The 57671-nt window shown below is 62.2% G+C and carries 50 protein-coding genes and 1 pseudogene (1 of these 51 running past the window's edge); 25 read left to right on the top strand and 26 right to left on the bottom strand.

All coding sequences use genetic code 11. The annotated features are described in order from the left end of the window. Positions 1-2161, bottom strand: partial view of a hypothetical protein gene (locus tag V3W40_RS25460; RefSeq protein ID WP_330215834.1) — the 5' portion only. 1238 nt of this gene lie to the left of the window's left edge; 2161 of the gene's 3399 nt are visible here — the first part of the coding sequence; the start codon lies at positions 2159-2161; its stop codon lies off the left edge, out of view. Between the two features lie 359 nt (positions 2162-2520). After that, a complete protein-coding gene (gene pssA / locus V3W40_RS25455; RefSeq protein WP_074846587.1) occupies positions 2521-3864 on the bottom strand; it encodes a CDP-diacylglycerol--serine O-phosphatidyltransferase in 1344 nt (447 codons plus the stop codon). A 125-nt stretch (positions 3865-3989) separates the two neighbouring features. Here pssA and V3W40_RS25450 point away from each other — a divergent pair, with 125 nt between their 5' ends. Continuing rightward, positions 3990-4553 (top strand): TetR/AcrR family transcriptional regulator, encoded by a 564-nt coding sequence (locus V3W40_RS25450; protein ID WP_065927744.1) that lies wholly within the window; start codon positions 3990-3992, stop codon positions 4551-4553. 54 nt (positions 4554-4607) lie between these two features. Beyond that, positions 4608-5087 (top strand): nuclear transport factor 2 family protein, encoded by a 480-nt coding sequence (locus tag V3W40_RS25445; RefSeq protein ID WP_065948682.1) that lies wholly within the window; start codon positions 4608-4610, stop codon positions 5085-5087. Positions 5088-5129: 42 nt separating this feature from the next. On the opposite strand, the gene V3W40_RS25440 is transcribed toward V3W40_RS25445, so the two are convergent. Further along, positions 5130-6287, bottom strand: coding sequence for a PQQ-dependent sugar dehydrogenase (locus V3W40_RS25440; RefSeq protein WP_065927746.1), 1158 nt, complete (start codon positions 6285-6287; stop codon positions 5130-5132). 12 nt (positions 6288-6299) lie between these two features. Beyond that, positions 6300-6614 (bottom strand): hypothetical protein, encoded by a 315-nt coding sequence (locus V3W40_RS25435; RefSeq protein WP_065927747.1) that lies wholly within the window; start codon positions 6612-6614, stop codon positions 6300-6302. A gap of 184 nt (positions 6615-6798) precedes the next feature. Between V3W40_RS25435 and ku the strand changes: the two genes are divergently transcribed. Then, complete coding sequence (gene ku / locus V3W40_RS25430) at positions 6799-7638, top strand: non-homologous end joining protein Ku (RefSeq protein WP_330215833.1); 840 nt, start codon at positions 6799-6801, stop codon at positions 7636-7638. A 24-nt stretch (positions 7639-7662) separates the two neighbouring features. After that, positions 7663-10140 carry a DNA ligase D gene (gene ligD / locus V3W40_RS25425; protein WP_330215832.1) on the top strand — a complete coding sequence of 826 codons (2478 nt, stop codon included), beginning with the start codon at positions 7663-7665 and terminating at the stop codon, positions 10138-10140. Positions 10141-10158: 18 nt separating this feature from the next. Here ligD and lpxO read toward each other — a convergent pair whose 3' ends face one another. After that, complete coding sequence (lpxO, locus tag V3W40_RS25420; protein ID WP_137213054.1) at positions 10159-11058, bottom strand: lipid A hydroxylase LpxO; 900 nt, start codon at positions 11056-11058, stop codon at positions 10159-10161. 265 nt (positions 11059-11323) lie between these two features. Beyond that, positions 11324-12643 carry a Wzz/FepE/Etk N-terminal domain-containing protein gene (locus V3W40_RS25415; protein ID WP_330215946.1) on the bottom strand — a complete coding sequence of 440 codons (1320 nt, stop codon included), beginning with the start codon at positions 12641-12643 and terminating at the stop codon, positions 11324-11326. Between the two features lie 361 nt (positions 12644-13004). Between V3W40_RS25415 and V3W40_RS25410 the strand changes: the two genes are divergently transcribed. After that, positions 13005-13391 carry a TIGR03067 domain-containing protein gene (locus V3W40_RS25410; RefSeq protein ID WP_323147196.1) on the top strand — a complete coding sequence of 129 codons (387 nt, stop codon included), beginning with the start codon at positions 13005-13007 and terminating at the stop codon, positions 13389-13391. Positions 13392-13608: 217 nt separating this feature from the next. Here V3W40_RS25410 and V3W40_RS25405 read toward each other — a convergent pair whose 3' ends face one another. Further along, entirely contained in the window at positions 13609-14421 is an 813-nt protein-coding gene (locus V3W40_RS25405) for a class I SAM-dependent methyltransferase (RefSeq protein WP_330215831.1), read from the bottom strand. A gap of 154 nt (positions 14422-14575) precedes the next feature. Between V3W40_RS25405 and V3W40_RS25400 the strand changes: the two genes are divergently transcribed. The 5 genes from V3W40_RS25400 to V3W40_RS25380 all read left to right on the top strand — a co-directional run bounded on the left by V3W40_RS25400 (position 14576) and on the right by V3W40_RS25380 (position 20175). Next, complete coding sequence (locus V3W40_RS25400) at positions 14576-15814, top strand: MFS transporter (RefSeq protein ID WP_330215945.1); 1239 nt, start codon at positions 14576-14578, stop codon at positions 15812-15814. Between the two features lie 49 nt (positions 15815-15863). After that, positions 15864-16439 (top strand): hypothetical protein, encoded by a 576-nt coding sequence (locus V3W40_RS25395; RefSeq protein ID WP_065948678.1) that lies wholly within the window; start codon positions 15864-15866, stop codon positions 16437-16439. A 71-nt stretch (positions 16440-16510) separates the two neighbouring features. After that, positions 16511-16837, top strand: coding sequence for a DUF2388 domain-containing protein (locus V3W40_RS25390; RefSeq protein ID WP_027607902.1), 327 nt, complete (start codon positions 16511-16513; stop codon positions 16835-16837). Positions 16838-17058: 221 nt separating this feature from the next. Then, on the top strand, positions 17059-18645 hold the full coding sequence (locus V3W40_RS25385) for an ABC-F family ATPase (RefSeq protein WP_074846575.1): 1587 nt from the start codon (positions 17059-17061) through the stop codon (positions 18643-18645). A gap of 357 nt (positions 18646-19002) precedes the next feature. Beyond that, complete coding sequence (locus V3W40_RS25380) at positions 19003-20175, top strand: MFS transporter (protein ID WP_065927756.1); 1173 nt, start codon at positions 19003-19005, stop codon at positions 20173-20175. On the opposite strand, the gene V3W40_RS25375 is transcribed toward V3W40_RS25380, so the two are convergent. After that, complete coding sequence (locus V3W40_RS25375; protein ID WP_065927757.1) at positions 20169-21206, bottom strand: alpha/beta hydrolase family protein; 1038 nt, start codon at positions 21204-21206, stop codon at positions 20169-20171. The two genes, V3W40_RS25380 and V3W40_RS25375, sit on opposite strands and share 7 nt — an antisense overlap. A 240-nt stretch (positions 21207-21446) precedes the next feature. Then, positions 21447-22058, bottom strand: coding sequence for an FMN-dependent NADH-azoreductase (locus V3W40_RS25370; RefSeq protein WP_065927758.1), 612 nt, complete (start codon positions 22056-22058; stop codon positions 21447-21449). Positions 22059-22184: 126 nt separating this feature from the next. Between V3W40_RS25370 and V3W40_RS25365 the strand changes: the two genes are divergently transcribed. Beyond that, on the top strand, positions 22185-23093 hold the full coding sequence (locus V3W40_RS25365; RefSeq protein WP_065927759.1) for a LysR substrate-binding domain-containing protein: 909 nt from the start codon (positions 22185-22187) through the stop codon (positions 23091-23093). Continuing rightward, positions 23090-23452 carry an MmcQ/YjbR family DNA-binding protein gene (locus V3W40_RS25360; protein ID WP_027607908.1) on the top strand — a complete coding sequence of 121 codons (363 nt, stop codon included), beginning with the start codon at positions 23090-23092 and terminating at the stop codon, positions 23450-23452. Before V3W40_RS25365 ends, V3W40_RS25360 begins: the two co-directional genes overlap by 4 nt. Here the strand turns inward: V3W40_RS25360 and V3W40_RS25355 are convergent. Together V3W40_RS25355 and V3W40_RS25350 are read right to left on the bottom strand one after the other, a co-directional pair. Next, complete coding sequence (locus V3W40_RS25355) at positions 23435-23818, bottom strand: DUF1294 domain-containing protein (protein ID WP_065927760.1); 384 nt, start codon at positions 23816-23818, stop codon at positions 23435-23437. The genes V3W40_RS25360 and V3W40_RS25355 overlap by 18 nt on opposite strands. Next, entirely contained in the window at positions 23815-24645 is an 831-nt protein-coding gene (locus V3W40_RS25350) for an undecaprenyl-diphosphate phosphatase (RefSeq protein WP_065941752.1), read from the bottom strand. Before V3W40_RS25350 ends, V3W40_RS25355 begins: the two co-directional genes overlap by 4 nt. 229 nt (positions 24646-24874) lie before the next feature. Between V3W40_RS25350 and V3W40_RS25345 the strand changes: the two genes are divergently transcribed. The 3 genes from V3W40_RS25345 (at position 24875) to V3W40_RS25335 (ending at position 27703) form a co-directional block, all read left to right on the top strand. Then, the gene (locus V3W40_RS25345) at positions 24875-26509 is read left to right on the top strand and encodes a methyl-accepting chemotaxis protein (RefSeq protein WP_137213058.1); all 1635 of its coding nucleotides are present in this window, start codon (positions 24875-24877) and stop codon (positions 26507-26509) included. A gap of 115 nt (positions 26510-26624) precedes the next feature. After that, positions 26625-27188, top strand: coding sequence for a nicotinamide riboside transporter PnuC (gene pnuC / locus V3W40_RS25340; RefSeq protein ID WP_065927762.1), 564 nt, complete (start codon positions 26625-26627; stop codon positions 27186-27188). After that, complete coding sequence (locus tag V3W40_RS25335) at positions 27185-27703, top strand: AAA family ATPase (RefSeq protein WP_065927763.1); 519 nt, start codon at positions 27185-27187, stop codon at positions 27701-27703. Before pnuC ends, V3W40_RS25335 begins: the two co-directional genes overlap by 4 nt. Before the next feature lie 142 nt (positions 27704-27845). Here the strand turns inward: V3W40_RS25335 and ggt are convergent, their stop codons facing one another. The 7 genes from ggt to V3W40_RS25300 form a co-directional block, all read right to left on the bottom strand. After that, positions 27846-29570, bottom strand: coding sequence for a gamma-glutamyltransferase (ggt, locus tag V3W40_RS25330; protein ID WP_065927764.1), 1725 nt, complete (start codon positions 29568-29570; stop codon positions 27846-27848). A gap of 92 nt (positions 29571-29662) precedes the next feature. Beyond that, positions 29663-32353 (bottom strand): cystathionine beta-lyase, encoded by a 2691-nt coding sequence (gene metC / locus V3W40_RS25325; RefSeq protein WP_330215830.1) that lies wholly within the window; start codon positions 32351-32353, stop codon positions 29663-29665. A 39-nt stretch (positions 32354-32392) separates the two neighbouring features. Continuing rightward, a complete protein-coding gene (locus V3W40_RS25320; protein ID WP_074846557.1) occupies positions 32393-32989 on the bottom strand; it encodes a cysteine dioxygenase in 597 nt (198 codons plus the stop codon). A gap of 16 nt (positions 32990-33005) precedes the next feature. Next, entirely contained in the window at positions 33006-33830 is an 825-nt protein-coding gene (locus V3W40_RS25315) for an amino acid ABC transporter ATP-binding protein (RefSeq protein WP_137213061.1), read from the bottom strand. Beyond that, positions 33817-34500, bottom strand: a complete 684-nt coding sequence (locus V3W40_RS25310; RefSeq protein ID WP_330215829.1) for an amino acid ABC transporter permease — start codon at positions 34498-34500, stop codon at positions 33817-33819. Before V3W40_RS25310 ends, V3W40_RS25315 begins: the two co-directional genes overlap by 14 nt. After that, positions 34490-35224: an amino acid ABC transporter permease gene (locus V3W40_RS25305; RefSeq protein ID WP_330215828.1), complete on the bottom strand. Its 735-nt coding sequence runs from the start codon at positions 35222-35224 to the stop codon at positions 34490-34492. Before V3W40_RS25305 ends, V3W40_RS25310 begins: the two co-directional genes overlap by 11 nt. Before the next feature lie 13 nt (positions 35225-35237). Beyond that, the gene (locus V3W40_RS25300) at positions 35238-36059 is read right to left on the bottom strand and encodes a transporter substrate-binding domain-containing protein (protein ID WP_330215827.1); all 822 of its coding nucleotides are present in this window, start codon (positions 36057-36059) and stop codon (positions 35238-35240) included. Positions 36060-36302: 243 nt separating this feature from the next. Between V3W40_RS25300 and V3W40_RS25295 the strand changes: the two genes are divergently transcribed. Together V3W40_RS25295 and V3W40_RS25290 are read left to right on the top strand one after the other, a co-directional pair. Then, positions 36303-37154 carry a LysR substrate-binding domain-containing protein gene (locus V3W40_RS25295; protein ID WP_370671275.1) on the top strand — a complete coding sequence of 284 codons (852 nt, stop codon included), beginning with the start codon at positions 36303-36305 and terminating at the stop codon, positions 37152-37154. A gap of 78 nt (positions 37155-37232) precedes the next feature. Continuing rightward, positions 37233-38378: a MalY/PatB family protein gene (locus tag V3W40_RS25290; protein ID WP_330215826.1), complete on the top strand. Its 1146-nt coding sequence runs from the start codon at positions 37233-37235 to the stop codon at positions 38376-38378. Between the two features lie 47 nt (positions 38379-38425). Here the strand turns inward: V3W40_RS25290 and V3W40_RS25285 are convergent, their stop codons facing one another. Then, on the bottom strand, positions 38426-38641 hold the full coding sequence (locus tag V3W40_RS25285) for a TOBE domain-containing protein (RefSeq protein ID WP_003173733.1): 216 nt from the start codon (positions 38639-38641) through the stop codon (positions 38426-38428). A 341-nt stretch (positions 38642-38982) separates the two neighbouring features. Between V3W40_RS25285 and V3W40_RS25280 the strand changes: the two genes are divergently transcribed. Genes V3W40_RS25280 through V3W40_RS25270 form a run of 3 tightly spaced genes read left to right on the top strand, consistent with a single transcriptional unit; the run spans position 38983 to position 41505 of the window. Further along, entirely contained in the window at positions 38983-39945 is a 963-nt protein-coding gene (locus V3W40_RS25280) for an aliphatic sulfonate ABC transporter substrate-binding protein (protein WP_330215825.1), read from the top strand. 19 nt (positions 39946-39964) lie between these two features. Beyond that, complete coding sequence (locus V3W40_RS25275) at positions 39965-40792, top strand: ABC transporter permease (protein WP_065948672.1); 828 nt, start codon at positions 39965-39967, stop codon at positions 40790-40792. Further along, positions 40789-41505 carry an ABC transporter ATP-binding protein gene (locus tag V3W40_RS25270; protein WP_137213195.1) on the top strand — a complete coding sequence of 239 codons (717 nt, stop codon included), beginning with the start codon at positions 40789-40791 and terminating at the stop codon, positions 41503-41505. The genes V3W40_RS25275 and V3W40_RS25270 overlap by 4 nt, the downstream gene beginning before the upstream one ends. A gap of 293 nt (positions 41506-41798) precedes the next feature. On the opposite strand, the gene V3W40_RS25265 is transcribed toward V3W40_RS25270, so the two are convergent. The 5 genes from V3W40_RS25265 to V3W40_RS25245 all read right to left on the bottom strand — a co-directional run bounded on the left by V3W40_RS25265 (position 41799) and on the right by V3W40_RS25245 (position 46532). Further along, on the bottom strand, positions 41799-42716 hold the full coding sequence (locus V3W40_RS25265; protein ID WP_330215824.1) for a DUF4880 domain-containing protein: 918 nt from the start codon (positions 42714-42716) through the stop codon (positions 41799-41801). Next, on the bottom strand, positions 42713-43231 hold the full coding sequence (locus tag V3W40_RS25260) for a sigma-70 family RNA polymerase sigma factor (protein WP_027607930.1): 519 nt from the start codon (positions 43229-43231) through the stop codon (positions 42713-42715). Before V3W40_RS25260 ends, V3W40_RS25265 begins: the two co-directional genes overlap by 4 nt. Before the next feature lie 91 nt (positions 43232-43322). Further along, positions 43323-43940 carry an LpxA family transferase gene (locus V3W40_RS25255; RefSeq protein WP_330215823.1) on the bottom strand — a complete coding sequence of 206 codons (618 nt, stop codon included), beginning with the start codon at positions 43938-43940 and terminating at the stop codon, positions 43323-43325. A gap of 90 nt (positions 43941-44030) precedes the next feature. Then, positions 44031-45476: a mechanosensitive ion channel domain-containing protein gene (locus V3W40_RS25250; RefSeq protein WP_330215822.1), complete on the bottom strand. Its 1446-nt coding sequence runs from the start codon at positions 45474-45476 to the stop codon at positions 44031-44033. 189 nt (positions 45477-45665) lie between these two features. Continuing rightward, the gene (locus tag V3W40_RS25245; protein ID WP_315871888.1) at positions 45666-46532 is read right to left on the bottom strand and encodes a pirin family protein; all 867 of its coding nucleotides are present in this window, start codon (positions 46530-46532) and stop codon (positions 45666-45668) included. 179 nt (positions 46533-46711) lie between these two features. Here V3W40_RS25245 and V3W40_RS25240 point away from each other — a divergent pair, with 179 nt between their 5' ends. After that, positions 46712-47455 carry a response regulator gene (locus V3W40_RS25240; protein WP_065927778.1) on the top strand — a complete coding sequence of 248 codons (744 nt, stop codon included), beginning with the start codon at positions 46712-46714 and terminating at the stop codon, positions 47453-47455. Positions 47456-47475: 20 nt separating this feature from the next. Continuing rightward, positions 47476-48795 (top strand): HAMP domain-containing sensor histidine kinase, encoded by a 1320-nt coding sequence (locus tag V3W40_RS25235; protein WP_330215944.1) that lies wholly within the window; start codon positions 47476-47478, stop codon positions 48793-48795. Here the strand turns inward: V3W40_RS25235 and V3W40_RS25230 are convergent. Next, on the bottom strand, positions 48792-50732 hold the full coding sequence (locus V3W40_RS25230) for a TonB-dependent receptor domain-containing protein (protein ID WP_330215821.1): 1941 nt from the start codon (positions 50730-50732) through the stop codon (positions 48792-48794). The two genes, V3W40_RS25235 and V3W40_RS25230, sit on opposite strands and share 4 nt — an antisense overlap. 78 nt (positions 50733-50810) lie before the next feature. Beyond that, entirely contained in the window at positions 50811-52016 is a 1206-nt protein-coding gene (locus tag V3W40_RS25225; protein ID WP_330215820.1) for a Bcr/CflA family efflux MFS transporter, read from the bottom strand. Between the two features lie 100 nt (positions 52017-52116). Between V3W40_RS25225 and V3W40_RS25220 the strand changes: the two genes are divergently transcribed. The 3 genes and pseudogenes from V3W40_RS25220 to V3W40_RS25210 form a co-directional block, all read left to right on the top strand. Beyond that, positions 52117-53223 (top strand): efflux RND transporter periplasmic adaptor subunit, encoded by a 1107-nt coding sequence (locus V3W40_RS25220; RefSeq protein WP_330215819.1) that lies wholly within the window; start codon positions 52117-52119, stop codon positions 53221-53223. 2 nt (positions 53224-53225) lie between these two features. Beyond that, positions 53226-56309, top strand: a complete 3084-nt coding sequence (locus tag V3W40_RS25215; RefSeq protein WP_330215818.1) for an efflux RND transporter permease subunit — start codon at positions 53226-53228, stop codon at positions 56307-56309. A gap of 110 nt (positions 56310-56419) precedes the next feature. After that, a pseudogene (locus V3W40_RS25210) lies at positions 56420-57671 on the top strand (type IV secretion protein Rhs); the annotation flags it as partial.

Below are 57671 nucleotides of genomic sequence, written 5' to 3'. Positions count from 1 at the left end.
TCAGCTTAAGCTTGGTGGCGTACGCGTCCTGGAGCTTTTTCCGGTGCTGGAGCACCGAGTTTTCCAGCAACTTATCCAGCTCGGGCAGACGGCGAATACGTGTATCGAGCCTGGCCCGCGCCGCCTCGGTTACCTGGGGGGGCCGCGCGTGCTGGTAAGGCGTTTTCGCCGCCGCCGGGAAAGCAGGCATGTCGTCACTGAGCACCCATTTGCCCGGTGCCAGGTCGCCGGTCATATAGGTCTCCACCAACGAGCGGGTGTGCGGTTCCGAGATCGGCAGGTTGCGACGATCCTCTGCACTGGCCACATGCACGGTCATGCCTTCCACTTCGGCCTGGGTGATACCAGGAAGCACGCGCAGCAATTCCTTGATCGCCAGCGCCTTGCGCGTCGGCAGTTCACTGCTCGCAGCCGTGAAGGCGGTGGCGACGTCTTCGCGCTGGCGGAAAAATACCCGCGCAGCCTCCTGGATATCCCCCGACGAGTATTCACCGTCACTGCGCTGCCTGATACAGCCGTTCAACACCCCCCAATCAGCGATGACTTTCAAGGCATTGAGTTGCATCAGCGTCGCCTGCGCGTCACTGACGGGTTCCAGGGTGGTCAAGTCGGTGACCTGCTGTTCATTCATCATCCTCGACGTCCCTGGCGCATTGTGATCGGCCAATGCGCAGCCCAGGCGCAGCTCCATCCAGGCCGGCGTGCCGATACTCACGGACTCGGGCACGTCGCGCACGAGCATTTCCGGCGCCGCCTGCGCCAGGCACACCTGGGCAGCCAACACCGCCAGCTTGGGTTCCAGGCCTTTGTTGTGCTGAAGGTGGCGCTCGATATCACGGCGTACCTGACTGAACGAGCGCCCCATGTTCGTTGGCTGGTAGATCGAATAGCCAGCCACTTCCCCGGGCTTGTCGGACATCGAGGGATCGACGTGCAGCTTGATCGCGGCGGTTACCAGTTGCTGGAGCAGCGTCCTGGGCAGCGTCGAGTTAGCGCCCTGGCCCACCTGCCAGCGCAGCGCGCCAGCCATTTGCTCGCCGAACGCCAAGGCATCCGGGCTGTCCAGCAGCCTGTCCAGGTGAGCCTGCGGGTCGGCCTGCAACGCCTGCAATGTGACCCCGGACAATGCGCTGAACCCACGAGCCAGGGGACCGCGCAGGCGGATGTCGGCCATGGTGCCCATGTGCTTTTGATCGTCTGCGGTCAAGGTGCCCGGCTTCCAGTCCCGGGGCAACAACGCGCCGTAGTCCCCCAATGGCGGCGGCGTTGGCAAGGCAGTGCGCAACCAGGCAACCAGGTTGCGCGTTTCACTCACGGTACGCGCCGAGCCCAAGCCCTTGAAATCCAGGAGCTGGCGCATGTCGTAGCGTGGCGTCGAGTACAGGGCGTTGCCCAAGGGCACGCTGAGCGCCGCCAGTGCCTCGAGCTCATCGTTCAGTTCCGGTACGGCTTCCACATAGCGGGTCAGATTCACCCAACCGCCTACCGGACTCAGGCGCTCAAGCCTGCCTTCAGACACCCTGAATGGCGCACCGGCCCAGGCAAAGCCCTCCTGCTCCAGCAGGCGAACCATTTGCGGGCACGTGACAAACCGCTGCAAACGCTCCACCGCAGCCTGGCTATGCCGGGGCAATGACGATGCCGGTGAAAGCTCGGTCTCATGATCCGACCAGTCCGTACGCGCAGTGTCCGGCAGTTCTTCAAGTTCTGCTTCAAGGCGATCGGCCAGGGCAAGGCGCTCCTCCAGTTCGCTGATCACTTGCCAGGTCTGCTCAAGGTTGCCGGCAGTGATCTGGCCGAGCCCTTGGCGCGGCAGCCACAATGCGTCGTCTGACCCGATAAAAGGCAGCCCCTGGTCCGAGGGGTCCAGCAGTTCTCGAATCGGCCTCAGGGTGCGGGAAACTTCGTTCCAGCCGGAGTTATCGGTCAGGCTGAATCTGACGGCGCTGCGTACACCATTATGGTTGGCATAACCCTCGATATGATCGCGGTGAAAGGTCAGGGTCGCAGGTTCAAGGCGCTGCTCGGCAATCCACTGTTGCAACGCTGGTCGGTTCAGCAGGTGTTGGTACAAGCGCGTTGCCATGCCCGGACTGCTGTCCGGCGGCACCTCGACCATCGTGTAGCCGCTGCTTTCAGCGGCGGCAACGCGCTCAGCCAACTGAGTGTCGGCGGCGGCAGTGCGGGCCTGATCCCGGGGAGGCAGTCGCGTCCACGGGCCAGCCGCGGCCGGCGTTGCATCGGCAGTGGATCGCCGCCTGCGCAGGGCGGGTGGTTGAGTCGGTATGGGATCAGGCGCAGCAGGCACTGCGCTGGGTGGGGTGGGAAACTCCGGAACGGATGGGCGGCTGTGAGGCAGTAGCATCAACATAGTCATCGCTCTCTCGGATGAGTCCATTAAGAATGGATCCGTCCATCCGTGAACGGTGAGAGGCACTGTAAAGACGCTTATCCCAGGCTGGATATAGGAACTGTCCGATACCCTCTACGATTGCATTGCTGATGATTTCACAAGGCGACTTAAAGGATTCGGTACAGCAATCGCTCAATCCTCACCCGGCTGACGCGACGCAGGAACTTGCCCACCGCCTGCGGATAATCCACCAGGGTTTGCAAGTCCTGGTAACGCTCGATCCGCGTGGTGTGCTGGAAGATCTGCGCCAGTTCCGTGCGTCGCGGCTCCAGCCACTGGCCTTGGGGGTCATCGACGAGCAAGGCGTTTTCCAGGTCGAGACGAAACGCCCGTGGGTTGAGGTTGTTGCCGGTGAGCAAGGTGTAGCGCTGATCGACCCACATGCCCTTGAGGTGGTAGGTGTTGTCGCCGTCGCGCCATAGGTGCAGGTTCAACTGGCCGCTGTCGATCACCGGTTGATGACGCTTGGCAAAGCGGCGCAGGCTGATTTCATACAGGTACGGCAGTGCCGAGATCACCTTGAAGGGTTCGCTGGGCGGGATGTAGAAATCGTTGGCGGTCTTGTCGCCGACGATGATGTCGACCTTCACCCCACGCGCCAGGGCGCGGTTGATCTCCCGGGTCACCGGCAGCGGCAGGTTGAAGTACGGCGTACAGATGGTCAGTTGGTGCTGGGCGCTGGCGATCAGCTCGAGGATCACGCGGTTCAACGGGTTGTTCTTGCCCACGCCGAGCAACGGGCTGACAGACAGGTGGCCGTTGGGCAACTGCCCTGCCGTGGTGTCGTAGGCCGCGTGCTTGAGACGGCTGCGCAGGTCGCCGATGTCGTTGCGCAGGCTGCGGGTGGTCGGCGGGTTGGGCAGGTCGAGGCGGTGCACGGCCTTGGAGGTCACCAGGCCGTGTTCCACCAAGTGCTGCATGGAATCCGCCAGGGGCTGGCTGTGGATCAGGTGGTAACGGTCGAAGCGGTATTTATCGAACTTGTGCAGGTACACGTTGTTCAGGCTGGCACCGCTGTACAACACGCTGTCATCGATCACAAAGCCCTTGAGGTGCAGCACACCGAACAGCTCGCGGGTTTGCACCGGTACGCCGTACACCGGCACTTCACTGGCATGGCGCTGCGTCATGGCCTGGTACCAGGCGCTGTTGCCCGGTTGCTTGCCGGCGCCGATCAGCCCGCGCTGGGCGCGCAGCCAGTCGACTACCACCACGATGTCCAGTTCCGGCCGTGCGGCCTTGGCGGCGTGCAGGGCGTCGTAGATCTCCTGCCCTGCCTCGTCCTGCTGCAGGTACAACGCGACGATGTAGATGCGGCGGGTGGCCGTGGCGATGTTCTCCAGCAGGCAGCGACGGAAAGCGTCAGCGCCGGACAGCACGTCAATGGCGTCGGGAGTCAGGGGAAAACCGCGCAGTTTGGGCAACAGGGAGCGTTTGAAGAACGACGGCATAAGGCTCGCAATGGGTCGAATCCGAAGAGGCCCCGAGCTTACACCATGGGGGTGCTCAGGTCTCGCAGTGGCAGAGAGTAAAATTCTTGTTGACCAAGAAGAACGATCGTTCTACTTTTCAAGCCATGAACGATATGACTCATAACGAAACACGCGACATTATCCTCGACGTCACCGAGAAGTTGATCTATCGCCACGGCATCGCCGCCACCGGCATGGACTTCCTGGTGAAAACCGCCGGCGTCTCGAGAAAAAGCATTTACCGTTACTTCGCCAATAAAGATGAGCTGGTGATCGCGGCCCTGCAGCGCCGTGACGAGCGCTGGATGCACTGGCTGCGCGGCGAAGTGGAGCGCGTCGATGGCAGCGGCGCACGCTTGCTGGCGCTGTTCGACGCGCTCAAGGCCTGGTTCGGCTCGGCGGATTTTCGCGGCTGCGCCTTTATCAACACCAGTGGTGAAACCGGCGACCCGCACGACCCGGTCCGCCTGCTGGCCAAGGCCCATAAACAGAAACTGTTCGAGTACGCATTCGAACTGTGCCAAGCACATGGTACCCCCGACCCCGAACGGCAGGCCGCGCAACTGCTGATCCTGATCGATGGCGCCATTACCGTTGCCCTGGTCATGGGTGATTCAACAGCTGCCGATAATGCGCAATGCATGGCGCGAACGTTATTGGGACTGTGAACGCACCCGCCTGGCAACTTTCGATAACGCTGTATGGTTTTAAGGAGCCGCCTGATGTCATCTACCGCAGAAACACGTCCGCCCTTGCCGCCGTTTACCCGTGAATCGGCGATTGAAAAAGTGCGCCTGGCCGAAGACGGCTGGAATTCCCGCGACCCGCACCGGGTGTCGCTGGCTTACACCCTGGACACGCAATGGCGTAACCGTGCCGAATTCGCCCATGACCGCGAAGAGGCCAAGGGTTTTCTCACGCGCAAATGGGCCAGGGAGCTGGATTATCGGCTGATCAAGGAGCTATGGGCCTTTACCGACAACCGCATCGCCGTGCGCTATGCCTACGAATGGCACGACGACTCGGGTAACTGGTTCCGCTCCTATGGCAATGAGAACTGGGAATTCGACGAGAACGGCCTGATGGCCAATCGTTTCGCGTGCATCAACGACCTGCCGATCAAGGAGAGCGAACGCAAGTTCCACTGGCCGCTGGGACGGCGCCCGGATGATCATCCGGGGTTGTCCGAACTCGGGCTTTGACTGAAGCCGCAAGCTTGAAACTTCAAGCTTGCGGCTCATTGCTCAATCCTGATTGAGGCCCACCCGATACAGCACGCCATCGTCCTCATCCGTCAGCACATACAGAAAGCCATCCGGCCCCTGCCGCACATCGCGAATGCGTGCCTTCAAGCCGCCCAGCAAGCGCTCCTCATGGATAACCTTGTCGCCATCGAACTGCAGACGAATCAGTTCCTGGCTGGCCAGCGCACCGATGAACACGTTGTGCTGCCACGCCTTGAACCGGTCGGCGTCGTAGAAGGCCATGCCACTGATGGCCGGTGATTTCTCCCACACATGGTGGGGCGCTACGGTGCCTTCTGCGGTCTTGCCCTTGGCCTCGGGAATCGGTGTCAGCGAATAGTTGATGCCGTGAGTCGCCAGCGGCCAGCCGTAGTTCTTGCCGCGCTCGATAATGTTGATTTCATCACCGCCGCGCGGCCCGTGTTCGTTTTCCCAGAGCGTGCCACTCCATGGGTTCAGCGCCAGCCCTTGCGGATTGCGCTGGCCGTAGGACCAGATCTCGGAACGTACCCCGGCTTGACCGACAAACGGGTTGTCATCGGGCACGCGGCCATCCGGGTAGATCCGTACGACTTTGCCCTGCAGCTTGTCCAGGTCCTGGGCGGTCGGGCGGTCGTTGTTTTCCCCCAGGGTCACGAACAGGTAGCCATCGCGGTCGAAGGCCAGGCGCGAACCGAAGTGGTTGCCGGTGGAGAGTTTCGGCTCCTGGCGCAGGATCACGTTGAAATCGGTCAAGCCACTCATGTCCTTAGCCAGGCGCCCGCGCCCCACTGCGGTGCCGGCCGTACCGCCCTTGCCACCGCCTTCGGCGTACGTCAGGTAGACCATGCGGTCCTGCTTGAAGTCCGGCGACAGCACCACATCGAGCAAACCGCCCTGCCCCTTGGCCCACACCTCAGGCACGCCGGTCAACGGCGCAGACAGCTTGCCGTCCGGACTGACAAGGCGCAGGCGCCCCGGACGCTCGGTCACCAGGAACCCTTGCTGGTCGGGTAGAAACGCCACGGCCCACGGGTGATCGAGGCCTTTGGCGATCGGGGTCGCGGTGATGCTGCCTTGTTCACTGGGGAACTGCTGCCCATCGGCGGCATAAACGGCCGTCTGCGCAAGCAGGGTGGTGGCGCACAGGGTGGCGAGCAGGGTTTTGCGTATAAACATAAGACAGCGTCCTTACCGGCGATTGCCGTTGGCATCATAGGTGGGGGCTTTGGAGTCGGTGGCTGGGCGGCTGGGGGCCGCATCGCGTTGCGGGTAGCGATTGCCGATACCACCGTTTTCCAGGGTCGGTGCGCGCGGCGTCGGCACGGTCTGAATACCACGCACCGCCGGCGTATTGGGCTGGGTGCCCTGCATGCTGTTGGGATTGGCCCGGTGGATCGGGCCGGTATTGGAATCGCTTCTGCCGGGCAGGTTTTGCGCGAGGGCAACTGGCCCAAGTGCCAGGCCCAACACCAGCACCGCGAGATGACGCACACAACTGTTCATGACAAAGCCTCTCTGGGGCGAGGAGTACGTGCTTTCGATACCACGCTACGCCCTGGGTTCGGCTTTCGTAACTAAATAGTTTCTGATCAGGTGTAACGAGATCTGTCCGCGCATCTGCCCGGCGAAACTTTTCACGCAGCCTTCGAGTCACCAGAACACAGCTTCTTGTTAAGGAATCGCACGTATGCCACGGGCAATCTGGAAAGGCGCCATCAGTTTCGGCCTGGTTCATATTCCGGTATCGCTGGTCTCGGCCACGTCCGCCCAGGGCGTGGATTTCGACTGGCTGGACAAGCGCAGCATGGACCCGGTGGGCTACAAACGCATCAACAAGGCCACGGGCAAGGAGGTCTCCAAGGAGAATATCGTCAAGGGCGTGGCGTTTGAGAAGGGTCGCTATGTGGTGCTCAGTGAAGAGGAAATTCGCTCGGCCCACCCTAAATCGACCCAGACCATCGAGATCATCGCCTTCGTCGACAGTGACCAGATCCCGCTGCCGAACATCGACACCCCCTACTTCCTGGCCCCGGACAAACGCGGTGGCAAGGTCTACGCGCTGCTGCGCGAAACCCTGAACAAAACCCGCAAGGTCGCCCTGGCCAACGTGGTGCTGCATACCAAGCAGCACCTGGCGGCAGTGATGCCCCTGGAGTCGGCGCTGGTGCTGGTGATGCTGCGCTGGCCCGCCGAGGTGCGCGGCCTGGATGAACTGGAACTCCCCAGCGACGTGACCAAACCGAGCCTGGCCAAGGGCGAGCTGGACATGGCCAAGCGTCTGGTGCAAGACATGAGTGCAGACTGGCAGCCCGAGGACTATCGCGACAGTTTTCAGGAAAAAATCATGGCGCTGGTGGCGAAGAAGGCCAAGGCCGGCAAGATCGAAGACGTCGAATCCCAGGAAGGCAGCGACGAGCGCAAGTCCGCCGATGTGATCGATTTGACCGAGCTGCTCAAACGCAGCCTGGCCGGCAAACCGACGACGAAAAAACCGGCGGCAAAAAAAGCCGGCAAAAAGGCCTCTTGAGCCTGCCATCTACAGGAGAACCCCATGGCAAAGCCCCTGAGCGAATACAACCGTAAACGCGATTTCGAGGTCACCGCCGAGCCATCAGGCAGCTCACCGGGCCGTAAACGCAAGGCATCGGCACTGAGCTTCGTGATCCAGAAGCACGATGCGCGCAACCTGCATTATGACTTCCGCCTGGAACTGGACGGCGTGCTGCTTAGTTGGGCGGTGCCCAAAGGCCCGAGTCTGGACCCGAGCCAGAAACGCTTGGCTGTCCATGTTGAAGATCATCCCATCAGCTATGGCGGATTCGAGGGCAGTATCCCGGCCGGCCAATACGGCGCCGGCGACGTGATCGTGTGGGACCGCGGTGTGTGGAAGCCCCACGACGACCCGCACAAGGCCTATGCCGCCGGCAAACTCAAATTCACCCTGGTCGGTGAGAAGCTCTCGGGTGACTGGGCGCTGGTGCGTACGCGCCTCAAGGGCAGCGGCGACAAGGAACAGTGGCTGCTGATCAAGGAAAAAGACCAACAGGCACGCCCCGCCGCCGACTACGACATTGTCCAGGCCCAACCCAAAAGCGTGCTCAGCGGCGCATCCGTGGGCAAAACCAAGCCCAAACCACGCGCAAAAACACAGAAAGCCACAGCCGCCTTACCCGATCAATTCGCGCCGCAATTGGCAACCCTGGTTGACCGCGCGCCCGAGGGCGATTGGCACTACGAAATCAAGTTCGACGGTTACCGCATGCTCGCCCGCATACGCGACGGCGAGGTTCGCCTGTTCACGCGTAACGGCCACGACTGGACCGAACGCCTGCCACGCCAGGCCAAGGCCTTGCACGCCCTCAAGCTCAAGGACAGCTGGCTCGATGGCGAGGTGGTCAGCCTCAATGGTGATGGCCTGCCGGACTTTCAGGCGCTGCAAAATGCCTTTGATATCGGCCGCAGCCTGGACATTGTCTACTACCTGTTCGACGCGCCGTTTTTAAACGGCAGCGATCAGCGCCAGGCGCCGCTGGAGGAGCGTCGCGCCGCGCTCAAAGACGCCTTGTCCGGCAGCCGCAGCAAACTGCTGCGCTTCTCCGAAGCGTTTGCCGCCAACCAGCAGGATATTTTCGAAAGCGCCTGCGACCTGGCCTTGGAAGGCGTGATCGGCAAGCGCAAGGGCAGCCCCTACGTCTCCACTCGAAATACCGATTGGATCAAGCTCAAATGCCGCCTGCGCCAGGAGTTCGTGATTGTCGGCTACACCCGCCCCCAGGGTTCGCGCAGTGGTTTCGGCGCGCTGCTGCTGGCAGTCAATGACGATGGCGGGCTGGTCTACGCCGGGCGGGTGGGCACCGGGTTCGACCAGGCCTCATTGAAAAACATCTACTCCCAACTCACCCCTCTGGAGCGCAAGGCATCGCCTCTGGAAAAACCCCTCACCGCCGCCCAGGCACGGGGTGTGCACTGGGTGGAACCGCGCCTGGTCGGCGAAGTGCAATTTGCCGAGTGGACCCGCGAAGGCGTGGTGCGCCAGGCGGTCTTCGTGGGGTTGCGCACCGACAAGCCCGCAGGGCAGATCATCCATGAACAGCCGCGCACGGCAAAATCCCTCAAAGCGCTGAAAAGCCAGAAGCCCAGCAGCGGCGTGAACATCACTCACCCCGAGCGCGTCATCGACCCGCAAAGCCGCACACAAAAACAGCAATTGGCGCAGTTCTACGAAGGCATCAGCGAATGGATCCTGCCCTTCCTGCGCCATCGCCCCGTGTCCCTGCTCAGGGCTCCGGAAGGCATCGAGGGCGAGCAGTTCTTCCAGAAGCACGCGGAGCGCCTGGCGATTCCGAACATCAAGCAACTGGACCCGGCACTGGATCCAGGCCATGCGCGCCTGATGGAGATCGACACGACGAAAGCGCTGATTGGGGCCGTGCAAATGGGCACCCTCGAACTGCATACCTGGGGCGCCACCTCGGACAAGATCGAAACCCCGGACCTGTTTGTGCTGGACCTTGACCCGGACCCGGCGCTGCCCTGGAAAACCATGCTGGAAGCCGCTCAGCTCACCTTGTCGGTACTCGACGAGCTGGGGTTGGAAGCCTTCGTCAAGACCAGCGGCGGCAAAGGCTTGCACCTGGTCATACCGTTGGCGCGGCGGGATGGCTGGGACAGCGTAAAGGCCTTTGCCAAGGCCATTGCCCATTTCATGACCGAGCAACTGCCCGAGCGCTTCACCGCCACCTCCGGGCCGAAAAACCGTGTAGGCAAGATCTTTATCGATTACCTGCGCAATGCACGAGGCGCGAGCACCGTGGCGGCCTATTCGGTGCGCGCACGCCCTGGGCTGCCGGTGTCGGTGCCGGTCAGTCGCGAGGAATTGAAGGGATTGCGCGGCGCTCAGCAATGGACGGTGGCCAACCTGCACCAACGCTTGCACGGGCTGAAGGTTGATCCTTGGGCCGGCTACGCCAATCGGCAGAAGATCAATAAAAAAATGTGGGAAAAGTTGGGCGCAAAGCCACCGGAGTGACTAACGCCCGGGTCGACATCAAATCAGTATGAAGATGAGTGCCAGTGCCGCGAAGATCGCCCATTTTTCCAGGTAGTAACGTGTACGATTGCGTTTTTTCAGCTCTTTACCACGCAAGCGAATCTTGTACAGCCGGTTAAACGCGCGATTGAGCCCGCCAGTCTTGTCGCCTGCATCGTTGGGCGAGCCTGCAGCGGCCATGACGTTACGACTGAACCAACGGTTGAACGTGGCAGCCCAGCGATATTTCATCGGCCGCTCGATATCGCAAAACAGGATGATGCGGTTCTGCTGCGTGGTGTTTTCGGCGTAGTGGATGTAAGTCTCGTCAAACATCACTGCCTCACCGTCACGCCAGTAATAGTTCTCGCCGTCCACATTGATATAGCAGCCCGGATCATTCGGGGTCACCAAGCCCAAGTGATAACGGTACGAACCGGCGTAGGGGTCACGGTGGCGCACCAGCTTGGAGCCCGGTGGCAACTCGGCGAACATTGCCGCCTTGATCGAGCCGATGCCCTGCAACAGCTCGGTGGTACGCGGGCATAGTTTCACCGCCGAAGGATGGCTTTCGCCGTACCATTTCAGGTAAAAGCGCTTCCAGCCAGACTTGAAGAACGAGTTGAAACCTACATCGTTGTACTGGTCCGAGCGCTTGATTTCACCCATGTGCATGAGGTTCAGGCCCTCCTCGCGAATCTCCTTCCAATGCGCCTCAAGGGGGCTCAAGTCAGGAAAGTCACTGGGTGACAGGTAGGGTCGGCCGGGTAGCCTGGAGCACAGGTACAGCAAGCAGTTGATCGGGGCCAGGAAGGTCGAATGATCACTGAGTTGGCGGCCCAGCTTATGCCGCACCCGACCACGCAGGTGTACATACGCAATGGAGGCAACGTAGAGAACAACAATGATGAGTTTCAAGGAATTTCGTTCACATGTCAGAAGAAAACAGGCTGCTCCTGCGCGCCCACAACGGCTGAGGATGGATAGCAGCGTCTGAAATCACAATTCACACAATTGGCACGACCGGCTGAGTAATGACCCGATACGTGGTCCGTGGCAGTTATTTAGCCACAGTTTGTAACCAAAAGTTAATTAAGAATTGTGAAAACCTGTCTAGTGAATGTGCCAGGCAGACGCCTTGACGGGCAGGCCGCGCAACGGCCCGAGAGGCGTTCGACCCGACCTATTGACGAGGCAACTGGCGATCCTCGAATACCGAAAACGGCCCGATTGCACGCCGTACCTGCACGAAATGCCGTATCAGGACCACGAGCATCCCCAGCATCAGGCCAGCCACTACGCTCAGCGCGATGATAATGCCCACCCTTGGCTTTATCGGGTTCGGCGACGCCTGTGCCTGACGATCCACAGTGACCAGTTTCAGCGCGCTCATGTCGATATTCAGGCTGCGCAACCGCACCTCTTCCGCCCACAGCGGTTCAACGTCCGGCAGGAACATATCTTCATTTTTACGGCTGTTGAGAACCTCGACTTCACGGTTAGTGTCGAGCATGCGCAGTTCCTTGGCGATCTCGGCCACCCTGCTGTTGGTGAAATCATCGTTGGTGCGCTGTTGCAGCGCCGCCCGCTCCGCCTCCAGCACTTCGGTACCCATGAAGTACAAAGGAGCCTTCTGATTAGTCACCACGGTGCGCATCACCTGGTTCGATCCATTCAGCGCATCCCCTCCCATGGATAAGGGGGTCGTGGGGTTCTTGATGCCAACGGACCTGGCAATCGAGATCGCCTCGGCCAGTTCTGCCAGGCGGTTGGTGCGTTCCATCTTCATCTGCAAGCGCAAAGCCGTGAGTTCATCCTGCAAGCGCGCGCGTTGGACTTGATCGGCCTCCAGCAACCTGGCGATCTTCGACGCTTTGCCCTTCTCATAGTTGTTACGCGCAGCGTCGATCCTACCCTTGAGTTCGTTGAGGCGGTTATTGACGATCACCTTGAGGTCGGCCCCAATCTGGTTGCGTTCCTGCGCAATGGCGTAGTCGACGAATCCGTTGAGAATGGCCGCGCCATCGATCCCCTCGGGGTACTGCATTTCCAGGCGAAGGTAAGCGTTGTTGACTGCGTCGGACTTCTTCGAATCAGGCATCACCAGGTTGATGGCGTTGCTGTTGAACGCTTCAAAGCTCTGCTCCAGGCTTTGCCCCGGCCGTTTGAGGTCTTCGAACAGCGCGGGGTTGGCCCTGAAAAAGCCCAGCCGCGAATGATAGGACTCCAACTGTGCGCCGACCTTGGCCAACGCGTCGCCCGGCGGCAACTTGTAGACTTCTGAACGGTTGAGGGCATCCAGCTCATTGATCGCCGCTGGCCGCAGTACACTGCTGACCTGGTAAACCCTGGGAGCAAGAAACGCGTAACCTACTCCCAGGAGGCCTGCCAGGATCGTACAACCGATGACCCATTTTTTTTGCTTCCATATCGCGTGAAACAGTTCAAAGAGATCAATTTCGTCCGATGTCAACCGTTGGTGGAGCTGGGGAATGTTGTTCAAATTACGTAAACCCTGATGAATTGAAATCCAGCGCCCAAAAACACCGACCTGAATAACAACTGAATAAACAGGGGGCAACGTCAACCACCCAATTGAATGAATCTTCACACCTAAGCAGCCAGAGGTTTCATTTCAGTTACACGGGTGTCTTCTCTGACAAACACCACGAGCATAGACGGTCTGTTACGAGACGTTGCCCGACGGGCAGACAAAGTAACGCTAATCACCTGTTATTAAAGGAAAAATTAAAAAAACCCTAAAAAACAGGACAATTCCTACATATATTCTCAAATCAGATTATAAAAAACGCCGCACCGTCCGTAACGACCGGAAATTACCCCTTCAACAAAAAGGAATTTGTATGTCATCCATTTCAGACCCAGATGTTCAAGCCCTTCAAGGCGCCTGGGAGCAAACCTCACTCGAAGACAGTGGCGTACTCAATCCCATCGATGCCCACAGCGCTCCGGGTGCTTTAACCACCATCAGCGGCGACCGCTTCGAAGTGAAGACCGTCAGTGGCGAGGTGTTGTTGGCGGGCCGGTTTTTCCTCGACAGCAGCACGGTTCCCAAAAGCATTACCTGGGTGGACGCCCTGGGCGATGACGCCGGTAAGCACCTGCCCGCCAGTTATCGCCTTGAGGGGGATTCATTTGTGTTCATTGCTGCGGATGAAGGTATGCCCAGGCCCATCGTGTTCAGTACCGGCCCAGGCCAAACCATGCGCACTTTCGTGCGCCGCGCGTGAGGCTGTGCGCCATCCGAACGCGCGACAGCATTTTCACAAAGCCTTCACTTTCAGCCCTATAGGCATGGGTATCTACACAACTTCCAGTGAATACGGAATCTATGGCAATTAGGCTTCTGTGGTGAGCGGGCTTGTCGAATCTAGGTGAAGCCTACCTACTCCAGTAAATCCCTTGGCCCGCCCGTTCGCGGGCTTTTTTTGCCTGGCGCCAATCGGCTCAGGTGGGACGCTTGGTGGCGGCCAGCGTGAAGCACAGGGGCAACTGGGCAGGCTGGTGCTCGTACTGGTCGTAAAGTTCTTCGCGATTGGAGTGGGCATATTCCTGCAGATGGTCGATCTGCAATTGCGCAGCAATCGCCGCGCTCACCACATCCCCCAGGGTGTGCACATACCAATAGGAGGTCGGCCCCGCCACTTCGCCCTGCCCCTCATAGACAATCGACTCCTGCAGCACAAAAGGCTCACGCTGGAAGTACGAACTGGCCGGCAACAGTGGGTCTGGCGCGCGCGGGTCGAACATTTCCAGAAACGGGTGGGTTTCATACATCACCAGCGTGCCACCGGGTTTCAAGGTCCTCGCAACATGGCGCATGAACAGCGCCACATCCGGCATCCAGCCCAGCACGCCGATGGTCACCAAGGCAATGTCGAAGCGCTCGTGCAAGCGGGATGGCAACTGGTGGATATCGCTTTCGATGAATTCCGGGTTGTGGGGCGAAACGTCGGCAAGCTCACGGGCCTGCTGCAGGAACGCCCGGGATTGATCCACACCGACCACCGAGCACGCGCCCAGGCCAAACAGCGACAGGCTTTCGCGACCGTTATTGCAGCACACCTGCACTACCTCTTTGCCGGCAACGCCGATGTCTTGCAACAGCCCGGTAAGGGTGGGGTCGAGGCACGAAAACCCAGGGTCGCGGACCCCGTTAAGCAGGGCGCTCCAGGTCTCGGTGGTTTTATGCAGGTCGGCGGATTGATCCCAGGCGTCCTTGTTGCAGGCAATCGCCTGTTGAGCTGAGGGCATGTCCATTGCGTCTCCAGATAAGTCATACGGCGAGGCAAAGAAAATAAGCCACAAGCCCGCAGATTAAAACCCCAGCAGCAGGCGAAACTAAATGAACTGCGCGCAGGTCACTAGCGCAATGAGTGTTCAGCCTTTGAACGCCCCCTGCGAAGTCCTGATCGTGGCCAAACACGCCGACCTGCGTAATACCCTGTCCCTGGACAGCCTGAATTTTTTCCTGGCGGATGTGCGCGACGGCCTCGGCCCGTACCTGGCCATCTACTTGCTGGCGGTGCACAAGTGGGATCCGGCCAGTATCGGCGTAGTCATGACCCTGGCAGGTATCGCGGCGCTGATCACCCAGGGCCCGGCGGGTGCCCTGATCGACCGCACACGCAGCAAACGCGCTGTGATTGCCGTTGCCGCCCTGCTGGTGACCGGCAGTTGCCTGCTGCTGCCCTTCGTCAGTTCATTCAGCCTGGTTGCCTTGACCCAGGCGGCCAGTGCCATCGCCGCCTCGGTGTTCGCCCCGGCGATCTCCGCGATTTCCCTGGGCATTACCGGGCCACGTGCGTTCACCCGGCGCACCGGGCGCAACGAAACCTTCAACCATGCCGGCAACGCTGTGGCGGCGCTGTTGGCCGGTGGCCTGGCGTACCTGTTCGGACCCGTGGTGGTGTTCTACCTGATGGCCTTTATGGCAGTGGCCAGCGTCGTCGCGGTCAGTTGCGTCTCCGCCAAGGCGATCGACCATGAGGTGGCCCGGGGCTTCGACCCTGCCCACCACAGCGACCATGAGCAGCCGTCCGGCATTGCGGTCTTGCTGGCCAACCGGCCGTTATTGCTGTTTGCCGTCTGCTGCGCCCTCTTCCACCTGGCCAATGCGGCGATGCTGCCACTGGTCAGCCAGAAGCTCTCGCAGATCAACCTGCAGATGGCCACGCCGCTGACCTCGGCCTGTATTGTCGCCGCACAATTGGTGATGGTGCCGATGGCCTGGCTGGTGGGCAGCAAGGCCGACGTGTGGGGGCGCAAGCCGCTGTTGCTGTTCGGCTTCATGATCCTGCCGCTGCGTGGCGTGCTCTATACCCTGTCCAGCGATCCCTACTGGCTGGTGGCCGTGCAGATGCTCGACGGTATCGGCGCGGGGATCTTCGGTGCGCTGTTCCCGGTGATCGTCAAGGACCTGACCCAGGGCACCGGGCGTTTCAACGTCAGCCTGGGGGCGCTGTCCACCGTATTTGGGCTGGGCGCGGCCTTGAGCAGCAGCCTGGCCGGTTTTGTGGTACAGCAGGCCGGCTACAATGCGGCCTTCCTCACCCTGGCCGGGGTGGCGGGCGTCGCGTTGGCGCTGTTATGGCTGGCGATGCCAGAGACGCTGGCCAAACCCATCTTCGCGCCCCACGCATCTGCGGCCTGATATAAGCGACACTGTGCGCCGAACCCAAACAGCAAATGGAGTTGCCCCTATGAAGAAATACTTCCTGTATCCGCTACTGCTTCTGCTCGCAGGATGCAGCACGGGGCCCTATCTGCATCCGGAGTCGACGGTGGGCAGCAACGCCCTGCTTTCGCGCACCTGCCCCGGCCCGAAAGCGGCGATGAGCTATGCCCCACTGGCAGAAGAACTCAACTGGGTTCATGTGCTGGTCTATGTTGCGCCACCCGGCACATCCAGCTGGCCGGGTAACCAGCGCTCAACCGCTGCTGAACTGCGCCTGTTCGGACGGCTCTACCCATCCAATAGCACAGCAGCCGTCAAACAGGCCGACCCGACGCTTTGGGTCAGTGCAGCGTCGCCCGTTGTCACGGTCACCCTGGCGAATGGGCAAAGCTATCCTGTCACCATTGAACAACTCAAAACCGGTTTCGACCCCAGGAAAACATTCCACAGCGGGTTCAAAGGGACAGCGTTGGGCCAAGGCGACATGGATGATTTCACGCTTACCTTCCCGGACATATTCGTCAACGGTGAAAAAGTCCCTATGGCCCCGATTCACTTCAAGAAACGCGAAGAGCGTTATGCGCCTGTGTTTAATTGCTGACGGGCCGGGTTTCTGGCGCTCAGCCGACTCTGTTATCGTGCGTCCTTCGACCGCAATGGAAGCATCGAAGAATGAATTCCTGGAAGACGCTGGCAATCGCCCTCATGGCATCGATCAGCACCAACGCTATGGCATGGTATGTGGAGAACCCGGTCGAGAGAGCGCTGAGCGCCACCACCCTGTTCCCGACCATTGTCCTCGGCGGGACCACGGCATTTACGGTCTACTCGCCCTCAGTAATGAAAAAAGCGAAGGATGATGCCCTTGCATTCATTGGCTCCGAGGGCGAAATTCGCGGCGCTCAGTTTGAGCAGGCATCTCTACACTACCGCTCGGCCCCTCACACGCGCCCCATGACCGACATGCAGCTCGCGCAGGCAATCGCAACAACTTACTGAGCGCGGCTTCGTCGAGAATGGCTTGCCACATTCAAAGCGCTGAACATCCGTCGTCGGCCGCCATACAACTGTCGCCTGACATATGCGACAATGCGCGCCAAATTCCAACACACATCCCCCATTTTTTGCTCAGCGACCGGGTTTCGCGCCTTGATGTCGCTGTTGATGCATGCCTGAAGGCTCCTGCCGCCACGCTCGCAACCCATTGATAGGTAAAGTAATTGATCTCCACAGCTAACATCACCATGCAGTTCGGCGCCAAGCCGCTCTTTGAGAACGTCTCGGTCAAGTTCGGCGCCGGCAACCGGTATGGTCTGATCGGTGCCAACGGTTGCGGCAAGTCGACCTTCATGAAAATCCTCGGCGGCGACCTCGATCCGTCCGGCGGACAGGTCATGCTGGAGCCGAATGTGCGCCTGGGCAAGCTGCGCCAGGACCAGTTCGCCTACGAAGAATTCACCGTGCTCGACACCGTGATCATGGGGCACGAGGAGCTGTGGAAGGTCAAGGCCGAGCGCGACCGTATCTACTCGCTGCCGGAAATGAGCGAAGACGACGGCATGGCCGTGGCCGAGCTGGAAACCGAATTCGCCGAGATGGACGGCTACACCGCCGAATCCCGTGCCGGTGAACTGCTGCTGGGCCTGGGTATTCCCCTGGAACAGCATTTCGGCCCGATGAGCGAAGTGTCCCCCGGCTGGAAACTGCGTGTGTTGCTGGCCCAGGCGCTGTTCTCGGACCCGGAAGTGCTGCTGCTCGACGAACCGACCAACCACTTGGACATCAACACCATCCGCTGGCTGGAAAACATCCTGACCCAGCGCTCCAGCCTGATGATCATCATCTCTCACGACCGTCACTTCCTGAACAGCGTGTGCACCCACATGGCTGACCTGGACTACGGCGAGCTGCGCCTGTTCCCGGGCAACTACGACGAGTACATGACCGTGGCGACCCAGTCCCGCGAGCAACTGCTGTCGGACAACGCCAAGAAGAAAGCGCAGATCTCCGAGCTGCAGTCCTTCGTCAGCCGCTTCTCGGCCAACGCCTCGAAAGCCAAGCAGGCGACCTCCCGTGCCAAGGCGATCGACAAGATCCAGCTGGCCGAGGTCAAGCCTTCGAGCCGCGTGAGCCCGTTCATCCGTTTCGAACAAACCAAAAAGCTGCACCGCCAGGCGGTCATCGTCGAGCGCATGGCCAAAGGTTTCGACGGCAAGCCGCTGTTCAAGGACTTCAGCTTCCAGGTTGAAGCCGGCGAGCGCGTGGCGATCATCGGCCCGAACGGTATCGGCAAGACCACCCTGCTGCGCACCCTGGTCAACGAACTGACCCCGGATGCCGGCAGCATCAAGTGGACCGACGCCGCAGAACTGGGCTACTACGCCCAGGACCACGCCAGCGACTTCGAAAACGACATGAGCCTGTTCGACTGGATGGGCCAGTGGACTCAAGGCGAGCAAGTGATCCGTGGCACCCTGGGGCGCATGCTGTTCTCCAACGACGAGATCCTCAAGTCGGTCAAGGTGATCTCCGGTGGTGAGCAAGGCCGCATGCTGTTCGGCAAGCTGATCCTGCAAAAGCCGAACGTGCTGATCATGGACGAACCGACCAACCACTTGGACATGGAATCCATCGAGGCGCTGAACCTGGCGCTCGAGAACTACCCAGGCACGCTGATCTTCGTCAGCCACGACCGTGAGTTCGTATCGTCCCTGGCCACCCGCATCATCGAGTTGAGCGCCAACGGCGTGATCGACTTCAGCGGCACTTACGACGATTACCTGCGCAGCCAAGGCGTGGTGTTCTAACAGTAGCGACCTGAAACCCTGGGAGCATGCTTGTTGTGGCGAGGGAGCTTGTTGTGGTGAGCGGGCTTGCCCCGCGCTGGGCTGCGCAGCGGCCCCAATAAAAAACACCGCATTCTGCCAGGCAAAACGCGGTGTTCGTTTTCAGGGCTGCTGCGCAGCCCAGCGCGGGGCAAGCCCGCTCACCACAACAAGCCCGCTCACCACAACAAGCCCGCTCACCACAACAAGCCCGCTCGCCACAAAAGCCAGCCCGCTCGCCACAGTAAGCCGGTTTCTCAGCCAAAGTAGTTAGCCTGCTTCCTTTTCCCCCAAGCCCTTGCCATGATGCGTTCACCGCCCGCCCGCGAACGAGTGCCCATGTCCAACGCCTCCTCCTCCCTGTCGATCACCCTGCAGATCGTCTCCATCGTCTTCTACACCTTCATCGCCTTTATCTGCATCGGCCTGCCGATTGCGGTAATCCCGGGCTATGTCCATGAGCAACTGGGCTTCAGCGCGGTGGTGGCCGGGATTACCATCGGCTCGCAGTACCTGGCAACTCTGCTCAGCCGTCCCATGGCCGGGCGCATGTCCGACAACGTCGGCACCAAGCGCGCGATTGTGCTGGGGCTGGCGGGCATCCTGGTCAGCGGTGTGTTGACGTTCTTCGCCACCCTGGTGGACAGCCTGCCCAGCCTGAGCCTGGGGATTCTGATACTCGGCCGGCTGTTGCTGGGCGTGGCCCAAGGCCTGATCGGCGTGGGCACCATCAGTTGGTGCATGGGCCAGGTCGGGGCGGAGCACACGGCGCGGTCGATTTCGTGGAATGGCATTGCCTCCTACGGCGCCATCGCCATCGGTGCGCCGCTCGGAGTGGTGATGGTCGCCGAATATGGCTACACCAGCCTGGGTATCGCGCTGTCGGTATTGGCGGCGCTAGGCCTGGTGCTGATCCGCAATAAACCCTCGGTGCCGGTGGTACGCGGCGAGCGCCTGCCGTTCTGGGCGGTGTTCGGGCGCATTGCACCCTTTGGTGCCAGCCTGTGCCTGGCGTCCATCGGCTACGGCACCCTGACCACCTTTATCACCCTGTATTACCTCAATCGCGGCTGGGCCGGCGCGGCGTACTGCCTCACGGTGTTTGGCGTGTGTTTTATCCTCTCGCGGCTGCTGTTCATCTCCGCGATCAGCCGGTTTGGCGGCTTCAGGGCGGCGATTGCCTGCATGATCATCGAGACCCTGGGCCTGACGCTGCTGTGGCTGGCACCCTCCACCGGCGTAGCCTTGATCGGTGCAGGGCTGACCGGCTTTGGCTTGTCGCTGGTGTACCCGGCGCTGGGCGTGGAGGCCATCAAGCAGGTGCCCAACAGCAGCCGCGGTGCGGGCCTGAGTGCCTATGCGGTGTTTTTCGACCTGGCCCTGGCGATTGCCGGGCCGTTGATGGGCGCCGTGGCGTTGAACCTGGGTTACAGCTGGATTTTCTTCTGCGCAGCGCTGTTATCGGTCACGGCGCTGGGCGTGACCTTGCTGCTCAAGCGCCGCGCTTACTGATCGGCGGTCTGCAAACCGGCGCGGGTAGCCTGGCCGAGGGTGTGGGTGAAAAAACGCCCGGCCTCGGAGATCAGGTCGCGGTGGATGCCTTCGCGGTCGACGCCATCGGCATCGGTGCAGATCGCCGGCATCGCGGCCAGTTGGTCGCTGTCACACGGCGCCATGAACACGAAGTGCCCTGCCCCCGCCAGCAGCTTGAAGTCCGGTGGCTCCGGCAGTTTGCGTGCCAGGGCGGCGGCGTTCTTGTCGACCGCCACCAGCTTGTCGCCGTCGCCGCTGTAGAGCAGCACCGGCACATGCACATCGGCCAGGGTGTGGCGGCCGAACATCAGGCTCAACGGCGCCATCAACATCAAGGCATGAATGCGCGGGTCGGATTGCGGTTGCAGGTCGTCACGGTCCACCACCAGTTCGCCCTTGGTGGTGCAGGCATCACGATCTTCGGGGCGTTCCTGGCAATAGCGACGCAGGCGGTCGAAGTCCGGCTTGGCCCCCGCCAGGATCAACGCGGTTTCGCCACCGGCCGAATAGCCGATAACGCCCACCTGATCGACGTTGACGAACGGCGACAGCATCGGGTCGCCCAGGGTCGCGGTGATCGCTTCGGAAATCTGGATCGGCCGGCCGTACAGGTTACTCACCGTGCCCAGGCGGCTGTGGTCCTTGTAGTTATCGCCGGGATGCAACACCGCGACCACCACAAAGCCTTTGCGCGCCAGGGAAGTGGCCAGGTCATGCAGGGCCAGCGGCGTACCGGTGTTGCCATGGGACAGCATCAGCATCGGAAAGCGGCCAATGGCGATCTTGGAATCTTCGCTGGCGGCGACGTGATAGGGACCCAGTTGCGTGCTGTGTTCATCGTCGGTGGACGGGTAGAAGGCCACGGCTTTCATCGGCTGCAGGTCCAACGGGTCGAGAAAGGTCATGCGATGGAAGCCCACACTCCAATGGGGGTGCGGCGCGGGCGCGGCGTGCACTGAAATCAGGCCGCCCAGCAGGGAAAGAACCATAACGGCACAAAGACGCATCATGAGGATGTCCACCTTTGCTGCGTGACCACGTTCAACACCCGCGGCATGTCTATATGAAAAGTCCATGGTTCAAGGCACTCGCATCGGGTGATAAACCCATGCGTGCATAACCTGGGCCAACGTAATGACAGCGGGTAAACGAAAAAACTCCGTATTCCGGTCGTTTCAGGCGACAAGAATACAGAGTTTAGGCGCCCGGCTTCGGATTGAAACCGAGCAGAGGCGAAATTTACACAAGCCTTACGCAGCAGCGAACAATTGTTCGTTGATGAGCACGTTGGCGTCGCTCAAGGCCTTGCTGCGGAACTCATCGCCATAGGCCAGGCCATGGGCGCGGACGAATTCGATGTCGGTAATGCCGAGGAAGCCCAGCATCACTTTGAGGTATTCCTCGTGGGCAACACCGGTTGCCTGGCCGACATGCAGGCCGCCGGAGGTGGACACAATGATGACTTTCTTGTTACCGCACAGGCCTTCAGGGCCGGCTTCGGTGTAACGGAAGGTCTGTCCGGCAACGGCGATGCGGTCGATCCAGGCTTTCAACTGGGTTGGAATGGTGAAGTTGTACATCGGCGCACCGATCACCACGGCGTCGGCGGCGAGGAATTCGGCCAGGCTGTTGGCACTCAGGTCGGCCTCGTGCTGTTGTGCGGCGTCACGCAGTTCGGCGGCGGTGCCCAGGGCGCCCAGGGTCGCGCCGGAGAAGTGGTTGATGCCTTCGCTGGCGAGGTCACGGTAGGTCACTTCCACACCCGGCTCGGCCGCCTGCCAGGCCTTGACCACGCCAGTGCTGAGCTGACGGGAAGCCGAGTTGTCGCCGAGGATGCTGGAATCGATGTGCAACAGTTTCATGGTGGATCTCCGAGTGTGGGATCGACAGTGGCGATCAGATGGAGGGGATGCTACGCATGAAACCAATAGTCGATAAGACGCCTGAAATGCGATAGTTTGTCCCACTGACAGGACAATAGGCTGACCATGCAAGACCTCAACGACCTCTACTATTTCGCCAAAGTCGTCGAAGCCGGTGGCTTTGCGGCGGCCGGGCGGCTGTTGGGCATTCCCAAGTCGCGGCTGTCGCGGCGCATTGCCGAGCTGGAGGAGCGCCTCGGCGCGCGCCTGCTGCAACGCACCACGCGGCAACTGACCCTGACCGCCGTTGGCGAGCGCTACCTGCGCCACTGCCAGGCGATGCTGCTGGAGGCGGAAATGGCCGACGAGGCCGTGGCCAGCATGTCCAGCGAACCCCGTGGGCGGCTGAGGGTGACGTGCCCGGTGGGGCTGGCGCAAAACATAATGCCGGATGTGGTTGCGGGTTTTCTGGCTGCCCACCCCCAGGTGCAGCTGGAGATGACCCTGGTCAACCGCCGTGTCGACCTGGTAGCCGAAGGCATCGATGTGGCGCTGCGCGTGCGCGAACTGGGCGATGAAGACCCGCTGCTGGTCACCAAGCGCCTGCGCCCCGCCCAGACGGCCCTGGTCGCCAGCCCGAACTTTTTGCACGGTCGGCACATCAACACCCTCGACGACCTCAAGCAACTGCCGATACTCGGCGCGCTGGAAGCAGACCGCATGGTGCACCAACGCATCCTCGATCCTGAAGGCAACCCCCACGACCTGGTGATGGAAGCGCGCCTGGGCGTCGATGACTTCAACGTACGCAAGGCCAGCGCCATCATGGGCCTGGGCTTTACCGTGCTGCCGCTGATGTACTGCGAAGAAGAACTGGCCAGCGGCCGGCTCGTACAGTTGCTGCCGGAGTGGTCATTGCCGGGCGGCTGGCTGCAGGCCGTCTACCCGCATCGCCGCGGCGTGCTGCCGGCGATTCGCGCCTGGATCGATTACCTGGAAGAAGGCTTCAAAAGCTGCGGAGACCGCCTGCTATGAAAATGACCGAAGCACAGGTCGCGACGTTCTGCCTGAGCCTGCCCGGCGCGCGGGAAGACTACAAGTGGGGTGGCGTGCGGGTGTTCTCGATCGCCGGCAACAAGATGTTCGCCCTGCAGAATCTGCGCGGCGACTCGCTGGCGTTCAAGGTCGACAAGGAATTGTTCCTCGGCCATGTGGACCGTCCCGGCATCCACCCGGCGCCGTACCTGGCACGCGCGCAGTGGATCATCATGAACACGCCCTACCCGCTGGGGGCCGAGGAACTGCGTAGCCTGTTGCAGCGCTCCCACCAGTTGGTGGTGAGCAAACTGCCCAAGCGCACACAGGTGGGGTTGCTGCTAGAGAACGGACAGTAGCGTGCCACCGAGGAACAACTGGTCCAGCCAGAACACCTGGTGCAACAGCACGATCACCCAGAACAGCACCTGGTAAGACACCTTGCGCGTCTTGTGCCGGAACACCTGCTGGGCAATCAGCGCCCCCGGCCAGCCGCCCGCCAGCTCCACGGCGTGGAGGATGTTCTCCGGGGTGCGCCAGCTGTCGGTGCGGGCCTTTCGCTTGTCGCTCCAATACAGGAAAAACGCGATCACGCTGACCACCCCATAGGCCACCAGCGGAATCACGGTTTCGCCGCGTTGCCACACCAATACCGCCCCCACCAGCGGCGCCGCGCACAGCAGCACAAAGATCGCCGCTTTCAGGCGCGGATGCTGAATCATCATGCCTTGGCCGCTGCCCAGTCGATCCAGCCGAATTGCCAGGTCGCCAGGATCAGCAGGCCGAACGCAATGCGGTACCAGGCGAACGCCGCGTAGCTATGGCTGGCGATGAACTTGAGCAGGCCCTTGACCGCGATCATCGCGAAGATGAACGAGGTGACGAAGCCGATGGCGAACACCGGCAGGTCCGCCGGCTGGAACAGGTCGCGGTATTTGTAGCCCGAGTACACCGCCGCACCGACCATGGTCGGCATGGCCAGGAAGAATGAAAACTCGGTGGCGGTCTTGCGCGACAGGCCGAACAGCAGGCCGCCGATGATAGTCGAGCCGGAGCGCGACGTACCCGGGATCATCGCCAGGCACTGGGCAAAACCGACCTTGAGCGCGTCTTTCCAGGTGATGTCATCGACGCTTTCGGCGTGCACTTCATGCTCGCGGCGCTCGGCCCACAGCATGACGATGCCGCCGATCACCAACGCGGTGGCCACGGTGATCGGGTTGAACAGGTAATGGTGGATCAGGTCGGCAAAGATCACCCCCAGCACCACGGCCGGCAGGAACGCGATCAGCAGGTTGACCGTGAAGCGCTGGGCGTTGCGCTGGGTGGGCAAGCCGGTGACTACATCGAGGATCTTGCGCCGGAATTCCCAGACCACCGCGAGGATCGCACCCAGCTGGATGATGATGTTGAACGCCATGGCGCGTTCGCCGCCGAAGTCGAGCAAATCGGCGACAATAATCTGGTGTCCGGTGCTGGAGATCGGCAGGAACTCGGTAAGCCCCTCCACGACGCCAAGAATCAATGCCTGAATGGCGGTCCAAAAATCCATGCTTCCCCCAAAGGTCATGCGCTGTGGCATGCCTTATCAATCTTTTAATGGTTCACTGACGAGCGCACTCAAGTGCCCGGTGTTGACCATGGTCAATGCCGGCCTGCAAAAATTCTGTGAAAAATCAGGCAGTACTCAGGTTTTGCGATTTCAGGCCGAAAGCCTATCAGACGAGGCGTAAAAGTCGATGCGACGCCCACAATTATAAAAAGCCCGGAGTGACAGGACGATGAACAGTTTGCGCAATATGTCGATCAGCCGACGCCTCTGGATGATCCTGATCGTCGCCGTGCTGATGCTGATGGCCCTGGGTTTGCTGATGCTCAAGCAGATCCACGACGACCTGTACCAGGCCAAGCGCCAGCAGACCCAGCACGTGGTCCAGACCGCCAGCGGGATCCTGACGTTTTATCACAGCCTCGAAACCACCGGGGTGATGACCCGCGAAGCCGCGCAAAAACAAGCCCTGAGCGCGGTGCGCGGCTTGCGCTATGACCACGACGACTACTTCTGGATCAATGACCTCACCCCCGTGATGATCATGCACCCGGCCAACCCCAAGCTGGACGGCCAGAACCTCTCGGCCATCCGCGATCCCGACGGGTTTGCCGTGTTCAACGAGTTCGTGATCCTGGCCAAGGCCAAGGGTGCCGGCATCATCAACTACCGCTGGCCGAAACCGGGTGCGGAGGCGCCAGTGGCGAAAACCTCGTATATCCAGTTGTTCGAGCCGTGGGGCTGGATCATCGGCTCCGGCGTTTACGTGGACGATGTGCAGGCCGAGTTCAACAGCCAAGTGTGGAAGGCCTCGTTTATCGTCCTCGGCATCGCATTGGTGATGGCCCTGCTGGTCTCGCTGATTGCCCGCAGCATCGTGCGCCCCCTGCAGGATGCGGTGAACGCCATGGGCAACATCGCCAGCGGCGAAAGCGACCTGACCCGCAGCCTCGATACCCACGGCCGCGACGAAGTCACCCAACTGTCCCAGCACTTCAACACCTTCACGGCCAAGCTGCGCCAGGTCGTCAGCCAGTTGCAGGTGTGCGCCAACGCCCTGGGCCAGTCCTCCACGGAACTGGGCAACAACGCGACCCAAGCCCATGACCGCAGCCAGCAACAGTCCCAGCAGATGGAACTGGTGGCCACCGCCATCAATGAAGTCACCTACGGCGTGCAGGACGTGGCCAAGAACGCCGAACACGCCGCCAGCGAAATGCGCGATGCCCAGGCCCAGGCGCAGCAAGGCCAGGTCAATATCGACAGCAGCCTGCAGCAGATCGACCAGCTCTCCACCACCATCAGCCAGGCCGTGGAAGTGATCCGCACCTTGTCCAGCGAAAGCACGCAGATCGGTGGTGTATTGGAAGTGATCCGCTCCATCGCCGACCAGACCAACCTGCTGGCCCTCAACGCCGCCATCGAAGCGGCGCGCGCCGGGGAACAAGGCCGTGGTTTTGCCGTGGTGGCCGATGAAGTCCGCCTGCTGGCCCAGCGCACGCAAAAATCCACCGCCGAGATCCAGGCGATGATCGAGCGCCTGCAAGGTCACTCGGAAGCCGCGGTCAAGGTGATCAGCGACAGCCACAGCGCCTCGCAACTGACCATCGAACAAGCCGGCCAGGCCGGTGCCAGCCTCACCGCCATCGGCCAGGCGCTGCACAACCTCAACGGTTTGAATGCCTCGATTGCCAGCGCCACCCTGCAACAGGCCCATGTGGTGGAAGACATCAACCAGAACGTCACCCAGGCTGCAAGCCTGTCCCACAGCACCGCAATGGCGGCCGAGCAGTCCAACGTGGCCAGCGTGCATTTACGCGGGCTGAGCGAACAACTCGACGGCCTGCTGCGCCAATTCAAGATCTGACGCCGCTCCAGATGTGGGAGGGGCAAGCCCCTCCCACATCTGCCCTCCGATGTTTTGAAGATCGCTCACCTCTGGTTACAATCCCCGCCCTCTCCCACTCTCCCAAGGAACCGCCATGTCCGGGCTTGAACTGTTCGCCGCCGCCCTGGGGGTGATCGCTGTCTGGCTGACGGTCAAGCAAAACCCCTGGTGCTGGCCCATCGGCCTGGTGATGGTGTTGCTGTACACCTGGGTGTTCTATGACGTGAAGCTCTATTCCGACATGCTGCTGCAAGTGGTCTACGCCGCCCTGCAAGTCTACGGCTGGTGGCAGTGGACCCGCGCCGGCGAGGTCAAGCAAGGGCGCCAGGTCACCCGCCTGGGTTGGCCGGCAATCATGATCAGCATGGCCATCGGCGCGGTCGGCAGCCTGCTGCTGGGCGCTGCGATGGCGCACTGGACCGACGCCGCGCAACCCTGGCTGGATGCTGCCCTCACCGGTTTCAGCCTGGTGGCGCAAATGTGGATGGCGCAGAAACGCGTGCAATGCTGGCCGCTGTGGATCGCCGTGGACGTGATTTTTGTCGGGCTGTTCCTCTACAAGGGCTTGTACCTCACCGCTGCGCTCTACGCCCTGTTCACCGTGATCGCCGTGCAAGGCTGGCGTGAATGGCGCGCCGACCCGGCGTTGCAACCATGAAGGTGGTGGTACTGGCCGGCCCCGAATCCAGCGGTAAAAGCTGGCTGGCCGCCGAGTTGCACGCGCATTTCGGCGGGCTGATGGTGCGTGAATACGTGCGCGATTTCATGGACCGCCACCAGCGCGACACCAGCCTGGCGGATATTCCGGCCATCGCCCACGGCCAACTGGCCTGGGAAGATGCCGCCCGCGCCCGGCAGCCGCGCCTGCTGGTCCTCGACACGCACCTGCTGACCAACAAACTCTGGAGCCAGACCTTGTTCGGCGACTACCCGGCGTGGCTCGACGATGAACTGCTGGCGCGGCATTACGACCTGCACCTGCTGCTGTCGCCGGATGATGTGGAATGGACCGCCGACGGTCAACGCTGCCAACCGGAACTGGCCGACCGCCAGGCGTTTTTCCAGGACAGCCTGGCGTGGATGCAGGCGCATCGACAGGCTGTGGTGGTCATCAGGGGGAGTTGGGAGGAGCGCCGCACCGCCGCCTTTGCTGCGGTAGAACAGCTGTTGTAGTGAGCGGGCTTGCCCCGCGCTGGGTGGCGAAGCCGCCCTAAAACCAAACACCGCGACCTGTCTGGCAGGCTGCGGTGTTTTTTATTGGGGCGGCTTCGCCACCCAGCGCGGGGCAAGCCCGCTCACTACAACACCGGGGTGGTTAGTAGCCCAGCGACAGGCCGGTGTTACGACGCGGGTCATTCGCCCCATAGAAGCGGTTGTTACCCACCGGCTTACCCTCCAGGGACGGTGCCCCCACCAGGATTGCCGCCAAGTGGTTCGCATCCTGCGGCCCGGCAAACTTGTGGCCCCAGCTTTCCAGAATCTTCTGGGTGTCCGGGCTGATCGCGAAGGTCTCCAGGTTGGTGGTTTCCGGCATCCATTGCTGGTGGAAACGCGGCGCGTCCACGGCTTCCTGGATGTTCATCTTATAGTCGATGACATTCAGGATGGTCAGCAGGGTCGCGGTAATGATGCGGCTGCCGCCCGGTGTACCCACCACCATCACGGCCTTGCCGTCCTTGGTCACGATGGTCGGGCTCATCGACGACAGCGGCGCCTTGCCCGGTGCGATGGCGTTGGCTTCACCCTGGACCAGGCCGTACATGTTCGGCACCCCGACCTTGACGGTGAAGTCGTCCATTTCATCGTTGAGGATCACCCCGGTCTTGCTCGCCATCACGCCCGCACCGAACCAGTCGTTGAGGGTGTAGGTCACCGAGACCGCGTTGCCCCACTTGTCGACGATGGAATAGTGGGTGGTGTTGTTGCCTTCATGGGGCGACACACCGGGTTTGATCGCCTGGGAATCCCCGGCCTTCTGCGGCTCGATGGCGTCACGCAGCTTGGCCGCGTAGTTCTTGTCCAGCAGATGCTCGATCGGGTTCTTCACGAAATCCGGATCGCCCAGGTAGCTGTTACGGTCCACGTAGGCGTGGCGCATGGCTTCGATCTGGTAGTGCAGACCCTGGGCCGAGTGATAGCCCAGGTCGGCCATCGGGTAGCCTTCGAGGATGTTCATGATCTGGCAGATCACCACTCCGCCCGAGCTTGGCGGCGGTGCCGAGACCACGTGGTAGCCACGGTAGTCACACTCGATGGGCGCCAGTTCGCGGGTCTTGTACTTGTCCAAGTCGGCCTGGGTGATGATGCCCTTGCCGGCCTGGCTGGAATCCACCAGGGCCTTGGCGACCCACCCTTTATAGAAACCGTCGCTGCCCTTGGCGGAGATTTCCTTCAGGGTTTTCGCCAGGTCTTTCTGCACCAGCTTCTGGCCGACCTGCATCGGCTGGCCGTTGTGCAGGAAAATCCCGCGCATATCCTTGTCTTTTTCGAACTCACCGGTGGCGGTGTGCAGCAGATCGATATCACCCTGCTCCAGGGCAAAACCGTTTTCCGCCAGCTTGATCGCCGGGGCAATCACCTGGGCGCGCTTGAGGGTGCCGTACTTGCTCAGGGCCAGCTCCATGCCGGAGACGGTGCCGGGCACGCCGACGGCCAGGTGACCCTTGGCACTCAGGCCTTCAACGACATTGCCGGCCTTGTCCAGGTACATATCGGCGGTGGCCGCCAACGGGGCCTTTTCGCGGAAGTCGAGGAAGGTCTTGCGCCCATCCGCCAGTTGCACGGTCATGAACCCGCCGCCGCCCAGGTTACCCGCCGCCGGGTACACCACCGCCAGCGCATAGCCGACCGCCACGGCGGCATCCACCGCGTTACCGCCGGCCTTGAGTACATCCACGCCGACATGCGTGGCCAAATGCTGGGCGGTCACCACCATGCCATTTTCACCGGCCACCGGGGCCTGGGACGCGGCTTGTACGCCGCTGACCGTCAACACCAAGGCGGTGGCAATTAATGTGCGGCTGAAGGGTTGGTATTTCATCCATGGCTACTCTAGTTATTGAGATGCACCAAAATAGCCCGTCCCGAATTTAATCCCCAGCGCAATGGCGTTTTTATTACAGAACCTGTCGGTCACAGAACGGCACGTGCAAAGCCGCGTTGCAGATCCTCGATCAACGCCGCCACATCTTCCAGACCGATATGCAGGCGCACCACCGGGTTCAGCCCACGGTCGGCCGCACTGTCGCGGTCGCCGGTGTCGGCCACGGTGACCAGGCTTTCATAGCCGCCCCACGAAGCGCCCAGGCCGAACAGCTGCAAGCCGTCGATAAACCGCTCGACGTAAGCGGCGTCTGCATTCATCAGTTCAAACGACAACAACCCATTGCTGCCGGTGAAGTCCCGGCGCCACAACCCATGCCCAGGATGCCCGGGCAAGGCCGGATGGAACACGCGCTTGACCTGCGGTTGCGCCTGCAACCACAGGGCGATGTCCACGGCCTGGCGTTCGTGCACATCCAGGCGTGATGCCAGGGTGCGGGCGCCGCGCAGGATCAGGTAGGCGTCGTCGGCACTCACCGCGTTGCCGAAGGTGTCGCTCATCTTGCCCAGCGCCGGCCAGGCCGCTGGTGTGGTGCACACGCTGCCCATCATCACGTCGCTGTGGCCGCCGAGGTATTTGGTCAGGGCCATGATCGAAATATCCGCGCCCAACGCCAGTGGCCGGTACAGGTAGCCCGAGCCCCAGGTGTTGTCGACGGCGAGCAGGATGTCGCGTGGCTTGCACAACGCGGCAATCGCCGGCAGATCGCACAGCTCATACAACAGTGAGCCCGGCACTTCGGCGTAGACCAGCCTGGTGTTGGCTTGCAGTTGCGCTTCCAGCCCCTTGCCATCGGGTGCGAAGTAGCTGACCTCGATGCCGAACGGCTGGAGGAATTCACGTGCCAGCTTGCGCACCGGGGAATACACCGCGTCGGTGATCAGCACATGATCGCCGGGGCGCAGGTAGGCCAGGAACACCTGGGCCGCTGCCGCCAGGCCCGTGCCGTAGAGCCGCGTGCGAAAGCCGCCCTCCAGCTCGGTGACCAGGTCTTCCAGCGCATGGGAGGTCGGGTTGCCACGCGCGCCGTAGGTCAGCACCCGCTCACTGTCGCGGCGGGCACGGGCGTCGCGCATCTGCGCCAGGTTGTCGAACAGCACGGTGCTCAGGCGCGTAATCGGCACATTGACTGCGCGGCCGCCATGACCTTTTTCGGTACGCGCGGCATGGATCAAGCGCGTGCGCACCCGCGACACAGGTGCCAACGGCTGGAGGCTGGCGATTTCCGCTTCGCTCATTTGCGCGAGCAGGCCGATTTCCCAGGCCAGGTACTGGCGCGCGGCGTCCTTGTTGCCGTTGTGACGGTCGTGGGTGAAAAACAGGAAGTCGATGCACTCGGCGTCAGGCGGTGTCTGCGGATCCTGGTTGACCGGCAGGCCGGCCGAGGCCCAGGCGTCGAGCAACCGGGCCGACAGGCCTTCGGCAGCAAAGGCCGCCAATGCCGGCTCATCCGCCACCAGCACCAAGGGACGATGGTCGGTCTTGAGCCGCGCACGAATCGACCAGCGGGACCCGGCAATATGGCCCCTGCGGTAGGCCATGCTCGGGCGCAGGTCGATCAGGTTCACATCGCTCAATTCCAGCGCCAGGGCCTGGGCGCTGATCAGCGGCAGCGGCTCATACGCCACCGTCGGCAACACCGGCAGCGCCAGGCCGCTGTCGATACCACCGCTGAGCACATAGGCTTGGTGCCCGAGTTGACGCAGCCAACTGGCGACAATCGGCGCACGCACGCCATCGCTGTCCACCAGCACGATGCGCGCCTGGCGCACGCCGATATACAGGTCGGTGGACTGGATCAACTGCCCGCCCGGCGTATGTTGCGCGCCTGGCAACGAGCCGAGGGCAAATTCCTCAGCAGTGCGCACATCACACAGGAACAGGCTGCGTTGCGCGTCCTCGGCCCACAGCCGGACTTGATCCGCTGACACCTCGACCACCCCTGCCCGCCCCGCCAACTGCCGTGCCGCCAGACGCTGCGAGGCGAGGTCGCCCTTGACCTGATCGGCATAGCGCCGAGTACTGCCATGTTCCAGCTGGAAATCTTCCAGGTACCAGCCCTGGGTACCGTTTTCCAAGGCATAGACAGGGTTTTTAAGGCCCAGGTTGATCAGGGTCTGGGCGCCGATAATGCTGCGGGTGCGTCCTGCACAGTTGATAACGATGGGCGTGCGTTCATCCGGCACCAGATCCTGTACGCGGTAGCCCAGCTCACCGTTGGGGCAGCAGATGGAACCGGGGATGGTCATCTTGCGGTACTCCTCGAACGGTCGCCCGTCCAGCACCACCAAGGGCTCGCCGCGCGCCTGCCAATCCGCCAGCTGGCGCGCAGTGACATGGGGCGTGTGACTGGCCTCTTCCACCAACTCACCAAAGGCCTTGGACGGCACATGCACGCCGGCAAACAGCTGCAACCCCGCCGCCTGCCAACCCTCGGCACCACCCTCCAGCACATGCACGCGGCGGTAGCCCAGCGCCTGCAAACGCGCGGCAACCAGCGCCGCCACCTCGCCGCCATCCTGGTCATAGATCACCAGCCTCACCTGCGGGTTGGGCGCCAGGCGGCGTACTTCCAGCTCCAGGCGGCTATAGGGCAGGTTCACCCCATGGAACAGGTGGGCTTCGCCGTATTGCCCGTGTTCGCGCACGTCGAACACGGCGATTTCCTGCCCATCGAACAGCCATTGCTGCAGTTGATGTGGGGTGATGGTCTGGCTCATGGAAGTCCCAACAATTAAGAGAAAAGTGACGGCAACGCGTCAGGCATAGGCCTTGATCGACGGCGCCATCTGCGAAGCGTTGTAGTTGAGGATGCGGCCGTCCGCGTCCACACCGTAGCGGCCGTTCAGGGATTCCAGCGGCAAGCCATACAGGTGGAAATGCAACGTTGCCTGCTCACCTTCAACCTTGATGCCATGCAGGTCTTCACCGAGGAACGAGATCGACGTGCCCGGCTGCACAATCACTTCCTTCTCAAGGCTCAGGGTGGTGAAGCCCGGCTCGTGGCCTTCGTCATTGCGTGCATAGACGTAGTTGATCTCCTGGCCTTCCACCGCGCTGATGATCGCCCAGGTCTCATGGTTGTGCGGGAGCGTGCTTTTGCCCGGCAACAGCGAGTTGAGGTACAGGGTCGGCGTATCGCCGTCGTCGTTGAGGCGATAGCGGAATGCGGTGCTGCCCTGCCCTGGCACAGGCGCGGGGAATTCTTCGAAGTTGAACAGGTCGCGGCGCTCGGCCAATTGTTCCAGCAGGCCGACGATGTCCACCAGGGCTGCGCGGTCTACGCCGCGCTGGTTGATGACGCGGATCTGCTGCAAAAACGCCTCGATCACGGCGGCACGGTTTGCGTTGCTCATCACGGTTTTCCTCTTATCAGACTGACAGGCTGTAACGGCTCAAATGGGTCAACAGGTACGGGTCATGGTGGATGGGGCCACGGCGCCCCGAATCGCCCAAGGCATGGCGCAGGAACGTCCGGGTGCGTTCGTTGCCAGGGTTCTGGAAGATCTGCGTGGCGCTGCCATGCTCGACAATCACGCCGTTTTCGGTGAAGTACACGACGTCGCTGATCTCCTCGGCGAAGCGCATTTCGTGGGTGACCAGTACACAGGTCATGCCCTCTTCGGTCAGCTCGCGAATCACCGTCAGCACCTCGCCGACGGTTTCCGGGTCGAGCGCCGAGGTCACTTCGTCAAACAGGATCAGCTCCGGGCGCATCGCCAGGGCGCGGGCAATCGCCACGCGCTGCTGCTGGCCGCCGGACAACTGGCCGGGGTACGCATCGGCCTTGTGCTCCATGCGCACCTTGGCCAGCAGCGCCCGCGCGTCTTTTTCCGCATCGGCACGGCTGCGACCGAGCACCTTGCGCGGGGCGATCACCAGGTTTTCCAGCACCGACAAGTGCGGGAACAGGTTGTATTGCTGGAACACAAAGCCGACGCGCTTGCGCAGCTCGATGCGCTGGGCTTCCTGGACCAGGCTGTCGACCTGGGTCTGGTCCACGCGAATGCTGCCGCGCTGGGGCTGCAACAGCCCGGTGATGCAGCGCAGGATCGTGGACTTGCCCGAGCCGGACGGGCCGATGATCGACACGGCCTGGCCGCGCAGCACGTCGAGGTCGATGCCCTTGAGCACCGGGTTGGCGCCGAACGACAAGTGCACATCCCGCAGGCTCACCAGGGGTTCAGTAGAAGGCATAACGGCGCTCCAGGTGTTGGGTCAGGCGGGAAATCGGGTAGCAATAGGCAAAGAACAGCACCAGCAGGCTCAGGTAGATCACCACGGTAAAGCCGGTCATGTTCACGGTGTTGCTGGCGATCTGCGCGGTGTCGATCACGTCATGCACGCCCACCAGCGAGGCCAGCGCAGTGCCCATGGTGACCACCGCGTAAAGGTTCATCCACGGCGGCAACATGCGCTTGAAGCACTGCGGCAGGATGATCGAGCGAAACAGCTGGCCACGGGTGAATGCCAGGGACCGCGCGGCTTCCCATTGGGTGCTGGGGATCGAACCGATGGCGCCACGGAAGATTTCCGCCACGTTGGCGCTGGTCGGCAAGGCCAGGCCGATAGTGACCTTGACCCAATCGGGGAACGACACGTAGCTGCTGCCGATCCGGATCTCGAACGGGAACACGTAGGTAGTGAAATAGATCAGCACCAGCCACGGCGCATTGCGAAACACCTGCACCCACAGCCGCGCCACAAAGCCCAGGGGCGACAATGCCAATGCACCGATCAACAGGCCCAGCACCGACCCCATGCCGATCGCCAGCAGGCTGATCAGAATATTCTGGCCAAAGCCTGCGACCAGCGCCGGCGACCACTGCCACAACGCCGACAGCACGGGAAATGAATCAATGGCCATAGCCGGGCATCCTCAGGCGCGCTTCAAGCCAGCGCCCCACACAATTGACGATAAAACTCAGCAGGCCGAAAAAGCTCAGGATCAGGAGCATCAGCTCCAGTACGTTGTCACTCTGGGTCCAGATCATGATCGCCGCGTAGGTGATGTCGCCCACCGCAATCGCGGAGGCCACGGCGGTCATCTTCACCAGGTCAATCAGGTTGTTGATCAACGACGGCAAGGCAAAGCGCAGCGCCAGGGGCAACTGCACATTCCACAGCAACTGGCGGCGGCTGAAGGCCAGGGAGCTGGCGGCCTCCAGCGTGACGGCAGGCACCGCTTCGATGCCGGCGCGCAAGGCCTCGGCATGAAACGCGCCCTTGTGCAGCGAGATCACGATCACCACCCAGGCGAACGGCGTCAGCGGGTTGGCCGCGCCGACCGCCTGGGTCAACAGCATGTTCAACACCAGGAACGCGCAGTAGAGCTGCACCAGCGTCGGCGTGTTGCGCGTGACTTCCACAAACACCCGCGCCGGCTTGGCCAGCCACGGGTTGCCTGAAGTCAGCATCGCCGCCAGCGTGATCCCCGCCAGCAGACTGCCGAGGATGGTGAACAGGCACAGCAGGCCGCTGGTCAGCGCGCCCTGGACTAGGCTGCCGCGCTGATAGGCGTCCAGCAGGAAGGTGTAGTTCAGGCCGATACGCGCGGCCCAATCGACGCACAGCTCAAGCAGATGGCTCATCTCCATTGCCGGCTCAAGCACCCTTGAACTGTTTCTGCAACTCCACCAGGGCCGGTGATGCCGGACTGATGCGGTTGCGGGTCTGGGCCTCGATCAGCCAGCCGCTGCGGTGTAGTTCCTTGACGATCGGATCGAGCCTGGCCTGGGTGTCGCCTTCGCCACGACGGGTCCAGATCACCGACGGTGCCGGGTTGAGCTCCGGACCAAGGACGCGGTAGTCCTTCCATTCGGCACTGTCGTTGATAAATGGGTTGATCAGGGTAGAGTCGTGCACCGCCGCGACGCAGTTGTTGCCCCGCAGGGCCAGCAGCGATTCGGACGAGCTCTTGAACGCTTTGAGCTGCGCGCCGAAACCGGTCAGCGGCTTGACGTAGCTGCTGCCCTGGGAGGTGCACACGGGTTGGTCCTTGAGGTCTTCCCAGCGGGAGATCTGGCTGTCTTTGAGCACCGCAGCCGCACCGCCGACGCGGTAGAACGGGGTCGGCACGAAGCCGAGGATTTCACCGCGTTCGGCGGTCCATTCCATATTGGCGATGAGCAGGTCGACCTTGCCCTGTTGCAGGAACTGCACGCGATTGGCCGGCAATACCGGCACCAGCTGCACCTCGGCCTTGAGTTGACGGCCCAGCTCATTGGCCAGGTCGACGTTCAAGCCCTTGGGCTGTTGCGTGGCCGGATCGATGCTGCCAAACGGCCCGCCGGACAACAACACGCCCACCACCAGCACATGGCGCTGCTCGATCTTGTCCAGGGTCGCATCGGCCTGCGCCGCCACACTGCCGCCCAGGGCGATCATCGACCCCAGGGCCACCGGCAACCATTTCTTCAACATCATTGGACTTCCCCCTGGCGAATGATCGGCGTACCCCGACCTGATGGAGGGGCATGCTAGGGAGAGTGCGCGGGCAACGGAAATGCAAATATCTCATATCGTTATAACTTGCCGTGTCCGCCCCGCCTTCGTTTTTGGCATAACCCTTTATTTATTGGCCCACGCAAAAATAATCTTCAGAAAAGCATAAATATCTGTAATGTTTAACTTCACGTCCTTAATATAAAACCGCCCCTGGAAATGGCCATGTCGACCCTCGACCTTGAACTCCTGCGCACCTTTATCGCCGTGGTCGACCACCACAGTTTCGCCGAAGCCGGCACGCACCTGGCGCGCACCCAGTCGTCCGTGACCCAGCATATGCAGCGCCTGGAGCAGCAAGTGGGGGTCAGCCTGTTCGAGAAGCGCGGCCGGCAAAAACAACTGACCGAGCCCGGCCTGCAACTGCTGCGTCATGCGCGGCAGATGCTGGCACTGAATGACGATGCATTGAATTCCCTGCGCGAAAGCAGCCTGAGCGGCGTGCTGCGCATCGGCTCGCCCCACGATATTGCCGACACCATCCTGCCGCCGATCCTCAGCCATATCGCCCGCTCGGCGCCGCGCCTGCGCCTGGAGATCGACGTGGGCCGCAGCCCGTTCCTGATGGACGACCTGCACCGGGGCAAGGTCGACATGGTGATCTCCACCCGCGCCGACCCGAACCTGGAAGGCTTTGCGCTGCGGACGTCGCCGGTGTGGTGGATCTGTTCGGCGCAGTACATCCACCAGCCGAGCGAGCCGCTGCCGCTGATCCTGGTGGATGAGCCGAGCATCTACCGGCGCTACGCGCTGGAGGCGCTGGAACGGGCGAACATTCCCTGGCGCCAGGCGTACCTGGCGTCGAACCTGATCGGGATTAAAGCGGCCACTCGCGCGGGCCTGGGGGTGACGCCGCGCAGCATGGAAATGCTCGGCCCGGACATGCGCGTGCTGGGCGAAACGGATGGGTTGCCGAGGTTGCCGGAGGTCACGTATTACCTGTGGATTCGGCCGAATACGGCGAACCCCATTGCGCGCAAGGCGTATGACTTGATTCGGGGCAGCCAGGGCCTGTAAAGACGGGGCTGGCATCTGGATTTTATCCCGTTAGAATCATCGCCATTCCCGCCTGCCCTCCCTGACACGAGCCCCTTCATGAGCTTTGATTTCGATACGATCCACCCCCGCCTCGGCACTGGCAGCACCAAATGGAATCGCTACCCGGCCGATGTGTTGCCGATGTGGATCGCCGACATGGACATCGCCGCGCCGCCCGCCGTGCTGCAAGCCCTGCACGCGCGCCTCGACCAGCAGATTCTCGGCTACAGCGTGGCCGGCCCGGATGTACGCGAGGCCATCGTGGCCGACCTGTGGGCCAAGTACGCCTGGCGCGTGCAGCCCGACGACCTGCTGTTCCTGCCTGGCGTTGAGCCTGGCTTCAATATGGCGCTGCACGCCTTCGTCCAACCGGGCCAGCCGGTGGTGCTGCAAACCCCCAACTACCGGCCGATTCGCCTGGCGCCCGGCCACTGGAACCTGCCGCGCATCGAAGTACCGTTCGAGTTGAACAACGCCGAATACATCACCCCCATGCCCGCCCTGCGCAAGGCCCTGACCGGCGCCGGCGCACTGCTGCTGAGCAACCCGCACAACCCCATCGGCAAGGTCTTCCCCCGCGAAGAACTGCTGGCCCTGGCCACTGCCTGCCTGGAAAACGGCGCGCTGATCATCAGCGACGAAATCCACGCCGAACTGTGCTTCGACGGCCGCCGCCACATCCCCACCGCCAGCCTTAGCCCTGAGATTGCCCAGCGCACCATCACGCTGATGTCGGCGAGCAAGGCCTACAACGTGGCCGGCCTGAAGACCTGCTTTGCGGTGATCCAGAACGCCGGGATCCGCGAGCGCTTCAACCAGGCCCGCTGCGGCATGGTCGACAGCGTCAGCCCCCTGGGCCTGGAAGCCACCCGCGCCGCCTACAGCCAGTGCGGCGCATGGCTCGACGCGCTGAAGCACTACCTGCAAGCCAACCGCGATTACCTGCTCGACGCCGTGCAAACCCGCTTACCCGGTGTGGTGATGCACGCGCCGCAAGGCACCTTCCTGGCCTGGCTGGACTGCAGCGCCCTGGGCCTGGACGACCCACAGCAGTTCTTCCTGGAGCAGGCCAAGGTCGGGCTGAGTGCGGGGATCGAATTCGGTGACGACAGCCAGCAGTTCGTGCGCCTGAACTTCGGCTGCCCACGGGCTTTGCTGGAAGAGGGTCTGCAACGTATGGAGCGTGCGCTGCAGCAGCGCTGAGGCAGACTTTATGAATGTGGGAGCAGCGCTCCCACATCCGGTGGGCTTCACAGCTTGGCGATGGACACTTCGGTGGACTTCACGAAGGCAATCACTTCGCTGCCTACCTTCAATTCCAGGTCACGCACCGAGCGGGTGGTGATCACCGAGGTGACGATGCCGGACGCGGTTTGCACGTCGATTTCGGACACCACCTCCCCCAGCAGGATTTCCTTGATCACGCCCTTGAACTGGTTGCGCACGTTGATCGCTTTAATAGTCATGTCGGCTTTCCTTTTGGCTGTTGGGTCAATCCGCACGAATGCGCAGGCCCTCAAAGTGCGCTATCACGTAGAATATTAAAAGGAATATATAACTCTTTATTTATTCCATAAAAATATATGCGTACTATTGCCCCACCAACAGTCGATCAACAATTTGCTACCCCCCGTAGCAGCTGCGGATTTGGATAAGGCGATATTTACGGTTAAGACGATCTCTACGCGGGGTAGCGGTAACCTTGGCATAGAGACTGCATATTCCTGTAAAGCATGATGAGACATTAAAAATCATCTTTCTGAATATAAGAAAAGCCTTCTCTCAACGCCTTGTCCGGAGCTGTTCCATGAAACCCTTCACCCAGCGTCTACTCGGCGCCTGCGCCCTCATCCTGAGCCTGCAGGCGCATACCTATGCCGCCGAAACCGATCCCGCCGAAGTCAACCTCGACTACGCCTACTACTCGCCGGTCAGCCTGGTGCTCAAGCACTTCGGCTGGCTGGAGCAGGCCCTGCCCCACAGCAAGGTCGGCTGGGTACTCAGCCAGGGCAGCAACCGCTCCCTGGAATACCTCAACAGCGGCGGCGTGGATTTCGCTTCGTCCGCCAGCTTGTCCGCCGTGTTGAGCCGCGCCAATGGCAGCCCGATCAAATCGGTGTACGTCTACAGCCGCGCCGAGTGGACCGCCCTGGTGGTGCGCAAGGACTCGCCGCTCAACAGCGTCAGCGACCTGAAGGGCAAGAAAATCGCCGCGACCAAAGGCACCGACCCGTACCTGTTCACCCTGCGCAGCCTGCAACAGGCCGGGCTGAAAAAAGACGACGTGGAACTGGTGCACCTGCAACACCCGGACGGCCGCACCGCCCTGGAAAAAGGCGACGTGGACGCCTGGGCCGGCCTCGACCCGCACATGGCCGCGAGTGAAATCCAGGCCGGTTCGCGCCTGCTGTACCGCAACAAGGATTTCAACAGCTATGGCGTGGTGAGCGTCACCGAGCAGTTCGCCAAGGCGCACCCACAGACCATCACCAAGGTGCTCGGGGCGTATGAAAAAGCCCGGGATTGGGCGGTGAAGCACCCCGATGAATTCGCCAGGTTGCTGGCGGATGAATCCGGCCTGCCGCTGGAAGTGGCCAAGCTGCAATTGTCGCGTACCGATCTGAGCACGCCGTTGTTGAGCGCCAAGGATGTGCAGTCGTCGAAGGCGGCGGCGCCGATCCTGGTGTCCGAGGAATTGGTGCGTCGTGGGGTGAATGTGGACCAGGTGATCGATCAACTGATCGACCCTTCGTTTGGCCAAACCCTGTAGAAGCAATAAGGGGCGCGCGATGACCAGCAAAAGCCAGGCATTGCCCCTTCCGGCCCCCGCAGTCAGCCAGCGCAGCGCCTGGCCACGACGGTTCAAAGGCCTGGTCTTGCCGGTGCTGATCCTGATGATCCTGGAAGGGGTCGTGCGGGTAGGCTGGCTGCCGTCCTACCAGATGCCGGCGCCCAGCGAGATCGCCGTGACCCTCACCGACCTCGCCGAGGGCGCCTTGTGGAAACACATCAGCGCCAGCCTCGCCCGCGTGCTGCTGGGCTTTGCCATCGGCGCCGGCCTGGCCCTGGTGTTCGCCGCCTGGGTCGGTTTGAGCCGTGAAGCCGAAGCCTATCTGGAGCCGACCTTCGCCGGCCTGCGTTCGATCCCGAGCCTGGCCTGGGTGCCCTTGCTGCTGCTTTGGCTGGGCATCGATGAAACCTCGAAGATTGTGCTGATCGCCATTGGCGCGTTTTTCCCGGTGTACCTCAATGGCGTCGCGGCGATTCGCGATATTGATCGCAAGCTGGTGGAAGTCGGGCAAATGTACGGGTTCAGTCGCCGCCGCCTGGTGCGCCGGATCCTGCTGCCCGCCGCCCTGCCCGGCCTGTTTACCGGGTTGCGCAGTGGCTTGAGCCTGGCGTGGATGTTCCTCGTGGCGGCCGAACTGATCGCGGCGACCAAGGGCCTGGGTTACCTGCTCAGCGATGGGCGGGAAACCTCTCGGCCCGACATCGTGCTGGCCGCCATTATCGTATTGGCGCTACTGGGCAAGGTCAGCGACGGCCTGCTCGCGGCGTTGGAGAAACGCTGCCTGGCCTGGCGCGACACCTTCACCGGCCAAGGAGCGGAACAATGAGTACGCAGCCGTTATTGGACATTCGGGTGGAGCGTAAAAGCTTTGCCAGCACCACCGTATTGAAAGATGTACGCCTGGCCTTGCAGCCGCGCGAAGCGGTCAGCCTGCTGGGCCCCAGCGGCTGTGGCAAAAGTACCCTGCTGCGGATCGTCGCCGGGTTGGAAAAGGACTTCCAGGGCGAACTGCGCAGCCCTGACGGCGACGTGGCGTTCGTGTTCCAGGAACCGCGCCTGATGCCCTGGCTCACGGTGGAGCAGAACATTGGTTTCAGCGATGACAACCGCTACGACAGGGCCTGGGTCACACAATTGATCGAGGAAGTCGGCCTCAAGGGCTTCGCCCAGGCGCTGCCCAAGGCGTTGTCCGGTGGCATGGCGCAGCGGGTGGCGATCGCACGCGGCCTGTATTCACGTCCGCAGGTGCTGTTGCTCGATGAACCGTTCAGTGCGGTGGATGCCTTCACCCGCATGAAGCTCCAGGACTTGCTGCTGCAACTGGCCGCGCACCACGCCATCGCCCTGTTGCTGGTGACCCATGATGTAGACGAAGCGCTGTACCTGAGTGACCGGGTACTGGTGATGGACAACCGGCCCAGCAGCATTCGCCAGGAGCTGACGGTCGACCTGCCGCACCCGAGGGACCGGCGTGACCCGCTGCTGGCCCGGCTCAAGGCGCTGGCCTTGACCGAGTTGCAGCGTGCCCACGTGATCTGAGGACTACTCACCACAATAAGCTTGCGAAGGCTCACCCGATAACCCATTCGAGATTGCACCTCCACGCGCCTAAGTGATCGAGGACTACTCGTAACTTGTGGTGAGCGGGCTTGCCCCGCGCTGGGCTGCGCAGCAGACCCAAAACCAGGCGCTGCGGTTTACCTGACAGAACACAGGGATCCTGATTGGGGCTGCTTCGCAGCCCAGCGCGGGGCAAGCCCGCTCACCACAGCAAGCCCGCTCACCACAATAAGCCTGTTCACCACAACAAGCAGGCAGGCCACAAAACCGCATCATGCCGCCTTGCGCAGGCTCACCCAATAGCGGGTTCGAGCTTGCACCTCCAGCCCCAGGGTCGAGGCCAGCAGGTTGAGGATGCGGTCGGTGTCATCCAGGCGAAAACTGCCGGTCACCCGCAGCGTTTCCAGGCTGGGATCCCAGCGCAATACGCCCGGACGATAGCGTTCCAGCTCGCGCAGAAAATCCCCCAGCAACTGGTTCTGTGCGGTCAACACGCCGTCGCGCCAGCCTAATTGCAGCACATCGAAGGGCACCGAGGCGCCAAGCCCGGCGGCTTTCAACGGCGCTTGCTGGCCCCCCTGCAATGTCGCCAGGTTTGCGCGCAAATCACGCACCTGCACCGTGCCCTTGAGCACCGACACCAGGCAGCCGGAAGGCAGTTGCCGCACGCACACCTCGGCCTGGCTGACGAGCAATTGGCCGTAGCGGGTTTGCACCGTCATCGCCGCCGTACCCGGAACGTTCAGCGCCAGCTCACCGTCGACCAGGGTGATGCGCCGTTGTGCCAGGTCCACGTCTACGGCTGTAGCGGTATTGAGTTGCAGGCTGCCCCCTTCGGCTAACGGCAGGCGTTTGCGTTCGCCGGTAGCGGTGTGCAAATCGGCACGCCAGGCGTCGATGGGCAACTGGCGGCTGATCAGCCAGGCCGCCGGCACCAGCGCCGCCACCCCCAGGGCGCGCTTGAGCACGGCACGTCGCCCCGGTTGCGGGCGGTCGAGGCTGGCCATGGCGAGCGCCTGGGGCAAATCGCTGAAACGCTGGCACAGGGTTTGGGCTCTTTGCCAGGTCTGTTCATGCTGGGGATGGCTGTCGCGCCAGTGCTGCAAGGCGGCGTGATCGCGCTCGGTGGCCGCGCCGGATTCGAGCAGCGCCAGCCACTGGGCGGCGGCGCGCGCGACGTCGCGGCTCACAGCTCCACCAGCAGGCAATGCTCGTAGGCCTGGGCCATGTAGCGCTTCACCGTACGTTCGGACACGTCAAGGCGCTCGGCAATCTCGCGGTAACCCAGGCCTTCCAGCTGGCTCCATAGAAACGCACGGCGCACCAGCACGGGCAAGCCGTCGAGCAATTCATCCAGGGCTTGCAGGGTTTCCAGCACCAGCCAGCGCTGTTCGGGCGACGGCACACAGGTGTCGGGCAAGGTGGCCAGGGCATTCAGATACGCCTGTTCGAGGCTGCGGCGCTGATGAAAATTCACCAGCAGGCGCTTGCCCACCGTCACCAGGTACGCCCGGGGTTCCTGCATCTGCGCAATCGGCTGCGCACTGGCAAGCACCCGCAGGAACGTATCCTGGCTCAGGTCGGCCGCATCCCAGGCATTGCCCAGGCGCCGCCGCAGCCAGCTTTCCAGCCAACTGCGATGGTCACGGTACAAGCTCGATAGCGTCAGTTCAGGAGCGTGCGTGGGGACAACAGCATCATTCATGGCAACAACCTGCACGGCGCGATTGAGTCTCAAATGAGATTCATTCTATTTAATATCGTGCCGGGACACCATGATCTTTTCAACTTCGCGTTTATACGGACGCCTCGGCATCAAACACGTGCCCACGCCCCACGACACTGCCTGGCACCAACAACGCCCCAGGCGCCAGCACCGCGTTAGCGCCGATCCGACATTGATCCCCCAGCAACGCGCCAAACTTGTCGCAGCCGCTGCGCTGCAATACCCCGTCAACCCGTACCAGCACTTCCTTGTCGTCCCGCTCGTTGCGGTAGTTGGCGACGATACTTCCCGCCTCGAGGTTGACCCCATGGCCCAGCACTGAATCACCGACAAAGTTGAAGTGGGCCAGCTTGCTGCCACTGAACATGAAGGTGGTTTTCAGTTCGGCGCCGGGGCCGATGATGCAGTGCTCATCCACCCAGCAACCACCGCGCAGCAGCGAGCCGCTGGCGATAAAGCAATGGGCGCCGATGATCAGGGGCGGCTTGAGCAAGGCACCGGGTTCGACGATGGCGGTACGGTGGATGGCGACTTCGTCCTTCGCGCTGTACTCGTCGACCGGCAGTTCGGCGAGCATCTGGCGAACAACGGCCGGCGCCTGGGCGACCAGGGCCCAGGGCGCCAGGCCGGCCCACGGGGCCAGGGGGGATTGAGCAAGGTTGGCGATGTAGTCGGTGAGTCGAATCAAGGTCGAGCCCTCACGTGGTCAGAGACAGTCAAGAAAACCCACATTGGCGATCATTCGACCTCGAGTACAGCACTTCCAGGCCCTCGCCTCTCACAGACCGCGCTTGCGCAGCCACTGCAAAAAGCCCTTCTTCACCGGCACCACCGGCGCGTCCTGGGTCAGGACCTGGGCGGCATGCAGGCGGAATTCCAAGAGTGCCTTCATCGCCTCGCTAATGTCGCGGCGCGCGTCCAGGCACGGTTTCAGGTATTCGTTCTCGATGCGGTAAAGCGTGCAGAACGTCTTGGCGGAAAAGTCCGCCAGCACGGCCTGGTCGGACAGGATCCCGGCCTCGCCAATCACTTCTCCCGGCCCCATGCGCCCGGCTTCGAATACATGGCCGCCCTTGGTCAACATCACCGAGACCACGCCGGACTCGACGATAAACAAATGATCACTGACCTCCCCCGCCGGCAGGATCATCTCGCCGGCGCGGTAGGTGTGCAGGGTCATGTTCTGGCTGAAGGTGTCTTTCTCTTCCTGGCGCAGGGTGGAGAAAATCGATGAACGCTCCAGCAACGCCCGCGCGGCGGACATGGCCGGCGGCGCGCTGCTTTCGGTGGAGGACAGCACAGCCACGCCCGCCGCTTGCAGGTGCCGGAACGCCAGGTCATAGAGCTGGTTGCGCACCTCGCGCTTGAGGGCCATGGCTGGCACGAAGCCGCTGATTTCATACTCCACGCCGCCACTGGCAGAGGTCTTGAACGCCACGCTCGGCGCCGGCTTGGCCAACAGTGGCCGACACCCCTGCATCGCACGCTCCAGCGCCTCGATCACGGTTTGCGGACGTGCATGGGGGCTGACCTGCAGGCTGACCGCCAGGCCGAACATATCCGCCGGGCGTGAAAAGTTGATGATCTTGGCCTTGGCCGCCAGGGAGTTGGGGATCACCGCCAGGCTGCCCTGGGAGGTTTGCAGTCGCGTGGCGCGCCAGTCGATGTCGGTGACCCGCCCTTCGGTGCCGTCGATGGAGATCCAGTCATCGATCTGATAAGGCTTGGTGGTGTTGAGCACGATCCCGGAAAACACATCGCTGAGGGTACTTTGCAACGCCAGGCCGACGATGATCGCCACCGCACCAGAGGTGGCCAACACCCCCTTGACCGGCAGGTCGAGCACGTAGGCCATGGCGGCGATGATCGCGATGAGGAAAATCACCGCGCCCATCAGGTCCTGCAACAATCGCCCGGTGTGACCCACCCGCTGCATCATCACCGCGCCCAGCAACACCGTCAGCGTGCGCGCCGCAAACAGCCACCAGCCGATCTGCAAGGCCGTGGCGGCCAGGTGCAAGGCGGTACTGTCGGCATAGGGCGCAAGTTGCATGGGGTTCATGCCGTCGTTGAACAACACGGCACTGAACACGGCAAAAATCGCCAACCGCGCAGCCAGCTTCCAATTGGCCAGGTCGGCAGAGATCAGGCGCCACACGGCGATGTCGATAAAGATCAGCGCCACGGCGCACAACATCGGGTGATCAGCGATAAATGAGGGCATCCAGGCGACTCCAGGGCGAATGACGGGAAGATCGCATGAAATGCCGTTCCAGGGTATAGCGAAAAAAAGTGGGAGGAGGCTTGCCTCCGATAGCAGAGTGTCAGGTTGAACATCTGTACCTGATCCACCGCCATCGGGGGCAAGTCGAATCGTCGCACCGCCCCTCCCACATTGGCCTTGTGGCCGACCTTAATCCTGCATCCGCCCGAAACGACCCGATTGGAAATCCGCAAACGCCTGGTGAATCTCCTGCTCGGTATTCATCACAAACGGTCCATGCCCAACGATAGGCTCGTCAATCGGTTCGCCGCTGAGCAGCAGGACCTTGGCGTCGTCGTTGGCCTCCAGGATGAGTTGGCGGCCATCGCGGTCGAACAACGCCAGTTGGCCTTGGCGTGCGACGTCTTCGCCATTGACCAGCACCGTGCCGCGCAGGATCACCAGGGCAGTGTTGCGCCCGGCGTGCAGGTCGAGGGTGACGGGCTTGCCGGCGTTGAGGCGCAGGTCCCACACATCGATCGGCGTGAAGGTGCGCGCCGGTCCCTGGGTGCCGGCGAATTCACCGGCGATCAGGCGCAGGTGGCCGGCGTCGTTGGCCAGGGGCAGCACGGGGATATCGCCGTCGACGATGGTCTGGTAGCCCGCGTCGGCCATTTTGTCCTTGGCGGGCAGGTTGACCCACAGTTGCACCATCTCCAACGCACCGCCGCTGCGGGCGAAGGCGGCGGAGTGGAACTCCTCGTGGAGGATGCCCTTGGCGGCGGTCATCCATTGCACATCGCCCGGGCCGATTTTGCCGCCGGCGCCGGTGGAATCGCGGTGTTCGACTTCGCCATCGTAGACGATGGTCACGGTTTCAAAACCGCGATGGGGGTGCTGGCCGACGCCGCGACGCTGGTCTGTCGGGTTGAAATCGGCCGGCCCGGCGTGGTCCAGGAGCAGGAATGGGCTGATGTGCTTGCCCATCGAGTCGTAGGAAAACAGCGTACGCACGGGAAAGCCGTCGCCGACCCAATGGGCGCGAGGGCTGGTGTAGATGCCGATGAGTTTTTTCATGGTAGTCCTCCAAAGTGCATACACCTTAAAACTCGCAGCAATTCGGCGCTAGACGGTAAAAATAACCTTGATCGTCCTACCGGCAGGACGATCTACGACTGCAGCCTCACAAAAACAGCGTTAATGATAATGACTCGTAGTAATATCCGCCCTCTCCCGCTCAACCCTCGAGGGCTGCAATGCCGTTTGCCCCTGCGCCTGCCGCACCGCGCGTACTGGTGGTGGATGACCACCGCAAGATTCGTGAACCCTTGGCCACGTACCTGCGACGTTACACCTTTGAGGTGCGCACCGCTGAAGACGCGGCCGGCATGTGGCAATTGCTCAAGACCCAGGCGTTCGATGTGGTGGTGCTCGACGTGCTGCTGCCGGATGGCGATGGCTTTGAGTTGTGCAACCAGTTGCATCGGCGCAGCAACACCCCGGTGATCCTGCTGACCGCCCGCGACACTGCCGCCGACCGCATACGCGGCCTGGACCTGGGTGCCGACGATTACGTCACCAAGCCGTTCGAGCCCCGGGAGCTGGTGGCGCGTATCAACAGCGTGCTGCGCCGTCAGGGCCGCGCGACCGGCCCCACCGCGCCCGGCACTGGCGCACGGGCCTATGAGTTTGCCGGCTGGCACTTCAGTGTGACCAGCGCCACCTTGCGCCGCGACGGCAGCCCGGCCATCCAGCTCAGCACTGCCGAAAGCCGGCTGTTGCAAGTGTTCCTCGCCCACCCCAACACCCTGTTGCCCCGCGAACGCTTGATCGACCTCACCGCCGCCGCCGACAGCGATGTCAGCGACCGCGCCATCGACCGGCAAGTCAGCCGCCTGCGCCGCAAGCTGGCCCAGGGCGATGCCACCCCGGAACTGTTACGCACCATCTGGGGCGGCGGTTATCTATTGGCCGCCGAGGTCAGCGAATGCACGCCCTGAACCGGCTGTGGCCGCGGACCCTGGCACGGCAGTTGAGCCTGTTGTTGCTGCTGGCACTGCTGGCGTCGAACGCCATTGCGATGTTGTTCCTGCAGCGCACCGGCAGCCTGATCCACCCGCTGTCGCGCAGTTTCAGCCTGGAACGCCTGGGGATTGCCCATCACACGGCAATCGACCTGACCTCGAGTGAAACCGCGCACCTGCTGGCCGGCATGAGCACCGACGACACGCGCTTCTGGATCGGCCCCACGCCGGAGGTGGCGCCGTTTGCCCAACGCCCGGAAGAACAGCGCCTGGCCAACGAGCTGCGCCACCAATTACAGCTGGATAACGCCGCCACCATCGGCATGCAATTGGAGCGCATCAGCGGCGCCGACGCCCGAACCCACGTGTTCAGCCCCGCCGGCTGGGCGCCGTTGCGCCTGCGCAGCAGCGTGCCGCTGCCCGACGGTACCTACCTGAATGCCGTGCAATACCCCTCCGGCGCCTATGAATGGGGCCGCGTCCTGGCCTACAGCCTGCCGGTGACCACGCTGCCGGTGCTGCTGATCGTGATGTTTTTCATTGCCCGCGTGGTGCGCCCGATCAAGACCCTGGCCCAGGCCACCGAGCGCGTCAGCCGCGGTGAATGGATCGCACCGCTGGCGCAAATCGGCCCGCAGGAAGCCCGCGACCTCACCGCCGCCTTCAACACCATGCAGGCCAACCTCGCCCGGCATGTCGAAGGCCGTACGCGGATGCTCGCAGCAGTCAGCCACGACCTGAACACGCCGATCACCGAGCTGCGCCTGCAAGTGGAATTGCTGGAGCCCGGCGCAGCCCGCGATGACATGCTCGAAAGTCTCGCCGAACTGAGCGCGATGGTGCGTGAAACCCTGAATTTCGTGCGTGACGACGCGGTGCAGGAAGCTACCACCACGCTTTCGTTGAGCGACTTGCTGGATGACCTGGCCAAGCGTTACCAACGCCTGCGACAGCCCGTCACCTGGGCCGGCGCACCACCGTTACGGCTGACCTGCCGGCCGCTGGCGCTCAAACGCGCACTGACCAACCTGATCGACAACGCCCTGCGCCACGCCGGCGATGCCGACCTGAACCTGGTTCGCGAGGACAACGGCTGGCTGCGCATCGAGATTCTCGACCACGGCCAAGGCTTGCCCGAAGCGTGGTTGAGCAAAGTCTTCGAGCCCTTCGTGCAACGGGGTGTCAGTGACGGCGGCGTGGGGCTGGGCCTGGCGATCGCACGGTCGTGCATCCAGGCCCATGGCGGCGAGCTGGTCTTGGAGAATCGCCCACCGGCCGGCCTGTGCGCGGTGGTGCGATTGCCTACAGCGCTTTAGAAGTTGAGCGTAGCGCCCATCCACAGGGTGCGGCCGTAGTTCACCGTACCGTAGGTTTCATCGTCCAGACGCTTGTCGGTGAGGTTGTTGAGGGAGGCGTTGAGGGTCAGCGAATCGCTCACATCATAGGAACCCCCGAGGTCGGCGGTGGTGTAGCCCGGTGCCGGTTTGTCGGTGGTAATGGTGTTGCCGGTTTCCTCACCGTAGTAGCTCAGCGAGGCCCAGGCCTGGGTGCGGTCGTTGAGGGTCCACTCGGTGCGCACATTGGCTTTTTGCTCCGGTGTGAGGGCCAGCGGCGCGCCTTTGTTGGCGCCGCTTTTCTGCTCGGAATCGGTGTAGGTGTAGTTGGCCTTGAGCAGCACGCTGGGGTTGATGTCCCATTGGCCGTTGAGCTCAACGCCCTGGATGATCGCCTTGTCGACGTTGACCCGCTCCATGATGGTGTAGCCGTTCCAGCGCCGGTCGGTGGTGACGGTCGAGAGCTTGTCCTGGAAGTCGTTGTAGAACAGCGTCACGCCGCCGGACAGGTTGTCGCGGTTGCTCCACAGCGCCGAGACTTCGTAGTTGGTGCTGGTTTCGGGCTTGAGGTCCGGATTGCCGAACATCACGAAGCGGTTGCGGCGCAGGTAGGCGTAATCCTCGACGACCGCACGCAGCTCGGGGGCCTTAAAGCCACGTGCAACACCGCCCTTGAACGTCCACTGCTCGGTGGCGCGCCACACCCCGTAGACCCGCGGGCTGAGGTGGGCGCCGTACTCTTCGTGCTCATCCAGGCGCAGGCCGGTGGTCAGGGCGAAGCTGTCGGTCATCGACCACTCGTTTTCCGCGAACAGGGCTTTTTGCACCACCGAGAATTTATAGTCGACGCGGTCACCGAGGCCCTGGTTCCAGTCGGTGAGCTCGCTTTTATTCCATTGCACGCCCACGGTGCTGACGTTATGGGCGGTGGGCACCACCAGCTTGGCGTCAAACACGCTGTTCTTGATCTCGGGTTTGCGCCCGTAGATGTCAGTCTGCGCCGGTGTCGCCTTGCCTTCACGGCTGGAGGTTTCCTGGGACAAGGCAATGTCCGAGGTGGCCCAGCCCCAGCGGCCCTGGTGGGACAGCGACCAGTGATCGCGGTTGTTTTCCTGTTCGCGGGTGGCCCAGTTGGCGCTCATGCCGTCGCCATTCTTCAAGCGCGTGGCGCCGGCTTCCAGCAGGATGTCGTGGTCGATAGTGGGGGTGAAGGCCAGGCGCGCGGTGAGGTCGCGGTGGTCAGCCTTGCTGAAGCCATTGGTTTGCTCGATGTCGTCATCGGCCTGGCGATCCAGGTAGCGGCCCCACACCTGCAAACCGAGGAAATCTTCCTTGAGCGGACCACTGAGGTAGAACTGGGTCTGGCGTGCATTACCCTGGTCGCTGTGCTGACGCGCCGAGTAGTCATACCCGATGGAGCCGCCCCAGGTCGGTGAGACCTTGCGCGTAATCACGTTGATCACCCCGCCGATGGCATCCGAGCCGTACAGTGACGACATCGGCCCGCGCACCACTTCAATCCGCTCGATGGCCGCGGCGGGTGGCACAAAGCTCTGTTCGTAGCCACTGTTGCCGTTGACCCGCGATTCCCGCGCACTCTGGCGCTTGCCGTCGACCATGATCAGGGTGTAGTCGGCCGGCATGCCCCGGATGGAGATGTCGGTTTCATTCGCACCGCCGTTGACGGTCACGCCTTCCACATCTTTAACCGCGTCGCCGAGGTCGCGGTAGGACTTGCGACGCAGCGCCTCGCCATCGATCACGGTGACCGAGGCCGGTGCGTCTTCCGCACTTTGCGCAAAACCGGATGCAGTCACCACTACATCATTGAGTTCCAGTGCAACAGGCTCATCGGCGTGGGCATGAAGACTGGCGGCAACCAGCAGGGCCAGGGGCGAGAAACGAAAAGCAGGCAGCATGGGCGAAGACCTTCGGATTAGACTCAAAAGAGAATCGTAATCATCCAGCCCCGAATAACTTGGACAAAGTGTGACAGCTCAAGCCGCCGCGACCTCTGCGGTACGGCGCTCACGCAACAGATGGAAGGCCGCGAAAGCCGTCACGGCAAAACACGCCTGGATCACGATCATCGGTGTTGCACTGCCGTCACGCAGATGGCTCAGTAACAGGCCGCTGCAGGTCGCGCCGAACATCTGCGCAAAACCCATCAAGCCCGCCGCCAAACCGGCGCGGTGAGCGTTGGGCATGACCCCACCGGTCACAGACCCGGGTAATACCAGACCACCGCCGAGGGTCGCCAGCGCAATGGGAATATCCAGGCCCAGCACCGACAGACCAAACAGCGCATAAATCACCAGTGCGGCAATCCCGCCCATGGCCACCAGCGTCACGCCCATCGCCACAATCCGTTGCGGCCCCAGGCGCTGGATGTTGCGTCGGGTGTAGGTGGAACCGATGATCAGCATCGACACGATCAGGCCAAAATTGATGCCGTACTCCAGGCTGCTCAAGCCCAACAAATTGATATACACCGCCGAGGAACCGGCGATCACCGCGAACATGGCGCCATAGGTGCACGCCAGCGCCACGGCGAACGCGCGGTACGGGCGGCCCTTGAGCAGGTCCAGGTATTGCCCGCCGAGGGTGCGCCAGTGGCCGGCCTTGGGGTCTAGGTAGTGGTTGCTCTCGCGGAAGAACAGCAGCGCCAGCAGCAACACCCCACTGCCAATCGCCAAGGCCAGCAGGATCGGTGCCCGCCAGCCCAGCAGCTTGATCAGCAGGCCGCCGACCATCGGGGCGACGACGATGGCGTACAGCATGCCGATCATGGTCAGCGCCAGCGCCGGGCCCGCCTCGGCCTTCCACACGTCACGCACCACGGTGCGCGCCAGTACCAGCGCAGCGCAGGCACCGAGGCCTTGCACCACGCGAGCGGCGATAAATTGCTGGATGTCATTGACCAGCAGCATCGACAAGGTCGCCAGCACATACAGCAACAGCCCGCCGAGCAGCACCGGACGGCGGCCGATGCGGTCCGACAGCGGGCCGAACAGCAGTTGCCCCAGGCCAAAGGCGGCCACGAACGCCGACAGGGCCATCAGTGCCGACCCCGGTGGCGCCAACAGGGCGTGCTCGATCAGACCCAAGCCTGGAATGATCAATTGGGTCGAGACTTCACCCAGCGCCGTCAAGGCCACCAGTAAAAACAACAAGCTTCGCGATGGGGCCGGGGCGTTTGACATGGGAATTATCCGGGGCTGGTTTTATTTATATTTCGACCATAATATGCGTAAAAAATTATGTCCATAATTTTTTGCCCAATGGTAATCCCCGGAGCCCGACATGATCCCTCTCCCCTCGCGCCTTCTCATGCCCCTGGCCGTGTTGATCGTCCTCAGCGGCTGCAACAGCCAGGCCGACACTGCCGCCCAAGCGCCGCAACCGCGTCCGGTACTCGCCGCCAAGGTCGAAGCCGCCGGCACTCAGCAAAGCGCCTATACCGGCGTGGTGGCTGCGCGTACGGAAAGCGACCTGGGCTTCCGGGTCAGCGGCAAGGTCATCGAACGCAAGGTCGACCCCGGCCAGCACGTCTCCCGTGGCGACACCCTGCTGGTGCTGGACATCGGCGACTTCGAGCTGGCCCTGCGCTCGGCGAAAAACCGCGTCAGCGCCGCCCAGGCGCAACTGCGCCAACGCCGCGACGATGAAAACCGCTACCAGCGCCTGGCCAGTACCGGCGCGGTGTCGCGGCAGATCTTCGACCAGTCGGCGACTAACTTGCGCGTGGCCGAGGCCGAACTGGCCGCGGCGCAATCCGACGCCAGTCAGATCGAGAACCGCCGCACTTATTCGGTGCTCAAGGCCGATGGCGACGGCATCATCACCGACGTGCGGGTGGACCGCGGCCAAGTGGTCGCCGAAGGGCAAATCGTCGCGCGCCTGGCCCATGACGGTGCCCGCGAAGCCATCGTCAACCTGCCGGAAAACCAGCGCGACCAGGCCGCGCAAAAAGCCCTGGCCTTCCCCTTCGGCGCCCCGGACCAGGCGGTGACGGCGACCTTGCGCGAACTGTCGGCCAGCGCCGATCCCACCACCCGCACCTACCGCGCCCGTTATGTGCTGCACGGTAACGTCGAGCGCTTCGCCCTCGGCTCGACCATCACCGTGCGCCTGCAAGGCGACGGCCAGGCACAACAAACCCGAGTACCGATCGGCGCCTTGCACGATGCAGGGCAAGGCACCGGTGTGTGGTTGATCGGCGCGGATGACAAGGTCAGCTTCGCCGCCGTCAAGGTCGCCAGCCTCGGCCAGGAAGACGCCCTGCTCGACAGCGGCGTGAACCCCGGCCAGGTCGTCGTCGCCCTCGGCGCGCACCTGTTGCACGGCGGCGATGCGGTGCGCCTGTTGCCCGCCCAGGTGCTGGCCCTCAACCGCAAACAGGACCAATGAGCATGCGCGGCATCAACCTCTCGGAACTGGCGGTCAAGCACCGCGCAGTCACGCTGTTTTTGATCATTGCGATCCTCGCCGCCGGGATCTTCTCGTTCGGCAAACTGGGACGCGCCGAAGACCCCTCGTTTACCGTCAAGGTCATGACCATTACCGCCGCCTGGCCCGGCGCCACTGCCCAGGAGATGCAGGAGCAGGTGGCCGACCGCCTGGAGAAGCGCCTGCAGGAACTGGACTACTACGACCGCGTCGAGACCATCGCCCAGCCAGGCTTTGTGTCGATGCGCATGACCTACAAGGAGTCCACGCGCCCCAGCGAAATCCAGGAGCTGTTCTACCAGACGCGCAAAAAACTCAGCGATGAAGCCGCGAGGCTGCCCAACGGGGTGATCGGGCCGTTCTTCAACGATGAATATTCCGATGTGTACTTCGCCCTGTACGCCCTGGAGGCCGAGCACTTGCCCCATCGGCAACAGGTGCAAATGGCCGAGGATTTACGCCAGGGCCTGCTCAATCTGCCGGGGGTGAAGAAGGTCAATATCCTCGGCGAGCAGGCGCAGCGGATTTTTGTCGAGTTCTCCTATGAGCGCCTGGCGACCCTGGGGATCAAGCCGGACCAGATCTTCGCCGCCCTCGCCGCACAGAACGCCGTGGCCCCGTCAGGTTTTGTCGAAACGGCAGGCGCCCGCGCCTATATCCGTGTGGACGGCGCGTTCGACAGCCTGTCGCTGATCGAAAACGTACCCCTGGAAGTCAACGGTCGCGTGCTGCGCATTGCTGATGTGGCCAGCGTCAGCCGCGGTTATGAAGACCCGCCCAGCTACCGCATCCGCCACCAGGGCGACCCGGCGCTGATGCTCGGCGTGATCATGGAAAAACACTGGAACGGTCTGGAGCTGGACAAAAGCCTCAAGGCCGAGGAAGCCCGGATCCAGGCGGACCTGCCCTTGGGTGTGAACTTCGCCAAAGTCTCCGACCAGGCGAAAAACATCAGCCTGGCGGTGAATGAATTCATGCTCAAATTCTTCGTTGCCCTGGCGGTGGTGATGCTCATCAGCCTGCTGGCCCTGGGCTTTCGCGTCGGCCTGGTGGTGGCGGCTGCGGTGCCGCTGACCTTGTCGGTGGTGTTTGTGATCATGCTGCTCACCGGGCGTGAGTTCGACCGCATTACCCTGGGTGCACTGATCATTTCCCTGGGCCTGCTGGTGGATGACGCCATCATCGCCATTGAAATGATGGTGGTAAAACTGGAGGAAGGTTTTGACCGGGTTCATGCAGCCACCTTCGCCTGGAGCTCCACGGCGGCCCCGATGCTCACCGGTACGTTGGTGACGATCATCGGCTTTCTGCCGGTGGGATTTGCACGGTCCGGTGCGGGGGAATACGCCGGCAATATCTTCTGGATCGTCGGCTTTGCGCTGATCTCGTCCTGGCTGGTGGCGGTGGTGTTCACGCCGTACCTGGGTGTGAAGTTGCTGCCGCAGATCAAACCGGTGCCCGGTGGCCACGACGCGATTTACGCCGGGCGCTATTACCAGAAACTGCGTGATTTGGTCGAAGCCTGCGTACGCAGGCGTTGGCTGGTGACCGGGTTGGTGATCGCTGCCTTTGTACTGTGCGTACTGGGCATGGCCGTGGTGAAGAAACAGTTCTTCCCCAACTCCGACCGTTCCGAGCTGATTCTTGAGGTGTATATGCCGCCCGGCAGTGCCTTCAAGAGCACCGAGGCGGTGGCGGCGCAGTTGGAAAAGGCGCTGCTGCAAGAGCCGCAGACCAGCATGGTCGACACCTATGTGGGCGGTGGTGCACCGCGTTTCTTCCTGTCGCTGAACCCCGAAATGCCGGACCCGGCGTTTGCCAAGCTGATCGTGCAGACGCCGGACTCCCACGCCCGTGACGCCTTGAAGCTGCGCATGCGTGAGCGAATTGCGGCCGGTGAGTTTCCGGCGGCGCGGGTGCGGGTCACCCAGTTGCTGTTCGGCCCGCCGGTGCCCTTCCCCGTGGTGTTCCGCGTGTCCGGCCCGAATGTGGAGGTGCTGCGCGGCGTGTCCGAGGACGTGCGCAAGGTCGTTGCCGCCAACGCGCTGACCAAGGACGCCTTTCTCGATTGGGGCGAGCGCACCAGCGGTTATCGCCTGGTGCTGGATCAAGACCGCCTGCGCCTGCTCGGTTTTACCCCCAACGAGGTCAAATCCCAGCTCAACGCCTTGCTCAGCGGCAACCCGATCACCGAAGTGCGTGAGGGCAACCGCACCGTGTCCGTGGTCGCCCGCGCCCAGGGCAACCAGCGCGAGAACCTCGGCAACCTCAACAACATGACCCTGACCAACAGCGCCGGCACGTCGGTGCCCCTGGCCCAGGTCGGGCAGTTCCAGGCGGTGATGGAAGAGCCGATCCTCAAGCGCCGCAACCGCGCGAGCACCGTGGAAGTGCGTGCCGACATCATCGACGGCGTGCAACCGCCCGACGTGGAAATGGCCGTGTACAAAGACCTGCAACCGCTGATCGCCCGGCTGCCGGCCGGTTACCGGATCGACATCGGCGGCCCGGTGGAAGAAAGCGCCAAGGCCAACGTTGCGCTGGCGGCGCTGTTCCCGATCATGATCCTGCTGACCCTCACGGTGATCATGTTCCAGGTGCGTTCCTTCGGCGTGATGTTCATGGTCTTCGCCACCGCGCCGCTGGGCTTGATTGGCGCGGTGCCGACCTTGCTGCTGTTCAACCAGCCGTTCGGGTTCAACGCGATCCTGGGCTTGATCGGGATCGGCGGGATCCTGATGCGCAACACGTTGATCTTTACCGACCAGATCCGCCAGAACCAGGAGCATGGCATGGCGATCCACGCGGCGATTGTCGAGGCCACGGTGCGGCGCGCGCGGCCGGTGATATTGACCGCGCTGGCGGCGGCGCTGGCGTTTATTCCGCTGACGTTGTCGGTGTTCTGGTCGTCCCTGGCATTCGTGCTGATTGGCGGGGTGGTGGTGGGCACGGTGTTGACGCTGTTGTTTCTGCCGGCGCTGTGCAGCCTGGTGCTGGGGCGGGAGAAGACAAAAATTGTCGAAACGCCCCACGTAAGCGCCGGATAAGCGCTACTCCCCTGCCCTGAAAACCGCTGCAAAGTCCCTCGCCTGAATACACAGTGCGAGGGATTGCAGATGGTGGTTTTCGTTAAAGCCCCGGTTGAAGGGGCTGTTTCATGATCGAGGTGACCCGCCAAGCCATTGGCTACCTGGTGCTGGCCGCCATGGATTCAAAGACGCGGGACGTCGAATCCGTTCTCAGCGACTTCGGGCGCTGCCTCAATACCTACGAGACATGGGCGGAAAGCTTCTTTAGCTTTTCGGCCCTGGATATCGAACAGGTCTTCAAGGTCGGGGATGAAGTGGCGCTCATCGCGCCGATCAACCGCGCCATCCTTCCCAGCAGCACGACCGCAATGTGCCAGGCAAACGGCACGTTGACCCTGGTGCATATGTTCCAGAGCGCTCGGTTCGTGCCCATTGGCAATACGCCCGTGATGGTGCAACGCATCGATCCAGAGGGCGGCCCCCTGGGCGAGCCGATCCACAAGACCATCGGCCCCAGCGGCATCCTCGAAATCACCGAGTGTGATCGCAACCAGCAGTACCGGGTCAGCTTCTACCCCAACGTCTCCAAAGACCATTTCAAGGCGCTGTATGCCTCTTATCAGTCGGTTATCGCCCCGCTGGACAGTTGGTTGCGCAGTGAATGGGAGACCACCTTCGAACCGTTGTGGAAGGGTTACTCCGAAGCCAGCTTCCCCAAGCGCTACCTCGCCCTGCATCAAGCCTATGCCCGCGGCTTCGGCGAAGCGCTTTATTCACTCTGGGACACTGTCAAGCAGCTGTTTCAGTGGCTTGGCGACCCGCTGGCTTATGCCGAACAACTGTTGCACTACCTGTCAGCGGACGAACTTGAAAAGCTGCTGAGCCTCGGCGCCGACGCCCTCGCCAAGGGCTTGTTGGTGCTCAGCGACGAGCCGCTGCTGTTCATCTATCTGTCGGCAATGGTCAGCTGGATGCGTCTGTTGCCACCGCCCTATATGAACGAGTTGCTCGGGGAAATCAGCGCCGACGTATTGATCAACTTGTTGCTGTGTCTCGCCACTGCCGGGATGGGGATGGCGGTTCGAATAAGTACCAACGTGCTGGGCGGCATCAAGTCTCAACGTGCGCGCCGATGGTTGGAACGCATGGCTGGGCAGTTCGGAAAATCGCCCATGGATGAGCATGTCGAGCTCGCCAAACCGGTTCTGCTGGGTGGCCCTGCGACGTCGATCAAGACCATCCCGGATGTGCCGTTGAAGGCGGGGGAGCATGTGGTTTCGAACCCGGTGCCGGCGGTTCGCAGGAAAACTCAGCAGACGGTGTTGGTCCGCCAGGAGCCTGTGGATGATGTACCTATTTCGGGGAAGAACCCGAACGGGA

Source organism: Pseudomonas sp. AM8, assembly GCF_036346475.1.
Classification (GTDB): domain Bacteria; phylum Pseudomonadota; class Gammaproteobacteria; order Pseudomonadales; family Pseudomonadaceae; genus Aquipseudomonas; species Aquipseudomonas marginalis.
Note: the sequence above shows the minus strand (reverse complement) of the source record. Positions and strands in the feature narration are given on the sequence as shown.

What these genes read in the sequence shown, in the direction of transcription:
- V3W40_RS25300 (WP_330215827.1), bottom strand. Translation starts at nt 36,059, where the DNA reads ATGATGTTGAAGAAATGGTTGCCGGTGGCCCTGGGGTCGATGATCGCC.
- V3W40_RS25225 (WP_330215820.1), bottom strand. Translation starts at nt 52,016, where the DNA reads ATGTCAAACGCCCCGGCCCCATCGCGAAGCTTGTTGTTTTTACTGGTG.
- V3W40_RS25435 (WP_065927747.1), bottom strand. Translation starts at nt 6,614, where the DNA reads ATGAACAGTTGTGTGCGTCATCTCGCGGTGCTGGTGTTGGGCCTGGCA.
- V3W40_RS25345 (WP_137213058.1), top strand. Translation starts at nt 24,875, where the DNA reads ATGAACAGTTTGCGCAATATGTCGATCAGCCGACGCCTCTGGATGATC.
- V3W40_RS25355 (WP_065927760.1), bottom strand. Translation starts at nt 23,818, where the DNA reads ATGATGATTCAGCATCCGCGCCTGAAAGCGGCGATCTTTGTGCTGCTG.
- V3W40_RS25315 (WP_137213061.1), bottom strand. Translation starts at nt 33,830, where the DNA reads ATGCCTTCTACTGAACCCCTGGTGAGCCTGCGGGATGTGCACTTGTCG.
- V3W40_RS25230 (WP_330215821.1), bottom strand. Translation starts at nt 50,732, where the DNA reads ATGCTGCCTGCTTTTCGTTTCTCGCCCCTGGCCCTGCTGGTTGCCGCC.
- V3W40_RS25280 (WP_330215825.1), top strand. Translation starts at nt 38,983, where the DNA reads ATGAAACCCTTCACCCAGCGTCTACTCGGCGCCTGCGCCCTCATCCTG.
- V3W40_RS25275 (WP_065948672.1), top strand. Translation starts at nt 39,965, where the DNA reads ATGACCAGCAAAAGCCAGGCATTGCCCCTTCCGGCCCCCGCAGTCAGC.
- V3W40_RS25335 (WP_065927763.1), top strand. Translation starts at nt 27,185, where the DNA reads ATGAAGGTGGTGGTACTGGCCGGCCCCGAATCCAGCGGTAAAAGCTGG.
- V3W40_RS25250 (WP_330215822.1), bottom strand. Translation starts at nt 45,476, where the DNA reads ATGCCCTCATTTATCGCTGATCACCCGATGTTGTGCGCCGTGGCGCTG.
- pnuC (WP_065927762.1), top strand. Translation starts at nt 26,625, where the DNA reads ATGTCCGGGCTTGAACTGTTCGCCGCCGCCCTGGGGGTGATCGCTGTC.
- V3W40_RS25245 (WP_315871888.1), bottom strand. Translation starts at nt 46,532, where the DNA reads ATGAAAAAACTCATCGGCATCTACACCAGCCCTCGCGCCCATTGGGTC.
- V3W40_RS25390 (WP_027607902.1), top strand. Translation starts at nt 16,511, where the DNA reads ATGAATTCCTGGAAGACGCTGGCAATCGCCCTCATGGCATCGATCAGC.
- V3W40_RS25295 (WP_370671275.1), top strand. Translation starts at nt 36,303, where the DNA reads ATGTCGACCCTCGACCTTGAACTCCTGCGCACCTTTATCGCCGTGGTC.
- pssA (WP_074846587.1), bottom strand. Translation starts at nt 3,864, where the DNA reads ATGCCGTCGTTCTTCAAACGCTCCCTGTTGCCCAAACTGCGCGGTTTT.
- V3W40_RS25360 (WP_027607908.1), top strand. Translation starts at nt 23,090, where the DNA reads ATGAAAATGACCGAAGCACAGGTCGCGACGTTCTGCCTGAGCCTGCCC.
- V3W40_RS25410 (WP_323147196.1), top strand. Translation starts at nt 13,005, where the DNA reads ATGTCATCCATTTCAGACCCAGATGTTCAAGCCCTTCAAGGCGCCTGG.
- V3W40_RS25440 (WP_065927746.1), bottom strand. Translation starts at nt 6,287, where the DNA reads ATGTTTATACGCAAAACCCTGCTCGCCACCCTGTGCGCCACCACCCTG.
- V3W40_RS25220 (WP_330215819.1), top strand. Translation starts at nt 52,117, where the DNA reads ATGATCCCTCTCCCCTCGCGCCTTCTCATGCCCCTGGCCGTGTTGATC.
- V3W40_RS25310 (WP_330215829.1), bottom strand. Translation starts at nt 34,500, where the DNA reads ATGGCCATTGATTCATTTCCCGTGCTGTCGGCGTTGTGGCAGTGGTCG.
- V3W40_RS25270 (WP_137213195.1), top strand. Translation starts at nt 40,789, where the DNA reads ATGAGTACGCAGCCGTTATTGGACATTCGGGTGGAGCGTAAAAGCTTT.
- V3W40_RS25380 (WP_065927756.1), top strand. Translation starts at nt 19,003, where the DNA reads ATGTCCAACGCCTCCTCCTCCCTGTCGATCACCCTGCAGATCGTCTCC.
- V3W40_RS25445 (WP_065948682.1), top strand. Translation starts at nt 4,608, where the DNA reads ATGTCATCTACCGCAGAAACACGTCCGCCCTTGCCGCCGTTTACCCGT.
- V3W40_RS25305 (WP_330215828.1), bottom strand. Translation starts at nt 35,224, where the DNA reads ATGAGCCATCTGCTTGAGCTGTGCGTCGATTGGGCCGCGCGTATCGGC.
- V3W40_RS25320 (WP_074846557.1), bottom strand. Translation starts at nt 32,989, where the DNA reads ATGAGCAACGCAAACCGTGCCGCCGTGATCGAGGCGTTTTTGCAGCAG.
- V3W40_RS25260 (WP_027607930.1), bottom strand. Translation starts at nt 43,231, where the DNA reads ATGAATGATGCTGTTGTCCCCACGCACGCTCCTGAACTGACGCTATCG.
- V3W40_RS25240 (WP_065927778.1), top strand. Translation starts at nt 46,712, where the DNA reads ATGCCGTTTGCCCCTGCGCCTGCCGCACCGCGCGTACTGGTGGTGGAT.
- ku (WP_330215833.1), top strand. Translation starts at nt 6,799, where the DNA reads ATGCCACGGGCAATCTGGAAAGGCGCCATCAGTTTCGGCCTGGTTCAT.
- V3W40_RS25370 (WP_065927758.1), bottom strand. Translation starts at nt 22,058, where the DNA reads ATGAAACTGTTGCACATCGATTCCAGCATCCTCGGCGACAACTCGGCT.
- ggt (WP_065927764.1), bottom strand. Translation starts at nt 29,570, where the DNA reads ATGAAATACCAACCCTTCAGCCGCACATTAATTGCCACCGCCTTGGTG.
- V3W40_RS25215 (WP_330215818.1), top strand. Translation starts at nt 53,226, where the DNA reads ATGCGCGGCATCAACCTCTCGGAACTGGCGGTCAAGCACCGCGCAGTC.
- V3W40_RS25290 (WP_330215826.1), top strand. Translation starts at nt 37,233, where the DNA reads ATGAGCTTTGATTTCGATACGATCCACCCCCGCCTCGGCACTGGCAGC.
- ligD (WP_330215832.1), top strand. Translation starts at nt 7,663, where the DNA reads ATGGCAAAGCCCCTGAGCGAATACAACCGTAAACGCGATTTCGAGGTC.
- V3W40_RS25350 (WP_065941752.1), bottom strand. Translation starts at nt 24,645, where the DNA reads ATGGATTTTTGGACCGCCATTCAGGCATTGATTCTTGGCGTCGTGGAG.
- V3W40_RS25365 (WP_065927759.1), top strand. Translation starts at nt 22,185, where the DNA reads ATGCAAGACCTCAACGACCTCTACTATTTCGCCAAAGTCGTCGAAGCC.
- V3W40_RS25450 (WP_065927744.1), top strand. Translation starts at nt 3,990, where the DNA reads ATGAACGATATGACTCATAACGAAACACGCGACATTATCCTCGACGTC.
- V3W40_RS25405 (WP_330215831.1), bottom strand. Translation starts at nt 14,421, where the DNA reads ATGGACATGCCCTCAGCTCAACAGGCGATTGCCTGCAACAAGGACGCC.
- V3W40_RS25285 (WP_003173733.1), bottom strand. Translation starts at nt 38,641, where the DNA reads ATGACTATTAAAGCGATCAACGTGCGCAACCAGTTCAAGGGCGTGATC.
- metC (WP_330215830.1), bottom strand. Translation starts at nt 32,353, where the DNA reads ATGAGCCAGACCATCACCCCACATCAACTGCAGCAATGGCTGTTCGAT.
- V3W40_RS25375 (WP_065927757.1), bottom strand. Translation starts at nt 21,206, where the DNA reads ATGATGCGTCTTTGTGCCGTTATGGTTCTTTCCCTGCTGGGCGGCCTG.
- V3W40_RS25395 (WP_065948678.1), top strand. Translation starts at nt 15,864, where the DNA reads ATGAAGAAATACTTCCTGTATCCGCTACTGCTTCTGCTCGCAGGATGC.